At 44.7% G+C, this 57,671-nt stretch carries 54 protein-coding genes and 2 riboswitches (1 of these 56 only partly in view); of the genes, 34 read left to right on the top strand and 20 right to left on the bottom strand.

Annotated features, from left to right (window positions below; translation table 11 throughout):
• On the top strand, positions 1-36 hold the 3' end of the coding sequence (gene fur, locus ACE04G_RS27710; protein WP_036613667.1) for a ferric iron uptake transcriptional regulator. The gene continues 456 nt to the left of window position 1, outside the view; the window shows 36 of its 492 coding nt (coding positions 457-492); its start codon lies beyond the left edge, outside the window; its stop codon occupies positions 34-36.
• A gap of 125 nt (positions 37-161) precedes the next feature.
• Positions 162-2,501, top strand: a complete 2,340-nt coding sequence (locus ACE04G_RS27705) for a type IA DNA topoisomerase (protein ID WP_339177109.1) — start codon at positions 162-164, stop codon at positions 2,499-2,501.
• A 35-nt stretch (positions 2,502-2,536) separates the two neighbouring features.
• On the opposite strand, the gene ACE04G_RS27700 is transcribed toward ACE04G_RS27705, so the two are convergent.
• Together ACE04G_RS27700 and ACE04G_RS27695 are read right to left on the bottom strand one after the other, a co-directional pair.
• Positions 2,537-3,301 (bottom strand): HAD family hydrolase, encoded by a 765-nt coding sequence (locus tag ACE04G_RS27700; RefSeq protein ID WP_339177107.1) that lies wholly within the window; start codon positions 3,299-3,301, stop codon positions 2,537-2,539.
• A gap of 49 nt (positions 3,302-3,350) precedes the next feature.
• On the bottom strand, positions 3,351-4,271 hold the full coding sequence (locus ACE04G_RS27695; RefSeq protein ID WP_221821625.1) for an ArsR/SmtB family transcription factor: 921 nt from the start codon (positions 4,269-4,271) through the stop codon (positions 3,351-3,353).
• A gap of 207 nt (positions 4,272-4,478) precedes the next feature.
• Between ACE04G_RS27695 and ACE04G_RS27690 the strand changes: the two genes are divergently transcribed.
• The 5 genes from ACE04G_RS27690 (at position 4,479) to ACE04G_RS27670 (ending at position 10,007) form a co-directional block, all read left to right on the top strand.
• The gene (locus tag ACE04G_RS27690) at positions 4,479-5,669 is read left to right on the top strand and encodes an MFS transporter (RefSeq protein WP_221821623.1); all 1,191 of its coding nucleotides are present in this window, start codon (positions 4,479-4,481) and stop codon (positions 5,667-5,669) included.
• 83 nt (positions 5,670-5,752) lie between these two features.
• On the top strand, positions 5,753-6,478 hold the full coding sequence (locus ACE04G_RS27685) for a phosphonate ABC transporter ATP-binding protein (RefSeq protein ID WP_091020744.1): 726 nt from the start codon (positions 5,753-5,755) through the stop codon (positions 6,476-6,478).
• A gap of 22 nt (positions 6,479-6,500) precedes the next feature.
• Complete coding sequence (locus ACE04G_RS27680) at positions 6,501-7,820, top strand: hypothetical protein (RefSeq protein ID WP_221821621.1); 1,320 nt, start codon at positions 6,501-6,503, stop codon at positions 7,818-7,820.
• Positions 7,813-8,511: a response regulator transcription factor gene (locus ACE04G_RS27675; RefSeq protein ID WP_017688086.1), complete on the top strand. Its 699-nt coding sequence runs from the start codon at positions 7,813-7,815 to the stop codon at positions 8,509-8,511. Before ACE04G_RS27680 ends, ACE04G_RS27675 begins: the two co-directional genes overlap by 8 nt.
• On the top strand, positions 8,508-10,007 hold the full coding sequence (locus tag ACE04G_RS27670) for a sensor histidine kinase (protein ID WP_449005489.1): 1,500 nt from the start codon (positions 8,508-8,510) through the stop codon (positions 10,005-10,007). The genes ACE04G_RS27675 and ACE04G_RS27670 overlap by 4 nt, the downstream gene beginning before the upstream one ends.
• 115 nt (positions 10,008-10,122) lie before the next feature.
• Here ACE04G_RS27670 and ACE04G_RS27665 read toward each other — a convergent pair whose 3' ends face one another.
• Positions 10,123-11,349: a glucose-1-phosphate adenylyltransferase gene (locus ACE04G_RS27665; RefSeq protein WP_076210125.1), complete on the bottom strand. Its 1,227-nt coding sequence runs from the start codon at positions 11,347-11,349 to the stop codon at positions 10,123-10,125.
• Positions 11,350-11,542: 193 nt separating this feature from the next.
• On the opposite strand from ACE04G_RS27665, the gene glgB reads away from it, so the two are divergent.
• Entirely contained in the window at positions 11,543-13,549 is a 2,007-nt protein-coding gene (glgB, locus tag ACE04G_RS27660; RefSeq protein WP_449005488.1) for a 1,4-alpha-glucan branching protein GlgB, read from the top strand.
• Complete coding sequence (gene glgA, locus ACE04G_RS27655; protein ID WP_449005487.1) at positions 13,546-14,988, top strand: glycogen synthase GlgA; 1,443 nt, start codon at positions 13,546-13,548, stop codon at positions 14,986-14,988. The genes glgB and glgA overlap by 4 nt, the downstream gene beginning before the upstream one ends.
• A 145-nt stretch (positions 14,989-15,133) precedes the next feature.
• On the opposite strand, the gene ACE04G_RS27650 is transcribed toward glgA, so the two are convergent.
• Positions 15,134-16,900, bottom strand: coding sequence for an alpha-glycosidase (locus ACE04G_RS27650; RefSeq protein ID WP_449005486.1), 1,767 nt, complete (start codon positions 16,898-16,900; stop codon positions 15,134-15,136).
• A gap of 419 nt (positions 16,901-17,319) precedes the next feature.
• The gene (locus ACE04G_RS27645; RefSeq protein ID WP_221821614.1) at positions 17,320-18,495 is read right to left on the bottom strand and encodes a M20 family metallopeptidase; all 1,176 of its coding nucleotides are present in this window, start codon (positions 18,493-18,495) and stop codon (positions 17,320-17,322) included.
• A 209-nt stretch (positions 18,496-18,704) separates the two neighbouring features.
• On the opposite strand from ACE04G_RS27645, the gene ACE04G_RS27640 reads away from it, so the two are divergent.
• The 3 genes from ACE04G_RS27640 (at position 18,705) to ACE04G_RS27630 (ending at position 21,942) form a co-directional block, all read left to right on the top strand.
• Positions 18,705-20,141: an ABC transporter substrate-binding protein/permease gene (locus ACE04G_RS27640; protein ID WP_397376263.1), complete on the top strand. Its 1,437-nt coding sequence runs from the start codon at positions 18,705-18,707 to the stop codon at positions 20,139-20,141.
• Positions 20,128-20,850 (top strand): amino acid ABC transporter ATP-binding protein, encoded by a 723-nt coding sequence (locus ACE04G_RS27635; RefSeq protein ID WP_017688094.1) that lies wholly within the window; start codon positions 20,128-20,130, stop codon positions 20,848-20,850. Before ACE04G_RS27640 ends, ACE04G_RS27635 begins: the two co-directional genes overlap by 14 nt.
• Before the next feature lie 220 nt (positions 20,851-21,070).
• A riboswitch (cyclic di-AMP (ydaO/yuaA leader) is annotated at positions 21,071-21,268 on the top strand.
• 2 nt (positions 21,269-21,270) lie between these two features.
• The gene (locus ACE04G_RS27630; RefSeq protein ID WP_221821611.1) at positions 21,271-21,942 is read left to right on the top strand and encodes a 3D domain-containing protein; all 672 of its coding nucleotides are present in this window, start codon (positions 21,271-21,273) and stop codon (positions 21,940-21,942) included.
• 104 nt (positions 21,943-22,046) lie between these two features.
• On the opposite strand, the gene ACE04G_RS27625 is transcribed toward ACE04G_RS27630, so the two are convergent.
• Positions 22,047-22,838 (bottom strand): polysaccharide deacetylase family protein, encoded by a 792-nt coding sequence (locus ACE04G_RS27625; protein ID WP_449005485.1) that lies wholly within the window; start codon positions 22,836-22,838, stop codon positions 22,047-22,049.
• Between the two features lie 153 nt (positions 22,839-22,991).
• Between ACE04G_RS27625 and lpdD the strand changes: the two genes are divergently transcribed.
• The 5 genes from lpdD to ACE04G_RS27600 all read left to right on the top strand — a co-directional run bounded on the left by lpdD (position 22,992) and on the right by ACE04G_RS27600 (position 25,893).
• Positions 22,992-23,333 carry a prenylated flavin chaperone LpdD gene (gene lpdD, locus ACE04G_RS27620; protein ID WP_221821609.1) on the top strand — a complete coding sequence of 114 codons (342 nt, stop codon included), beginning with the start codon at positions 22,992-22,994 and terminating at the stop codon, positions 23,331-23,333.
• A gap of 111 nt (positions 23,334-23,444) precedes the next feature.
• Positions 23,445-24,116, top strand: coding sequence for a PspA/IM30 family protein (locus tag ACE04G_RS27615; RefSeq protein ID WP_076210133.1), 672 nt, complete (start codon positions 23,445-23,447; stop codon positions 24,114-24,116).
• 95 nt (positions 24,117-24,211) lie between these two features.
• A complete protein-coding gene (locus tag ACE04G_RS27610; protein WP_036613690.1) occupies positions 24,212-24,613 on the top strand; it encodes a DUF350 domain-containing protein in 402 nt (133 codons plus the stop codon).
• A gap of 23 nt (positions 24,614-24,636) precedes the next feature.
• Entirely contained in the window at positions 24,637-25,143 is a 507-nt protein-coding gene (locus tag ACE04G_RS27605) for a DUF4178 domain-containing protein (protein WP_076210134.1), read from the top strand.
• A gap of 12 nt (positions 25,144-25,155) precedes the next feature.
• Entirely contained in the window at positions 25,156-25,893 is a 738-nt protein-coding gene (locus ACE04G_RS27600) for a DUF4247 domain-containing protein (protein WP_449005484.1), read from the top strand.
• A gap of 111 nt (positions 25,894-26,004) precedes the next feature.
• On the opposite strand, the gene ACE04G_RS27595 is transcribed toward ACE04G_RS27600, so the two are convergent.
• Positions 26,005-26,295, bottom strand: coding sequence for an HNH endonuclease (locus tag ACE04G_RS27595; protein ID WP_221821607.1), 291 nt, complete (start codon positions 26,293-26,295; stop codon positions 26,005-26,007).
• 199 nt (positions 26,296-26,494) lie between these two features.
• Between ACE04G_RS27595 and ACE04G_RS27590 the strand changes: the two genes are divergently transcribed.
• Together ACE04G_RS27590 and mobB are read left to right on the top strand one after the other, a co-directional pair.
• Complete coding sequence (locus tag ACE04G_RS27590; protein WP_486095253.1) at positions 26,495-27,784, top strand: molybdopterin molybdotransferase MoeA; 1,290 nt, start codon at positions 26,495-26,497, stop codon at positions 27,782-27,784.
• Positions 27,785-27,800: 16 nt separating this feature from the next.
• Entirely contained in the window at positions 27,801-28,352 is a 552-nt protein-coding gene (gene mobB, locus ACE04G_RS27585) for a molybdopterin-guanine dinucleotide biosynthesis protein B (RefSeq protein ID WP_449005482.1), read from the top strand.
• 218 nt (positions 28,353-28,570) lie between these two features.
• Here the strand turns inward: mobB and xerS are convergent, their stop codons facing one another.
• Positions 28,571-29,677, bottom strand: coding sequence for a tyrosine recombinase XerS (xerS, locus tag ACE04G_RS27580; RefSeq protein WP_339177077.1), 1,107 nt, complete (start codon positions 29,675-29,677; stop codon positions 28,571-28,573).
• Positions 29,678-29,856: 179 nt separating this feature from the next.
• Here xerS and ACE04G_RS27575 point away from each other — a divergent pair, with 179 nt between their 5' ends.
• From ACE04G_RS27575 to ACE04G_RS27565, 3 genes are all read left to right on the top strand, one after another.
• On the top strand, positions 29,857-30,345 hold the full coding sequence (locus ACE04G_RS27575; RefSeq protein WP_076210139.1) for a GNAT family N-acetyltransferase: 489 nt from the start codon (positions 29,857-29,859) through the stop codon (positions 30,343-30,345).
• Between the two features lie 115 nt (positions 30,346-30,460).
• Positions 30,461-31,234, top strand: coding sequence for an SDR family NAD(P)-dependent oxidoreductase (locus ACE04G_RS27570; protein ID WP_449005481.1), 774 nt, complete (start codon positions 30,461-30,463; stop codon positions 31,232-31,234).
• A gap of 126 nt (positions 31,235-31,360) precedes the next feature.
• On the top strand, positions 31,361-32,254 hold the full coding sequence (locus tag ACE04G_RS27565) for an aldo/keto reductase (protein ID WP_449005480.1): 894 nt from the start codon (positions 31,361-31,363) through the stop codon (positions 32,252-32,254).
• Between the two features lie 469 nt (positions 32,255-32,723).
• On the opposite strand, the gene ACE04G_RS27560 is transcribed toward ACE04G_RS27565, so the two are convergent.
• Positions 32,724-33,368, bottom strand: coding sequence for a LysE family translocator (locus ACE04G_RS27560; RefSeq protein WP_221821602.1), 645 nt, complete (start codon positions 33,366-33,368; stop codon positions 32,724-32,726).
• 155 nt (positions 33,369-33,523) lie between these two features.
• Complete coding sequence (locus ACE04G_RS27555) at positions 33,524-34,273, bottom strand: YqcI/YcgG family protein (protein ID WP_339177071.1); 750 nt, start codon at positions 34,271-34,273, stop codon at positions 33,524-33,526.
• Between the two features lie 139 nt (positions 34,274-34,412).
• Here ACE04G_RS27555 and ACE04G_RS27550 point away from each other — a divergent pair, with 139 nt between their 5' ends.
• Both ACE04G_RS27550 and ACE04G_RS27545 read left to right on the top strand, forming a co-directional pair.
• Entirely contained in the window at positions 34,413-35,276 is an 864-nt protein-coding gene (locus tag ACE04G_RS27550) for a manganese catalase (protein WP_339185411.1), read from the top strand.
• A gap of 204 nt (positions 35,277-35,480) precedes the next feature.
• The gene (locus tag ACE04G_RS27545; RefSeq protein ID WP_336758586.1) at positions 35,481-36,335 is read left to right on the top strand and encodes a manganese catalase family protein; all 855 of its coding nucleotides are present in this window, start codon (positions 35,481-35,483) and stop codon (positions 36,333-36,335) included.
• A 154-nt stretch (positions 36,336-36,489) separates the two neighbouring features.
• Here ACE04G_RS27545 and ACE04G_RS27540 read toward each other — a convergent pair whose 3' ends face one another.
• Entirely contained in the window at positions 36,490-36,843 is a 354-nt protein-coding gene (locus ACE04G_RS27540) for an AMP-dependent synthetase and ligase (RefSeq protein ID WP_145321997.1), read from the bottom strand.
• 173 nt (positions 36,844-37,016) lie between these two features.
• On the opposite strand from ACE04G_RS27540, the gene ACE04G_RS27535 reads away from it, so the two are divergent.
• Positions 37,017-38,465: an amino acid permease gene (locus ACE04G_RS27535; RefSeq protein WP_449005479.1), complete on the top strand. Its 1,449-nt coding sequence runs from the start codon at positions 37,017-37,019 to the stop codon at positions 38,463-38,465.
• Here the strand turns inward: ACE04G_RS27535 and ACE04G_RS27530 are convergent.
• Entirely contained in the window at positions 38,458-39,123 is a 666-nt protein-coding gene (locus ACE04G_RS27530) for a LysE family transporter (protein WP_272907476.1), read from the bottom strand. The genes ACE04G_RS27535 and ACE04G_RS27530 overlap by 8 nt on opposite strands.
• Positions 39,124-39,220: 97 nt before the next feature.
• On the opposite strand from ACE04G_RS27530, the gene ACE04G_RS27525 reads away from it, so the two are divergent.
• Genes ACE04G_RS27525 through ACE04G_RS27515 form a run of 3 tightly spaced genes read left to right on the top strand, consistent with a single transcriptional unit; the run spans position 39,221 to position 43,173 of the window.
• Positions 39,221-40,825 (top strand): spore germination protein, encoded by a 1,605-nt coding sequence (locus tag ACE04G_RS27525; protein WP_449005478.1) that lies wholly within the window; start codon positions 39,221-39,223, stop codon positions 40,823-40,825.
• 12 nt (positions 40,826-40,837) lie between these two features.
• Complete coding sequence (locus ACE04G_RS27520; protein ID WP_307411499.1) at positions 40,838-42,046, top strand: Ger(x)C family spore germination protein; 1,209 nt, start codon at positions 40,838-40,840, stop codon at positions 42,044-42,046.
• A 20-nt stretch (positions 42,047-42,066) separates the two neighbouring features.
• A complete protein-coding gene (locus ACE04G_RS27515) occupies positions 42,067-43,173 on the top strand; it encodes a GerAB/ArcD/ProY family transporter (RefSeq protein WP_449005477.1) in 1,107 nt (368 codons plus the stop codon).
• A 65-nt stretch (positions 43,174-43,238) separates the two neighbouring features.
• Here the strand turns inward: ACE04G_RS27515 and ACE04G_RS27510 are convergent, their stop codons facing one another.
• The 7 genes from ACE04G_RS27510 to ACE04G_RS27480 form a co-directional block, all read right to left on the bottom strand.
• Positions 43,239-43,550 (bottom strand): spore coat protein, encoded by a 312-nt coding sequence (locus tag ACE04G_RS27510; RefSeq protein WP_449005476.1) that lies wholly within the window; start codon positions 43,548-43,550, stop codon positions 43,239-43,241.
• Positions 43,551-43,563: 13 nt separating this feature from the next.
• Positions 43,564-43,758: a spore coat protein gene (locus ACE04G_RS27505; protein WP_445253682.1), complete on the bottom strand. Its 195-nt coding sequence runs from the start codon at positions 43,756-43,758 to the stop codon at positions 43,564-43,566.
• 104 nt (positions 43,759-43,862) lie between these two features.
• The gene (locus ACE04G_RS27500) at positions 43,863-44,702 is read right to left on the bottom strand and encodes a manganese catalase (RefSeq protein WP_339177060.1); all 840 of its coding nucleotides are present in this window, start codon (positions 44,700-44,702) and stop codon (positions 43,863-43,865) included.
• Positions 44,703-44,876: 174 nt separating this feature from the next.
• Entirely contained in the window at positions 44,877-45,389 is a 513-nt protein-coding gene (locus ACE04G_RS27495) for a DUF3231 family protein (RefSeq protein ID WP_237174895.1), read from the bottom strand.
• Positions 45,390-45,606: 217 nt separating this feature from the next.
• Positions 45,607-47,103, bottom strand: a complete 1,497-nt coding sequence (locus ACE04G_RS27490; RefSeq protein ID WP_405117692.1) for an amidase — start codon at positions 47,101-47,103, stop codon at positions 45,607-45,609.
• Positions 47,104-47,412: 309 nt separating this feature from the next.
• Positions 47,413-48,393 (bottom strand): DMT family transporter, encoded by a 981-nt coding sequence (locus ACE04G_RS27485; protein ID WP_221821591.1) that lies wholly within the window; start codon positions 48,391-48,393, stop codon positions 47,413-47,415.
• A gap of 144 nt (positions 48,394-48,537) precedes the next feature.
• A riboswitch (FMN riboswitch) is annotated at positions 48,538-48,691 on the bottom strand.
• A gap of 84 nt (positions 48,692-48,775) precedes the next feature.
• Complete coding sequence (locus ACE04G_RS27480; RefSeq protein WP_339177056.1) at positions 48,776-49,276, bottom strand: DinB family protein; 501 nt, start codon at positions 49,274-49,276, stop codon at positions 48,776-48,778.
• A 145-nt stretch (positions 49,277-49,421) separates the two neighbouring features.
• Here ACE04G_RS27480 and ACE04G_RS27475 point away from each other — a divergent pair, with 145 nt between their 5' ends.
• From ACE04G_RS27475 to ACE04G_RS27460, 4 genes are all read left to right on the top strand, one after another.
• Positions 49,422-49,973: a CGNR zinc finger domain-containing protein gene (locus ACE04G_RS27475; protein WP_405117691.1), complete on the top strand. Its 552-nt coding sequence runs from the start codon at positions 49,422-49,424 to the stop codon at positions 49,971-49,973.
• Positions 49,974-50,093: 120 nt separating this feature from the next.
• Positions 50,094-51,464, top strand: coding sequence for an amidohydrolase family protein (locus ACE04G_RS27470; RefSeq protein ID WP_449005475.1), 1,371 nt, complete (start codon positions 50,094-50,096; stop codon positions 51,462-51,464).
• 653 nt (positions 51,465-52,117) lie between these two features.
• Entirely contained in the window at positions 52,118-53,197 is a 1,080-nt protein-coding gene (locus tag ACE04G_RS27465; protein WP_449005474.1) for a hypothetical protein, read from the top strand.
• A gap of 236 nt (positions 53,198-53,433) precedes the next feature.
• The gene (locus tag ACE04G_RS27460) at positions 53,434-54,354 is read left to right on the top strand and encodes a tyrosine-type recombinase/integrase (protein ID WP_449005473.1); all 921 of its coding nucleotides are present in this window, start codon (positions 53,434-53,436) and stop codon (positions 54,352-54,354) included.
• A gap of 279 nt (positions 54,355-54,633) precedes the next feature.
• Here the strand turns inward: ACE04G_RS27460 and ACE04G_RS27455 are convergent, their stop codons facing one another.
• Positions 54,634-55,563 carry an L-lactate dehydrogenase gene (locus tag ACE04G_RS27455; RefSeq protein WP_076217081.1) on the bottom strand — a complete coding sequence of 310 codons (930 nt, stop codon included), beginning with the start codon at positions 55,561-55,563 and terminating at the stop codon, positions 54,634-54,636.
• Positions 55,564-55,900: 337 nt separating this feature from the next.
• Here ACE04G_RS27455 and ACE04G_RS27450 point away from each other — a divergent pair, with 337 nt between their 5' ends.
• Entirely contained in the window at positions 55,901-57,178 is a 1,278-nt protein-coding gene (locus ACE04G_RS27450; protein ID WP_237174902.1) for a WD40/YVTN/BNR-like repeat-containing protein, read from the top strand.
• 146 nt (positions 57,179-57,324) lie between these two features.
• Positions 57,325-57,534 (top strand): hypothetical protein, encoded by a 210-nt coding sequence (locus ACE04G_RS27445; RefSeq protein ID WP_091029464.1) that lies wholly within the window; start codon positions 57,325-57,327, stop codon positions 57,532-57,534.
• Positions 57,535-57,671 lie beyond the last annotated feature (137 nt).

Here is a 57,671-nt window from a genome sequence, read left to right as displayed (position 1 = left end):
CAAAAACATGTATTAAAGGAACAGGCAGCAGGATAATTCATTTCGGGAAGGTGCTCCCGAATCCAAAATCTGATATAATGAGTTTCAGAAGCAAGGGGCTTCCGTCGGCGGAATGCCCCTTTTTGCCGTCATGCGGACGGTGAAGGAGGAGAGATGGACGGATGAAGACACTGGTTATAGCGGAAAAACCCGACATGGGTCGAACCATTGCCGCCGTCATAGAACCAAAGGCCAAGAATAATCGCACATATCTGGAGGGTGAGCATTACATCATCACTTGGGCGATAGGGCATTTGCTTGGACTGGCTGAACCGGATGCCTATGATACAAAGTACAAACGCTGGAATATAGCGGATCTGCCGATTATACCCGATCAGTTCAAGATTGTACCCAATCCGAGGACTAAAGATCAGCTTAAAATGATTGGAGAACTGGCAAAACGGGCTTCAGCGATCGTTAATGCTTGCGATGCAGGGAGAGAAGGTCAGTACATCTTCGCCCTCATACAACAGCAATTGAAGCTGCGCCAGCCTGTAAAGCGTTTATGGATATCGGATTTGACGGCAGAGAGCATTAGACGTGGTTTTGATGGTCTGAAGGATGCCTCTGAATTTGAAAATCTGACCCATGCTGCTCGCGCCAGAAGTGAAGCCGATTGGCTGATCGGGATGAATGCCTCACGGGCGTTTACAACCCGCCATAATGCATTGTTGTCTGTAGGCCGTGTTCAGACGCCGGTACTCGCGCTAATCTACGATCGGGAAATAGAGATTGAAGCATTCCAGTCACAGACCTTTTATGAAGTAGCCGCCTGGTTTCGGCAGGAAGGTGTCGAGTACCGGGGACTGCGTCAGGGAGATAAGTTGACCGATGCGGAGGCAGCAGAGGCCATTGCAGCCAGTGTGAAGGGCAAGACAGGGCAAATTACCAAATACGAAGCGAAGCAGACGAAGGAGTATCCGTATCGTTTGTATGACCTGACCCTTTTACAGCGTGAAGCCAATGCCAAGTTTGGATATGGTGCCAAAAAAACACTGGATATCGCACAGGCCTTGTATGAAAAACACAAGGTGATTTCGTATCCGCGGACAAACTCCAACTATGTTACAGAACAGAATATTGAAGGTATGCACAAAACACTAAACCTGCTTAAAAATGGTACCTATAGTGAGCTTGCGCAAGGGGCCAAGCCAGAGCTTGTTCATAAGAATAATAAAGGGGTATGTAATCCGAGCAGGGTTGAGGATCACCATGCGATCCTACCTACTTTGAAGCGACCAGGTACCTTATCCAAGGATGAGCAGAACATCTATGATTTGATTGTAAGACGTTTCTTGTCTCACTTTTATCCTCCGGCGGAGTATAAGCAACATACCGTGCTCACCGAAGTGGAGAAACATCAGTTTAAGACATCTGTCAAAGAGCTGCTGTCCCTCGGATGGAAAGTGGTTCTTGGTTCTGGAGATCAGGAACAGGGCGGTGCAGGCAAGAAGAAGAGCAAGAAAAACGGCAATGAGGAAGAAGAAGCCGAAGAGTGGACGGACAAGGCTTTTGCTGTACAACCTGAATTGCCTGTTCAATGTACGAAGAGTGAGTTCAAGGAGAAAGCGACCCAGCCTCCCAAAAGTTATACCGAGGGAACATTGCTGAAAGCGATGGAAAGTGCAGGCAAGCAGATCGAGAATGAAGAGCTGCGAGACGCGATGAAAGATAGTGGTCTAGGTACTCCGGCTACACGTGCGGCTACAATTGAGCGTCTCAAAAACGTAGGTTACATTACGCTGCAAGGGAAGAAAATGCAGTTAACGCTCAAAGGCAGAACAGCTATTGAGTTGATTCGCCGTGCAGGCGTAGACTTGTTAACTTCACCTGAGATGACCGGGCAATGGGAAAGAAGGTTATATCAGATTTCCAAAGGTGAGGCGGGTCAGGACAAGTTCATGGAGAACGTCAAGAAATTCACCTTGTCCATCATTGAGAAAGTGCGTGTACAAGCCCCAGCCCCAGCAGATGCTTTTGGGGAAGATTCACGGGCAGGCAGGGGGAAAGGTAAAGGAGCGAGGACCCAGGCCGGCAATACAAGGACATCTGCCAAGACGGCTAGTGGTGGTTCCGCTGTAAAAACGTCCCGTCAGACTACGGCATCTTCGTCCAGAGCGGGCAGTGGGAAAAGCACGACCACCAAGGCATCATCTTCAACAGCGAGCCCAACCGGAGTGAGAGAGTTACTGGCACCTTGTCCTTCTCCAGGCTGTACAGGTCAGATTATAGAGGGCAAGAAGGGTTATGGATGCTCACGTTTCAAGGAAGGCTGTTCATTCGTGGTCTGGAAAGAGTATGCGGGTAAAAAAATCACCAGTACGATGTTAAAATCGCTGATTGAGAAGGGGAGTACACAAGTACTGTCGTTCAAACGAAAAGACGGGAGTACGGTGAAAGCACGGATTATTTTACAGGACGTAGTAACAGGCAAATTATCTGGTGAGAAGCAGGATGCTTGATCTTAGTTAACAGTTAACATACAGCAAAAGGACCCTTAACCAAGGGTCCTTTTCTGTTGCTGCTGTTGTATATTTTCGTGTATGACTTTTGGTACCTCTTCCAGTGCAGTGATGGTATACATCGATGTTTCCGGATTAGGTTGAAGATCTACGATGTTGTATTGCCATTCATTTGGTTGTTTGATATAAATGCTGTGAATTCCGGCTTTTACCGCGGGCATAATGTCTGTCCGCAGTGAGTTACCGATCATCCACGTTGCACGACGATCAAACGGTCCATTAGACAGAATGCCTTCCAGTGCCTCGACGTTTTTGTGTTGTCGGATATAGATCCGATCATCAAAATAAGCCGAGAGCTTCATCTGATCAATCTTGCGCTGCTGAATCACGGTTTCGCCGCCGGTATATAAGTAAAGGGAATGTCCAGCACCTTTAAGGTTCTCAAGCGTTTCAACCATATGAGGGTAGGGTTCAACCTCCTGATCGTACACACTCATACCCAACTTGCTCAGATAAGACTCTTCTCTGGGAGAGGTTAATCTGGCGAACTTGCCGGAGAAATAACGATAGGTGTCAATCAGGGATTGCGGGAAATGATGACTCGCAAAGCCAAGCTTGTTCACTCCGGTTACATCAATCTCCAGTTGTTTTTCCCGAATCTCTTGTGTTGTCAGAGAATGTCCATCAAACCACTCTTGCATATTCTCAAAGAATTCTCCCAAAACCAGGTTGAAGTATTTGTTGCAATATACGAGTGTATCATCAAGGTCAAACATAATATGTTGTTTCATTATTTTCATGATCTAACTCACTCCTTGTTGCCAGTAACTCCACAATGGTTCAACTAAATTATATGCGAATATAGGATTCCAGGAACATATTCAATTCAGATACGCCATCCGGACGAATACTGTATTTCTCTTTACGATTACTTCCCAGCAGATGGGTTCGAAGCAGACCTGCGATGCGCAACGCCATAACCTGATCTTTGACCGTGTCTTCATCTTTACCCAATTCTTCACACATCTCAGCGAGGGATTTGGGTTCATCCGATACGTAACGAAGCAGGCGAAGTCTTTCAGGATCAGCCAGTGCATGGGTGAAACGTAAAAGGCATGTTGGTGGTTGGTCTTCGTTCTCTTCAGGTGCATCTACGGGATACTGCATGATCATCATACCCTCATAGAAGCAGTACATATTAATAGGGCGGTTATGCACCGTTGGAAACAGGATGACTTCGTTTAGTCCAGGCATCGGTTCAACAAGAACGCCAGCTGTAGCATATTCAATGAGCAGTTCAGATCCCATTTTTTCAAGCAAAACGCGTTTTTCTTCAGCATCTTCTTCGAGCCATACACGCTGATCTTCACTTATATTCTGACAGTAGTGTTGATCCCATAGTCGCAATAATGGGACATAGCTGTTCCGAATACGCGTAGATTCTTCTATGGTAAGGGCGGGCAGAAGAGGAGACACACGTGCATACAGGTCATCCGCTGTCATTCCGGCAAGCATGTCCAGAAACTCTTGATTCTCCTTCGTATCATTTTGATACGCAGCCCATGCAAACAGGACATCAAAATCATCAAAAGGCCAAGTGGCAGCAGGTGCGAGCGCAGCTCGTACATTGGAACTTAGTTTGCCTTCCACTTCCAGAATCCATTCAGGACCTATATCCAGATGCTGAATCCATTTTTTCGTAACATAAACCAGAAAGCTGTTGAGCATTTCATATATCGGTGAAACATCAATTTTCACATGATAAGCCATATTGTTGCAGAATCCTCCCGTCACATCTAAGTGTACGCAGCGACTTAAGTACCATTATGGCTTGTTTTGCAGGGCGTTGTCCACTATAATGTTCAAGTCCGGGGCAAAGCCCCGACTATGAATAGCAGTTCAAAACCATATGTATACCATACGAAAGTCGTCAGCGATGGCGATTTTTCTTTGTGTGCTCGCAGGAGGAATGAATTCGTGTCATCGATTACTCGCCCCAAACTATCACACTCGACAGCCAACTATCTGATTTTGATTACGGTTATTGTGGTAGCTGGAATTAGTCAGGGGCTTTTGCTGCCTGTACTTTCGATTTTTTTGGAGCAAAAAGGGGTTTCACCAGGTTTGAACGGATTAAACGCCGCCGCGTTGTACGTTGGCTCTTTTGCCATGACTCTCGTTGCGGAGCGACTACTAGGTGCATTCGGGTTCAAAAAGCTGATTGTGGGTGGCCTGATATTAGTCATGGTCCCTTTAATACTATTTCCGTATTTACCAGATATTAAAATATGGTTCATATTGCGTCTGATCGTTGGAATAGGAGACAGCGCACTTCACTATGCGGCTCAGCTCTGGGTACTGCTTGTTACGGCACCTGAGAAACGTGGGCGCTACATATCGCTATATGGCATGTCCTACGGGCTGGGATTCAGTATTGGTCCGCTGGGAATTAAGCTGCTTGGCTTTGGTGATGCTGTCCCTTTCTGGGTATTGTTCGTATGTATGGCAGCAGTACTTATACTGGTATTAATGAAGCTTCCGAATACAAAGCCGGAAAAAGCAGAGCATGGCCAGCTTCCTGAACGGCGCTTCCGTCGTAGTCTGGCATGGGCTTGGTACGCACTGTTACCTGCTCTTCTATACGGATATATGGAGGCCGGCATGAATAGTAACTTCCCCGTGTATGGCCTGCGTATTGGGTTCGACACCGATCAGATTTCGTCGTTGCTTCCCTTTATTGGGATTGGAGGTTTGTTCCTTCAATTGCCTCTGGGGATGCTGAGTGACCGGTATGGGCGTAAAAAGATATTGATGTTTGCGGGAATCAGTGGGGGGATCATCTTCATGCTGGTTCCCGTCGCAGGTACGCATTTCTGGTGGACGCTTGTATTGTTAACAATCGCAGGTGGCCTGGTCGGTTCCTTTTTTTCGCTGGGCCTGGCCTATGCCGCAGATATTTTGCCTAAAGTGTTGCTGCCTGCAGCCAACGTTGTGGCTTCCTTTCATTTCACGATTGGAAGTATTATTGGACCGAATCTGGGTGGTCAGATGATCAACTGGATTTCACCCGGAAGCATGTTCACCTTGCTCGGAATCATGTATCTTCTTTTCGGCTTGGCAGGTATATTATTTCGTCGTAAACCGGAGTTCGAATCTGTGTTAAAATAGAAGCTGGTGTTCGCATGGAAATTGATGTCCATTTCCGAGTACACTAGTGGTAGGGAAAAACATGGACAAGAGGAGACATCGCGATGATCAGAGTAGAGAACTTGAGTAAATCCGTTGGCGTGGACCGCGTTCCCGTTCTACGGGATATTCGATTTGATATGCAACAAGGAGAGATGATAGCTGTAGTTGGTTCAAGCGGTAGCGGTAAAAGCATGCTGCTCAAATGTCTGGCTATGATGGAGAAATGGGATTCCGGCCGGTTTACGGTGGATGGCGCCGAGATTTTGAAAGAAGGCTGGTCCGGAAAACGGAAAATCAAACGGGAATGGGCATACTTGGAACAGAATCCAGAACTATTTCCCAGACGTACGGCTCTTAAAAATGTATTAATCGGACGATCGGGTCAGACTCCTGTATGGAGAATGGTAACCGGTATGGTACGTTCAGATGATTATATGGGTGCTATGGATTATCTCGAAGGATTGGGATTACTTGATAAAGCACATCAAATAGCAGAGAAGCTCAGTGGTGGCGAGAAGCAGCGTGTTGCCATTGCAAGAGCACTTGCTCATGGTGCCAAAGTGGTTTTGGCTGATGAACCAGTGATTGGTCTTGACCCTCACACAGCAGATTCGGTGCTGGAAACGCTGCGCAAATTATGTGAAGAAGAACGTGCAACAGTCATTGCAGTATTGCCCATTGAACTTGCTGAGAAACATGCCACGCGAATCTGGGGGTTGGCAGACGGCAAGATTGCTTTTGATATTCGTGGACGGAGATTGACACAGCAAGAAAAAAACCAGATTTAAACTATTGAAAAGAGTGATGAGATTGTTTAATTCACGGTGGGGACGCTTTGTAGCAGCAGGAACAATGGCGATCATGCTTGGTTCTGTTCTAAGCGGATGCACAGTCATAAGTGACCCCAAAGGTTTGATGAGAAAACCAATGATGTCCACCGATAAGGAGAAATTGTACAACGTGGTTCAGGTTAAACTGCCGCCAGAGAGCACGTTGATTCGTCCCAAGGATATGAATAACACCAGTATGATTCGAGTAGAAGACCTGAATGGGGATGGAACTCGGGAAGCGATTGTTTTTTATGAGACACCGAATGAGAATGTGCGAATCCATGGCATGATTTTGGAAGAGCAGGGAGGCACATGGGTTAAAAAGCTTACATTTGATGTGCCGGGAAATGAGTTGCAATCCTTTAAAGTATTGGATATTACGAATGACGGAAATCCCGATATTATTCTTGGTGTAAGTCTGCAGGAGCAGAAGGCCCTGACTGCATATTCCTACAAGGGCGGGGCACTGGAGCAGGTCTTGGGTGGAGTTCCGTATAATCAATATATTATTGATAATGCGCAGGGGAACACGCTGGATTTAAGTGGGGATGGCAAGAGTGATTTTGTTATCATTTCGCTGAACAACAGCGGTTTTGCAACGATTGCGTTATACCAGTACGAAGATGGCAGCTTCAAGGAAGTGGATCGGGTGCAGACCGATTATACCGTTAAAGAAGTTTATAATGCGCTGGGCGGAGAGATCGCCGAAGGACAGATGGGCATTGTACTGGATGCCGAGCTGGATGATCGGAGTTCCTTTTCGCAAATTATGTATGTTAAGGATAACAAGTTAGTCAATGCTTTTAAATCACCGGATCAAACGTATAGAGATGACAAAATTTTAAGCGGTGATGTCGATAATGATGGTATTATTGAGTTTGGACTTAAAGAGACTCCGAAAGGCTGGGAGCATTACGTTTTTGACTCCAGGTTGTGGTTCTATACCTATTACCAATGGGATGGTAAAGAAGGCAAGAAATTTGTCTCGTTCCAATTCCGGGATGACGCTGATTTATTTCATCTAAATCTCAAACCAGAGTGGTACGGTAAGATTACTATTGACACCAAATCGGAGAAGGAAAAATATATTCGCTTTAAAATGATTGATACGGACGAAACCGTGGCAGAGATCAAATATTTCACCCTTTCCAAGTGGGAACAGGAGAAGGGTAAAAGCTGGAAGGAAATTACGCGTACCAAAGATCGGGTTATTGCTTCACGAGTAGCACAATCAGAGGCGGGTAAAGATGCACTGAGCAATACTTCTCAGCTGAATAGAAAGGGAGAACTTAATGAGTAAAGTACTTATTCTTGAGGATGAAGAATCCATCCGCAGTTTTATAGTGATTAATTTAAAGAGAAACGGATTCGAAGTGCTTGAGGCGGGTGACGGCCATGAAGCGCTCCGCATACTGCAGACAGTACCGGATATTGATCTGGCTCTACTGGATGTCATGGTACCTGGTATTGATGGATTTGAGGTCTGTCGACGCATCCGTGAAACTAATGAACGTCTGGGCATCATCTTTTTGACCGCGAAAGTTCAGGAACAGGATAAAGTGTATGCTCTCTCCGTTGGTGCAGATGATCATGTCAGCAAGCCTTTCAGCCCAACAGAGTTGATTGCACGTATTCAGTCTTTATTACGTCGTGTGAACGTGCATCGGGAAACTGCGGCAAAGGTTACGTTCCAGTCTGGGCCATTTTCACTGGATCTGATCTCGAAGCAATTCAAGAAACAGAATGAAGCCATTGAGTTGACTCCAACGGAGTTTTCCTTGATTCAGTTTTTCCTGGAAAAAGAAAATACACCGCTCAGCCGCGATGTATTGTTAGATCATGTATGGGGAAAAGAGTACATGGGTGATCCAAAAATTGTGGATGTCAACATTCGTCGTCTGCGTCAGAAAATTGAGAACAATCCTTCCGAGCCCGAATACCTGCAGACAGTATGGGGTCACGGGTACAAATGGAAGGGCCGGGAGCAATGATTAAAAAAGGCATTACTCGGCAGATCGTACTACATTATTTCTTTGTAGTTTTTCTCGCTCTGCTGTTGGTCGAATTCGTATTTATGTTGGCAGTTCAAAGGTATTATTATGAGAGTATCTACAATACGATTAGTACCCACATTTCTAATTCAAAGGACTTTTTCGAGCCAATCGCTCGTGAGAATACTACGGAGGATGGCAATAATCTATCTAGACTCCTTGTGAACTTGGCATTGTCCAATACTGAATTGGAAATTTTGGATCTGAACGGGCGCGTATTGGCGAGTTCAACTGCTTTTGAATCTGACCGTGCCGTACTGCAAACCAGTGATATTATGCAGGCTCTGAACGGAGATATGGGACGCTGGATTGGAAGACAACCAGGTACTGGAGAATCCGTCATGGCCGTTTCACACAAGTTTGATCTGGGCGGCGAAAATACTTATGTTATTCGATATTTGACTTCACTCGAAGATGTGAATTCAAAGTTGTTGAATATGGGACTACTCGCCGCTGCGGTCGGTGTTGGCGTGCTTGCTATAGTGTTAATCATCAGCATTGGTATGGCAAATTCCATTGTACGTCCAATTAACAACATCACCGCAGTATCTGCTCAAATGGCCAGAGGACGGCTGGATGTCAGGGTTAAAGGGAATTATAAGCACGAACTGGGCGAATTGGCATCAACACTTAACTTCATGGCACATGAGATTGTGCGCAGTAATCAGATCAAAGATGATTTTATCTCTTCGATCTCACATGAATTAAGAACACCTCTGACCAGCATTAAGGGCTGGAGCGAGACACTGGACTCAGGCGGTTATGATCCGGAAGAAACCCGTATCGGTATGGGCATCATTTCCAAGGAAACCGAACGACTGATTGGACTTGTTGAAGAGATGCTGGATTTCTCCAAATTACAGCAAAATCAGATGAAGCTGGTCAAAGGAACGGTCAACATTCGTGAAATTGTACAGGAAACGATGTTGAATGTCTGGGCCAAAGCGGAACAAAAACAGGTCCATCTCAAGTTGGAAACGGACGAGACACGTGCTTATAATGTCCATGGGGACGGCAACAGACTGAAACAAGTCTTCTTAAACATTGTGGATAATGCGATCAAATTTTCACACGAGAATTCCTGGATCTTCTTGTCCGTCAAAGAGGAAAATGGTCAGATCATTGCAGCTGTTCAGGACACCGGTATCGGAATTAGTGAAGAACACCTAATCAAAGTACGGGACCGCTTCTTCCAGGTTAATCATCAAAATGGGGGAACGGGACTGGGTCTTGCGATTACGCAAGAACTGGTAGAACTGCATGAGGGGACGATCACGATGCAGAGTGAACTTGGATCTGGTACAACCGTTACGGTTACGTTACCGGCTGTGCCTGAGGAAATGGGTACAGAAGAATCTGTAAACGCGTCTGGTGATGCTGAAGTCACAGATGAGAGGACAGCAAGCGATACAAAATCGGATATAGAAAAGTCTTAAGGTTTTAAAAGATAAGAGATTTTTCTACCTGACCCTCGAGCATGTTACGCTTTATAACATCCATATCAACACAAAAAAAGGTGAGCCATTCAAGGCTCACCTTTTTTGCATATTATTATGAAGAAAGTTCACCTGTGCGCAGGCGCCCACTTTTCTCATATACTTCTTTCAACATACGAACAGGTTGCGTACGGACAGCCGGTTTGGCAGAGACGATCTCGTTAGGTCCAACGACAACAATTTCATCTGCCGTACCTTTAACAATTGCACCGTCCTTGATTATTGCCCCTTCACCGATGATGGCGCGTTCGATGTGAACCCCACGGCCTATGCGTGCATTAGGCATAACGACACTGTCTTTAACCTCAGAGCCTTTACCCACTTCTGCACCGCAGAAGATAACGGAACGCTCCGAACGACCTTCGATTGCACAAGAGTCGTGAATCATGGAAGTAACATGTTCGATCTTTGTATGTCTTGCTTTGTAAGCACTTGGCTTGGAGCGCCAGTCGCGAGTAAACATCGGCCAGTTTTCTTTTTGCAGACTCCAGTCTTCCTCGTTGTGTAACAGATCCATATGTGCATCCCAAAGGCTCTTAACCGTACCTACGTCTTTCCAATAACCATTAAAGTTATAGACAAAGAGGGGATTATTTTCGTTCAACATTTGAGGAATAACATCTTTACCGAAGTCATGGCTGGATTCAGGGTTAGCGGCATCTTCCAAGAGATGGCGTTTCAGATAATCCCATTTGAACATGTAAATGCCCATTGAAGCCAGATTACTTTTTGGTTCAGCCGGTTTCTCGGCAAACTCGGTTACACGTAAATTCTCATCAGCAGCCATAATACCGAAGCGATGTGCTTCATCCCATGGAACTTCCATTACTGAAATCGTTGCTGCTGCATTATTGGCCTGATGAGCCTCCAACATCTCGCGATAATTCATATGATAAATATGATCACCCGACAAAATTAGAACATTTTCGGGGTTTTGCTGATCAATATAGTCAATATTTTTATAAATAGCATCCGCCGTTCCCAAGTATTCGTCATTTCCTGTATGATAAGATGGAAGTAAGGAAATTCCTGCCTGACTTGAGTTACCATGTCCCCATGGTTCGCCTTGACCAATGTGATCATGCAAAGATTCCGCTTGGTACTGCGTTAATACTCCTACAGTATCGATCCCTGAGTTTACGCAGTTACTGAGAGGAAAATCGATGATCCGGTAGTGCCCGCCAAACGGTACAGCGGGTTTTGCGATACTTGAGGTTAAAGGGGCTAATCGCTTCCCTTCTCCTCCCGCCAACAGCATAGCGATGCAATCTTTATTAAACATAATCGTTTCCCTCCCAAAATATTGTGCATTGTAGTACATCATTAACGCAAAGTAGAGCAGATGAAACGATTGTTACTGTAAAAATTCAGAAAAAAGACAACATTTTCTAAGACACCGCATTTTTCTTTTCAACTTGGCTAGAATGGGGTAATGGTTACTGTTATATCTATTTTCTTGAGAAGAAGGTGATCTCTTGGCCATTCAACCGTTGGCACACCCGGACATATTGCCGGAGCATATTTATTTATTTCATGAAGGTAACCTTCATCACAGTTATCGAATTTTGGGCGCACAGCCTGAGATCTGCGATGGCCGTCAGGGGTATCGCTTTACCGTGTGGGCACCAAATGCCGCAGAAGTAGGATTGGCTCTGGACCGTAATGGATGGAAAGGTGAAAAGGAACCTTTATATAAGATACCCGAATCAGGATTTTGGAGTCGTTTTTTTCCGGAAATTAGTGAAGGAACTTTATACAAGTTCCGTATATTAACGGAAGACGGAACAGAATTGCTCAAAGCCGATCCTTATGCGTTTCATGCGGAGGTTCGACCTCAGACAGCCTCTGTCACCAGTTCAATCGAAGGGTACAAATGGAATGATGGAGCCTGGAGACGCAAACAACGCGGGCTGTATAATAAACCCCTACATATTTATGAAATGCATATGGGAACCTGGAAGCGCAAAGAAGACGGAAGCCTCTACAGTTATCGAGAGATGGCTGATTTGCTTGTTCCTTACTTATTGGAAATGAAATATACACATGTTGAGATGATGCCTCTTAGTGAGCATCCTTATGATCTTTCGTGGGGATACCAAAACACTGGATTTTACGCGCCAACAAGCCGTTACGGACAGCCCAAAGATCTGATGTATCTGGTGGATACACTACATCAGGCTGGAATTGGAGTTCTGCTGGATTGGGTACCAGCGCATTTTGCCAAAGATGCTCATGGGTTGCGTATGTTTGATGGTACGCCTTTGTATGAGTATGCAGACCCGATGTTAGCAGAGAAGCCAGGCTGGGGTACTCTTAGCTTTGACTACTCGAAACCTGAGATTCGTTCATTTCTGATCTCCAATGCATTATATTGGATGGAGATGTATCATTTTGACGGACTCCGTGTTGATGCGGTTACGAGTATGCTTCGGCTTGATTTTGAGAAGCAGCCAGGTCAATATCGTACCAATGATGAAGGTGGTCTTGAGAACAAGGAAGCTGTAGCTTTTTTGCAGCAGCTGAATCAGACGGTGTTCAAGTATTTCCCTTATGCATTGATGATGGCTGAAGAATCCAGTGCATGGCCAATGGTGACTTTACCTGTAGATGAAGGTGGTCTGGGCTTCAACTACAAATGGAACATGGGCTGGATGAACGATACGCTTGATTACATGGAATCTGATTTTCATGAGCGTCCTTCCAAACATCATTTGCTGACTTTCCCGGTCGTATACTCCTTTGCTGAAAATTATGTGCTACCTCTGTCACATGACGAGGTTGTTCATGGCAAAAAGTCGCTCCTCGACAAGATGCCAGGAACCTATGAGCAGAAATTTGCCGGCATGCGTGCTTTTCTGGGCTATTTTATGACTTTCCCAGGGAAAAAGCTGTTGTTTATGGGTGGAGACTTTGGCCAGTTCATCGAATGGAAAGATGAAGATCAACTGGACTGGTTCTTGCTGGATTATGACAGTCACCGCAATTTGCATAAGTTTGAGCGTGAGCTGTCTAACCTGTACTTGAGTGAAAAAGCTTTGTGGGAGCTTGATCATTCCTTGGACGGTTATGAATGGATCACTCCGGATGATCAGGACCAGAGTGTCATTTCATACGTACGCAAAGGAAAAAAACCTGCGGATACACTCCTTGTGCTCATTAACTTTCAGCCGGTCAAGCGGGAGCGTTACCGGATTGGTGTCATGCGTCCCGGTATGTATACCGAAGTACTGAACAGTGACCATTCCGTTTACGGCGGTTCAGGCATTACTAATGATATGCAACTGCCCACCGAAAAGATTCCTTTTCATGGGCATCCGCATAGTCTCGAATTGGTATTGCCTCCGCTTAGCATCGTGATTCTAAAAAAGAACACGCGTCGGAAAACGGATGAATCACCTGCGAGTATAACTTCCGTCAGTTCAAAAACAAAGAATAATAATGAAAGCAATACGCTCAAACCGAAGAGGAGGACAAAGGCATGAATATTCTATTTGCTGCTGCTGAAGTACATCCATTTATCAAAACAGGAGGCCTTGCTGACGTAATCGGTGCTCTCCCGTTGGCATTGAAGAAGAGCGGGGCAGATGTGCGGGTGATTATGCCTAAATACAAGGGGATTCCGGATGAGTATAAAGACGCGTTACAGCCCGTAATTACAACGGATGTGCCTCTTGGCTGGCGGAGACCTTATTGTGGAATAGAAATGCTGGTTCATGATGGGATTCCAGTATATTTTGTGGATAATGAATATTATTTTGGGCGTGATGGAGTGTACGGTTATATGGATGATGGCGAGCGTTTCGCCTTCTTCAACCGTGCAGTTCTCGAAGTGTTGCCACAGATTGAGTTCAAGCCTGACGTGCTGCACAGTCATGACTGGCATGCAGGAATGATTCCTTTGGTGCTTGAAGCACACTACAGACACGATCCATTCTACAGTGATATTCGTACGGTATTCACCATACATAACTTGTTGTACCAAGGGGTATTCCCGCATGAGTTATTCAGTGATATCCTTGAGCTGGACGATCGATATTTCACCGTGGATGGAGCCGAGTATTACGGTAATGTCAACTTCCTGAAGGCTGGAATTGTCTACGCTGACCATGTAACAACCGTTAGTCCAACTTACGCACAGGAAGTGAAAACATCTTATTACGGATACGGTCTGGACGGACTGCTTAGTTCACTTGGAGATCGATTCAGCGGGATTGTAAATGGCATTGATACCAAGAGTTACAACCCGGCTACAGACACCAAAATCCCGGTGAAATACAGAACAAGACTGTCCAAAAAAACGGAAAACAAAATTGAGCTGCAAAAGGAACTTGGCTTGCCTGTTCGACCTGATGTACCCCTTATGGTCATGGTCACAAGGCTTGTGGATTCCAAAGGACTTGATCTGGTCTGTCGTATCCTGGATGAATTGTTATATTATGATGACATTCAATTCGCGGTACTGGGAACAGGAGAGCAGGCGTATGAACACTGGTTCCGTGAAGCCGCGAATCGTTATCCACTTAAAATGTCTGCACAGATCAAGTTCAACGACGGGTTATCCCGTCGGTTCTATGCAGGCAGTGATATCTTCCTGATGCCATCCAGATTCGAGCCGTGTGGTATTAGTCAGCTGCTGGCTCTGCGGTACGGTAGTGTGCCTCTCGTAAGGGAAACAGGCGGTCTGAACGACACTGTGCAGGCATACAATGAGTTTACTGGAGAAGGGAATGGTTTCTCATTCACAAGCTTTAATGCACATGACATGATGAATACCATTCGGCTTGCTGAGGAGATCTACAAAAAGCCAGAACACTGGAAGAAAATTGTGAAGAATGCAATGGGTGGAGAATACAGCTGGAACGTCTCTGCTGAAGAATATATGGACATTTATCGTCGGATCACACTTGACCCTGTAAACTAATGCAATCCTGAAAAAGTCGCAGCATATCATGCTGTGGCTTTTTTCAATCCAATAAACAAAACACTTCCAAAGTTCAGAATGAAGTATCATCTGAGACGATGGAAGTGTTTTTCTTTTCTTTTATATGATTCTTCAGAATTAAACCTCAGCCGTGTTGGATGGTTGTCGGATCAAGCTGTCTATACAAAATGCGGTACCCATAGGGGTCAAGCCTAATATTCATCATTCCATCGGCTGGAAACACAGGCTCTTCAGTTAATGCATCTTTCCAGTCTTTTGTTTCCATAGGATGAGAAAGCGTTCGATCTTGAGGTGTATTGTTCATCCATACGGTAAAGTGAAGGTTGTCATCCACACGCTCGTACACGATACAGGGATCATTGTGATCAGCCTTGAGGAATCGGAAGCGTCCTTTGCGCAGGGCTTCATTACTTTTGCGTAAATCGATCATCAGACGATAGAAATCATACAATTCTCTGTCTTGTTTGGCCGGGTCCCATTCCATACATTTTCGACAATCCGGGTCAGCATCACCACTAATTCCCACCTCATCGCCGTAGAAAATACAAGGTGTGCCGATATAGGTGAAAAGAAATACAACCGACAATTTTAAACGGCGTTTGTCTTCTCCTAACCTTGTAAGCAATCGTGGGGTATCGTGGCTGCACAACATATTAAAGATCACTTCGTTGGTTTGTTGCGGATAGCGCATAATCAGTGAACCCATCTCGTTGGCAAAGTTATACCCATCCATTGAACCGCAGAAGAACTGAAGCACTTTGTCGGCAAATGGATAATTCATGACGGAATCGAATTGATCCCCCATGAGCCATGTCAGGGAGTCGCTCCAGACTTCACCAACAATATAGGCTTCCGGATTCGCTGCCTTAACAACCTTGCGAAAATCACGCCAGAAATGGTTGTCCACCTCATTTGCTACATCCAGACGCCACCCATCCAGCTTAATTTCTTTGATCCAGTACTCAGCTACATCGAGTAGATATGCCTTAACCTCAGGGTTGGCTGTATTGAACTTGGGCATGTTGCCATAGAACCCAAATGTATCGTAGGTTGGTATACCATCCTTGATCTGAACCGGATATTCATTGATGTGGAACCAGTCGGCATACTTAGAGTTTTTTCCATTCTGGAGAACGTCTTGAAAAGGAGGGAAGTCTTCGCTGCAATGGTTAAACACCGCGTCAAGCATTACACGTATACCCAGGCGATGACATTCTTCTGTCAATTGTTTAAGCAGGGTATTATCACCGAAATGGGGGTCGACTTTTTTATAATCAATCGTGTCGTATTTGTGGTAGGAATTGGCCTGGAATAACGGGGTAAAGTAAATGGCGTTTACGCCAAGTTCAGTTAAGTCATACAGATGATCCAGCACACCTTGCAGATCTCCACCAAAATAATTGTCCAACTCAGGTTTGCCACCCCAGTCATGCGTTTCTTTTGGATTCAGCTTGGGATCTCCATTAGCAAACCGTTCCGTCATGATCTGATAAAAGACGGCCTCTTTTGCCCACTCGGGCACCTTAAACACATCAATTTCATGTATATACGAGAACTCATAATATCCTCCAGTTGGATAGGGGGTCTCATAATGAATTCCATTATCCGCTAGAAAAACATCTTCTGAACCGGCAGTTATCCGAAATATATAGGTGAGACGTTTGAATTGTGGCCTGACGGCAGCCTCCCAATAATCAAACATATTATCAGAAGCAGCCTTCTCCAATTGAATCTCCTTGTAAGTTCCATTCCAATCGTACTTATCTCCGGTCAGTGCGGTCACGTATTGCACATCATTACGTTTGGTTCTTACGCGCAGATGTATGGTAGACGAATTATAGGCATAAGCCCACTTGTCACGAGGAACATGATACATGGCTTCGAGCAACATGACAGCACCTCCTGAATATAGGATAAGTTATAGAGGTTGTTCAAAAGCCCGCTTTTGATTACAAGTGATGCCTATCGGCATCATTGGCATCGAATATGGAATTCAGCCGAAATGTCCGTTGCTCACGTAGTTTTGCCTACGCTCCGCTACTCCATTTCTAGCTTCATCCCATCTTCTCGGTACTGAAAACCGGTCTTTTGAACACGCACTTATAGTTATAATTAACCAAGTTAGCCAGCAAATGAATCACATTTACTGTAATAAAATGTGTTGTTTTCATCGTTTTCAAAGGTTTCTTTCACAGCATTTCCAGCTTCGGGCTGAATATACTTACAGATAATTTAGAAAAAGGGTGCCCTGAACAACTTGAGATTCAAGATTGTTCAGGGCACCCCTATATAACATGTTGAAAGTGAATTTTAGCGAATAGCTTGCTCAAACTCCGTGCGGATGGTTTGAAGCAGCTCTGGCTGGCTCAGTACGTCATAGGCTGTTGTAGCAAGTGCCTTTGCTCCCAGAATCATGCCATCCAGCGCGCGTTCCTGAAGAGCAAGGTCACGGAAGGCTATGGAGTGCAAGGTATGCACCTCGTCTACAACCCGAATGTAGGGATGGATTGCCGGACATTTCAGGGAAACGTTACCGATGTCCATAGAGCCGTGATCATTACCACTCACTATCTCTTCTTGTGGGATACCAAGTTCCATCAGATTTTGACTAAACGCAGCTGAGAATGCTTCATTGGTAACCATCTCGTCATAGGAGGTTTCATAGTTGGATGTCACCAGCTTGCATCCTGTCTGGAGAGCAGAACCTTCAGCGATCTGAATTACACGTTCTGTGAGGATATTCAGTTCTTTGCGAGTTGCTGCCCGTACATAAAATTGCGCAGAAGCATAGTCAGGAATGATATTTGCTGCCTGACCTCCATTGTTGATCACACCATGAATCCGAACGGTGCTTTTCACTTGTTGCCGGAATGCGTTGATTCCGTTGAACGTTTGAATGACGGCATCAAGAGCATTAATACCTTCGTGCGGACTTGCAGCAGCATGTGAAGATCGGCCATGGAATTCAAATTGCACAGCATCAATAGCCAGCGAACTGCCTGACTTTTCGTAGGCATAATACGGATGCGCCATGAGAGCGACATCACAGTCATCGAACAGACCTGCTTCAGCCATCGGAACTTTGGCACCACGTGTCTCCTCAGCGGGTGTACCAAACACTTTAATTGTTCCGCCGACTTCTTCCAGAATGGATTTCAGCCCCACAGCAGCCCCAAGACTCATCATGCAGATCAGATGGTGACCACAAGCATGACCGATCTCCGGCAATGCGTCATATTCACACAATAATGCAATGGTAGGGCCGGGTTTGGCGGCTGAATAGGTTCCGATAAAGGCTGTCTCCAGTCCAAGGATTGGAGCCTCTACAGTGAACCCGTGATAGATCAGTTCTTCTTTTAGACGAGCAGAAGCAAGATACTCTTCATTCCCCAGTTCGGGGTTGGCACCGATATATGATGAAATGGCTTTAAAACGGGAAGCATATTGATCAATAACCGTCAGGATCTGTGATTTGTTAGATGTCATTAGTAAACTCCTTATGCAAAATGAAAATAATTTATTGATTATATCATGTTTGCTTTATTTTTTCAGAAACAAGTCAAGATTTGTATTGTCAAAATGCATTGCATAATCATGCATTGTACTTTATAATGACTCAGTCATCAACATGAGAAGCATACAAAGTATTGTAAGGGGAGAGAAAAAGGTTGAAATTAATAAGTCGTTACACCATGATGCTGTTGACCTTTGTTGTTCTGCTGACAACTGCCGTTCCTGTGGCACTTGCAAGTGGAACTACAGATAATTCAGGCAGTAAAAAGCTGGTGCTCGGTACAAGTGCCGATTTTGCACCATACGAATTCCATAAAGTGATTAATGGTAAAGATGAAATCGTCGGCTTCGATATTGAGATCGCCAAAGAGATTGCCAAAGATCTTGGCGCTGAGCTTGTGATTGAGGATATGGGCTTCGACGGTCTTCTGCCTTCATTGCAGAGCGGGCGTGTTGATCTGGTGATTTCAGGTATGACGCCGACGGATGAACGGAAGAAAAGTATCGATTTTTCCGACACCTATTATAAATCAAAACAAGTGATTATGGTTCGCAATGTGGATAAAGACCAATATCCAACCATGGCAGAACTTGAAAATGCGAAGATTGGCGTTCAGAAAGGCTCCATTCAGGAAACGATCGGACAGAGTATTCCAGGAGCGAAGCTTACTGCGCTGGATAAAATCTCCGATATCGTGCTTCAACTGCAAACAAAACGCATTGACGCGGCAATCGTTGAAGATACCGTTGCTGCAGGTTATCTGGACGATATCATTGGACTTGCTGCTGCTGTTCCGGACGAAGAGCAAGCAGAAGCGGCAATCGGGATTCGTAAAGGTAATACCGAGCTGCTAGCTGCAGTAAATGGAACACTGGAGCGACTGAAAAGTGAAGATAAAATCAATCAGATGGTGACGGACGCCAGCCTCTTGATGGCGGATAAAGCGAACAAATCACAAAATATTTTCCAAGTATTCTGGGAGTACAAAAGTTTCTATGCTACAGGTGTAGGATACACACTTCTGTTGTCTGCACTTGGGGTTATCTTCGGGGTAATTATTGGATTGATCATCTGTTTGTTCCGTTTGCATGACGCTGCAATCTTGCGCTGGATCGGTACTGCTTACGTTGAAGTGATACGTGGCACACCGATGTTGGTACAGTTGATGATTATTTACTATGGTTTCTCCCTGAGCTTTGGCATTAACTTCACTGCCCTTCAGGCAGGTATCATCACGCTTTCCATTAATAGTGGTGCTTATCTGGCAGAGATTTTCCGTGCGGGTATTCAAGGTGTAGATCGTGGTCAGTTGGAGGCAGCTCGCTCCCTCGGAATGGGCAGAGGTGCAGCCATGCGTTACATCATATTGCCACAGGCTTTCAAGGCCGTATTGCCGGCAATTGGTAATGAATTCATAACGATTATCAAGGAATCCTCCATTATCTCTGTTATCGGTATGGTGGACATTATGTATCAGGCAAGTGTAGTCAAGAACATTACGTACCAAGGCTTGAGTCCATTTTTGATTGCAGCAGCCATCTACTTTGTAATGACGTTTATTTTGTCCAAGCTGCTGGGACGACTGGAAAGGAAGTTGAGTGCAAGTGATAGACGTTAGACAATTACACAAATCTTATGGAAATAACGATGTGCTTAAGGGCATTAATGTGACGATTGGCAAAGGCGAGGTTGTCGTGGTTATCGGTCCTTCCGGTTCAGGTAAAAGTACATTCTTGCGTTGTCTGAACCTCTTGGAACAACCTACATCAGGTGAAATCGATTTTGAAGGTGTTTCAATTACGGACCCCAAGCACAACATTAATGCAACTCGGGAAAAAATGGGCATGGTGTTCCAGCATTTCAACCTGTTCCCACACAAAACGGTACAGCAAAACATCACGATTGCTCCGATTAAAGTGAAGAAACAATCCACGCAGGAAGCGGAGAAAATTGCTGCTGATCTGCTTAACACTGTGGGCTTGTACGATAAAAAAGATACATTCCCGAATCAGCTGTCCGGTGGACAGAAGCAGCGGATCGCTATTGCAAGAGCATTGGCTATGCAGCCGCATGTCATGCTGTTTGACGAGCCTACTTCGGCACTGGACCCCGAGATGGTCGGTGAAGTGTTGGATGTCATGAAACGTCTTGCAGAAGGTGGGATGACTATGGTCATTGTAACGCATGAGATGGGTTTTGCACGTGAAGTAGGAGACCGGATCCTGTTCATGGATGGCGGGGTTATTGTAGAAGAGGGAACACCTGATGAGGTGTTTGGAGCACCGAAAAATTCACGTACACGTGATTTTCTTGCCAAAGTACTCTAAATGAAAGTGATCAATAGCGTTACTGACTTCGAGTCGGTGACGCTATTTTTTTATGGTTAATAATCACGTATGGATTCGGAAAAGTAACTATTCTGTTACCAAATGTAAAGGAATCGGGTCGTCCAATATTTCTAAAGTATCCAGTACTCTTACATATGCTTACATGCTAAAAAACCATTTGGTAAGAATTACTACAAGTTCAGGTTACAAAATTGTGATATATTGAACTCTGCCGAAACTTCCGGACAGGGAGTGCGGGGGATGTAACGATGCAGATTTGTGCAGGGGGAAGATCTACAGCACACTGCTTGGGGTGAATTAGGGGTACATAACGTTTCAAATGTAATGAAGAACCTATAGGGTGGGCTCCTCATCCGAATCCGACAACTAACTTCGCAGGCACAATGAGGGAGGAAGACCATGATTAACAAGAAACGTATAGCCAAAACAGCAGTAGCATTAATGACAACAGCAATGCTCATTCAAGCCGTTCCGGCTCACGCCGATTCAGTTCATGTGGCCAAAGAAGGGGATACCTTCTACACCTTATCAAAACAATATGGAGTAGCAATGAACACGTTGGTTAAAGCAAACAACGACATTTCACCTTACAATATTTATGGTGGTTTGAAAATTACAATTCCCGGTAAGGCAAACAATCTAGCTGCCGCGGCGACGGGGAGCAAGACCCAAGCCAAAACGGTTACTACAGCAAGCTTGGACGTTAACGCAGATAACAAAGTGGTTCAAGCCTGGGGTAAAACATTCGATTACAGCAAAGCTGTGAACGTGAAAGCAACGGCATACTCTGCAGATCCGTCTGAAAATGGAGGCTGGGGTGCAGTCGATTATTTCGGAAATGACCTTGAACTGGGTACGATTGCAGTTGATCCAAGTGTAATTCCACTCGGAACCAAAGTACTGGTAACGGGTCACAGCCATCCAGGATTGCCAAAACAGGCTTTTGTAGCCACAGCGCGTGATGTAGGCGGTGCAATCAAGGGTCACCGGATTGATATCTTTATCCCGGGTAGCAAACAGTCCGTAAGCACATTTGGATTTCAGGATATCGAGCTGTACATTCTGAAGTAGAAAATTAATTACATCTAACGAATTCAAACAGGGTGTCTGCCAGTCGCAAACTTGCGATTGAACAGCACCCTTTTAATATTCTCATTTATTTCTTCATCGTCATCTTAATCTTTGGCCTTTGACAATCCCAGCATTTCGTCCAAGGTGACAAGTTCATATCCGCGCTTTTGCAATTCCTCAATGATTTCAGGCAAAGCCTCAATTGTGCCGTTCAGGTTTGATCCTACACCGCCTCCAGCATGTTGCAGAACGATGGAGCCTGGTTTTACGGCAGACAGGATGTTATCTTTCACCTGTTCCTTTGAAAGGCCTTTCCAGTCCAGAGAGTCTACGTTCCAGTTCACAATGCTATAGTGTTGTTTGGCAGCCCATCTCAGCTGTTCTTCATTAATGTCTCCATAAGGCGGCCGAATCATCTTCGGCGTATATCCCGCCAAACGTCGAATAATATCCCCGGTATGTAAAATTTGTTTGCGAAAGGCATTCATCGACAGCTTACTGAATTCAGGATGATTGTAGCTGTGATTACCAACCATATGCCCTTCCTTAATGATGCGTTTCACCAGATCCGGATGTTTCTCTGCACGACTACCCACGATGAAGAATGTAGCTCTGACATTGTATTTCTTCAATACATCCAGCACTTGTGGAGTAAATCGTGGATCAGGTACATCATCAAAAGTCAGTGCAACCTTCTTTGTTGAAGGACCATTGGTTTTGAACGTATCGGCATATTTTTGACGTAACTGTCCCAATGTCAGTTGTTCTTCTTCCGTAGAATCCGAACCTGATACGGATTCACTTGGCGGGCTTGAAACATCCCGCGATGAAACTGGAGCATGATACCCTCCGAGAAAAATAACGATAACCATCAGCATAATGAGGCGTACGCGCATAATAACGGCCTCCTTTTCCAAAATGACGTTCTCTTTGGTATGCCCGGGCTATCCATAAGTTATGCGTAGTGTGAGAATTTTCATTGCCGATGTAGCTCATGAAAGCCATAATTCCTCCATATATAACATATAGAAAAGGATAGGTGGATGGGTATGAGTACATATGATTTGAAATCCATACGTTTACAGGTGATTGAAGCAGGAGAAGATAAGGTTTTTCTCGTTACGGGAGGAAAGGCGCATATTGGCGCCGCAGCCACATTCTATGTAGATCATGAGCGCGTAAGCGGGACGACGGTACATATTCCCGGTCATAAGGAACAAGAACTGTGTGAGCGGCTTGCCCGGAAGGCTGCCCAGCAGCTGAAAGTAACCGTTACGGTGATCATGGGTATTCATTTTGATTCCATCACGCGGATGCAGATCGACGAAATCGTGCAGACTGCAGAGAGGTTGATGGAAGATCATCTGATCAAAGATAAACGATCTTCCTGACGTAAGAGTCATCGAATGTTTTGATTTTATTTGCTAAAATTGAAACGAGTTGTAGATTGTTACGTATGTATGTTTATATACGATGTAATATCGACTAGGAGGAATAACATAATGTCCATTTTCAAACGTTTGCGTGATCTAACCATGTCTAACATAAACGCCATTATTGACAAGGCGGAAGATCCAATCAAGATGACGGACCAATATATCCGCGACATGCAAGAGGATCTGGAAGATGCGGAGAAAGCAGTAGCTCAACAAATCGCCATTGAGAAGAAATTCAAGCAGTTATTCGAAGAGCAGGAAGCTCTTGTGAAGAAACGTGAAGAGCAGGCGCATACGGCGGCACGTGCTCAGAATCTGGATTTGGCTCGACGTGCTCTGGAAGAGAAAAAGGCTGCTGAAGAGAAGATGGCTGAGTATAAAACCAGCTATGACCAAAACAAGGCTTCTGCAGATAACCTGCGTGGCAAGCTCGACGAGATGCGTAAGCAACTGACTCAAATGAAGAACAAACGTGAAACACTGGTAGCCCGCTACAATGCAGCAAAAGCCCAAACGGAAATCAACAAAGCGTTGAATGGGTTTGGCTCTGATACTGCAAGTGCTGGTATGAAGCGTATGGAAGAGAAAATGATGCAGATGGAAGCACAGGCAGAAGCAAGTAACGAAATGTCTTCCAAAGGCAAGTCTTTGGATGAAGAGTTCGAGAAGTTGGGTAAAGATCAAGCTGTTGAAGACGAACTCGCAGCATTGATGAAACAGTACGATAATAAGAACTAATACCTTGGTTGTCAGCAGGGTTAACCAGCGGAGGAGAAGAGCATTTCTCCTTCGCTTTTAAATGCGGTTCATGTTGATATGTGGGGGCTGTGTAAATGGATTTGAATATTTTGGCGATGTTGGTCTGGACCGGATCTGGTTCGGTTTTGCTGTTTGTCTTGATGTATGTAGATTCACTGTTCACGAAATATAAGGATTTTGCTGAAGTTAAGGCTGGCAATATGGCAGTAACCACACGTATGGTGATGAAATTATTTGCACAAGGGTATGTACTCGCTACGTCCATTTCTACAGCTGGTCATCTTGGAGAGGCATTGCTGGTCTCCGTTGTATCCTTTATCATTTTGTTGATTCTGGAGAGCGTTGTACACTTTATGATTCGCAAATGGGCCAATCTGGATCTGGATACGGGAATTCAGCAAGGGAAGACAGGATACGGGTTGTTCTCTGGCGCTTTACATATCGTGGGCGCACTGATTATTGCAGCTTGTTTATAAGATAAGGAACAGGAGTAATTCTCATGAGTGTATGGAAACGAATTAAAGGAATACTAACGAAACCTGAACCACCGCAGGCAGAGAAAACGATGCTTCAGCTTGCACCTGGTGATATCTGTGAGGTTTCTCTGGTCACTTATGAAGTCGTTGGTCGGGTACAAAATCGTGCTCGAAATGCAGTTGTGCTCACGCTGCAGGATGGTACCGCATTTCGATATTTGCATATCGAAGAACGTGAACTCACACGTTACGCTCTATATACACCAATTGATGGCAGGCTTGATGCACCTGATGAGGTGCCCACATTACTGGACCTGGATGGACGCGCATTTCATCTGGAGGAAGAGTATGGAGGCATGGTATCAACGGCAGGTAGAACTCCATATGGCCAGGCTGGAGAACAATTGGTATGGCAGTATCAGTCGGATGATAATATGCTTCTTCGGGTGGAGTGGCAAGACAGAAGATTTACACTGTATGAGGGTGAGTCCATTCTTCCTGCGGATATCAAAGTGATTCGTTCGAGCTAGGAGAGGTTCCCAATGAAAAAACGCTTGGCACATGGATTAAAATTAATGCTGGTCCTTAGCCTTGTGATGTCTCTGTTGTCCGCGTGCGGAGCACCTTCTGTTCAGGACACATACCCGCTTGAATCGGTTAACGGCAGTGGTAACTCAACGTCCTATGTGTACCGGGCTTCTGACCGTACCGTTCCGGAAGTGGCCCAGGAATTGTCTGACCAAAGGCAACCGGATCAGATCTCGGCAGAGAACACAGAGCGTATGTTCCTCGTGTATCAGGACGAGTATTATCACCTGCAACAAGACCCGAACAAGCAGGAGGATACCTTGGTTGAGGTGGACTCCAAGGAATATGTTCGGCAGAACTACGATTCATCTTTTTTACAAGGTTATCTGACCGCTACGTTAATCGGTAATCTGTTCGATTCTTTTGGCGGGCGAGGTTATGGCAACTATCGAGGATATACCAATAAAGATACGTATAAACCGAGTGCAGGATCTTATCGTGCACCAACAAGTAATGACAAGAAGCTTGCCCCACCTATTACTGTTGATCGGAAAGGTACGATTACAAGGCGTGGAAGCGATAAAGATTCAAGCGTGGGATCTGGCGGAGGATTATTCAACCGCAACAGGGATCAGAGCAAGGGGACCATTGATCGTAACAAGAGCAGTGGTGGGTTGTTTGATTCACCTAAGAAATCCTACAAAAAACCAAAAACCAGAGTGGGCGGCGGCCGAATTAAGAGGCGAAGATAATAAACATCTAATCATAAGGATGGCTGCCAATCGCATAGTTCATTTAAGAACAGTGAAAAGGGAAGGCGAATCACCTCGCCGGCATATGACCTTGGAGCTGTTCTTTTTGGTTTACGATTGGCGAACATGATTGGATTTGCGTACACGGGGAATCGTTGAAGCAGGCTGTTTACGAATCCAGCGGATAAATGGAATCATTCGTTCATCCTGTCTCAAGGATTGCAGGTTCGTGAGACCAAGGGTTACAATGTCGCGATTGGTGTAAAGCGAATGAATCTGTTTGTGACAGGGAATGCACAGGTTGGCTGTTGGCAGTAATGTTCCGCCCATTTCTTTGGGTGTCAGATGATGAACGGTTGTGTTCACAGGTTCTCTTCCGCATAATTCACATCGATTACTCATGATTATCGCCTCCCTTTGTCACTTATATTATGAGCAGACAAGATGCCTTTCATGTTGAATATTGGTCAAGGATGTTACACCTGTAAGAAATAAGATTTTGTCACAGGATTCAATAAGTGATGTACTTGTTATCTTACAGCATTCGGGCTACACTTTCTAAAAGATGATATGTCTCTAGGAGGTAAGAATACTTTTGAAAATGAACTCACATTCACATGATATGACAACTGCCAAATTCAATCGTACAGCTGTACAGGTACCGGATGCCCAAGCCAAAATAGCTGCAAGAGTTACTGAAGGCTCCATTGAGAAAGTCCACCTTGAATCTGCTCATGGCCGCACACTTGCAGAGACAATTCAGGCTCCTCATCCGTATCCATTCTTCCGGAGATCGGGCATGGATGGCTTTGCCATTATAAGTACAGATACTACAGATGCATCAAGTGAGCAACAAATCTGGTTTCGTGTAATTGATGAAATTCCTTGCGGCTACACCTCGGATCACACCATTGTTTCAGGTACAACTGCTCGCATCATGACGGGTGCACAGGTCCCGGAAGGTGCGGATGCGGTAGTCATGATGGAGATGACCGAGAGCAAGGTAGAAGACGGAGAACAGTGGATTGCATTGAAACGGCACATATTGTCAGGTGCTAACATCACCCCAATCGGACTGGAAGTCCAAGAGGGACAGCAACTGCTCGAAGCAGGAACGATCATCGGGGCAGGGGAGCAGTCCGTGTTAGCTACTTTTGGCATAGCAGAAGTTCCCGTATTTCAACGTCCAAAGGTGGCGATATTCGCAACCGGCACGGAATTGCTTGATGTAGATGAACCATTACAACCAGGTCGGATTCGGAATAGCAACAGTTACATGCTTCGCTCTCTGGTTGTTGAGGCAGGTGGAGAACCTGTGATGTACGGTTCTATTGCAGACGATGTGAATACGGCAAGGGCCAAACTGGAAGAAGCCATTCAAGATAATGATATCGTGGTGACCACAGGCGGAGTGTCTGTCGGGGATTATGATATTATGGGTGAACTTGTGCTGGAAGAACATGTGGAGATGTTGTTTAACAAAGTGACGATGCGACCAGGCAGTGTGACCACAGCTGCTGTATATAAAGATAAATTGCTTTTTGCACTTTCGGGTAACCCAGGGGCTTGTTTTGTAGGTTTTGGTCTGTTTGTTCGTCCAACCATTCGTTCCATGCAAGCGGATGCTCATCCTTATTTGGAAGAATGGACTGCAATCTTGAAAGAGGAATACACCAAAGTTAATAATTTTACACGGTTCGTGCGAGGACGCACAGAGATTCGCAACGGCATGGTGTACGCGATACCGGCTGCTGCCCGTGTAGATGAATCCAGTGTGATGATTACCATTAAGGACAGTGATTGCTTGATTGTTGTTCCCCCTGAGAAAAAAGGTATTCCTGCGGGTGAGCAGGTACGTATTATCAAACTGCCCTCAGGCCATGTGAGGTAGTTGGTGGATGACTACAATGAGTGATACAAAACCACATATCATACAGGTTGTTGGATACAAAAACACGGGCAAGACAACCCTGACAGCCGCGCTGATCGGGCACTTTTCTTCAATAGGACTTAAAGTAGCAGCAATTAAGCATGATGGACATGACCATTTTGAGATGGATCAAGAAGGAACGGATTCGTATCAATTTGGGGAGGCTGGGGCCTCGGCGGTGGTTGTTATGTCGGAGAAACGTACTGCGATTTTGGAGCGACAGGCAACCAAGCTGGAGGATATGCTGAGCTATCTGTCGGGTTATGATTGGATTGTTGTTGAAGGATTCAAGGATGCTTCTTATCCCAAATTTGTGATGGTTCGAGAAGAGAAAGATCTGACCTTGGTTAACCAGCTTGAAGGGGTAGTGGGTATGATCTCATGGCTACCTTCAGAGCAGTTTATAGAGCGGAGCACCGTAAACAGAGATATAACATGGTACTCGGTTCATGAAACGGAGGGTATAGCCGAAGCGTTGTTGGCGATGGTTGAGAGCGAGTATAGGCAGAATGGTGAAGTCGAATCGTAGAAATGTTAAGACACGGGACATAATGGTCTCTATACATGATTGAATGTACAGTGAGCGTGATTGATCGTCTTTGAATAAACGTAATTTTTATTATGTAAACTAAAATCATTTCTGCTTATGCTCTTCTCTTTGAATGATGCAAAAAACAAAACAAGCAGCAGACCTTTCTCGGATCGAAATCCTTGATACGGCTTGCTGCTTTTATGTTGTTCGGGATGTTACATCCCGTCGTCAGTACGGCGTTCGATAGCTTCGGACATCGTTTTGTCGGTAAGGTGAGCATAGATCTCGGTCGTTTCCGTAGAAGCGTGGCCGAGCTGCTCTTTTGTTTTGTAAATATCATTTTGCAAATAATAGTCTGTTGCGAATGAATGGCGTAATTTGTGCACAGTCAGGTATGGTTTGCCAAAGCGCTTGGCGTATTTCATAATCATGGCCTGGATCGCTCTTTTGGTCATTCGACTTCCTTCTGAATCTCCGTTTCGCATGGCAATGAACAGACCTTTTTCCCGCTTGGGCGTACGGTAACGTGATTGCCGCAGATTCATATAGGTCGCGAGTTCGTCCTTGGCCTGTTCCCTGAAATAAACGGGTGTTTTGTACGTCTCATCATTATTACCTTTGCGATAAACATACAGGAGTTTGTTGTTCAGATCGAGGTCATCGACGTTCAGGTTCACAACTTCCGACACCCGTAAACCTGAATTGAGAATCAGGCTGGCAATGCAAGCGTCCCGTTCTTTATTGAGCTCATGGGAATAGATTGCCTGCTTGTTCTTCTCCATATCAACAGCGTAACCTTCAAGGATATAACCGATAAATTCCAGCAGTTCCTCTTCCTCCAGGATTTTACCTTTGAGTTTGGCAGCGGTGTCCTTGGGTTTATGGGTACGTTTGATCTCGATTTTGGCCATAATGTTCCGCTTCAGCAACGGATAAAAGTCTTCATCTTCCGCAATCTGGCTCAGATAATGAAAAAGGGAGCGAAGGGAAGAGAGTTTGCGAGAGACGGTAACTCTCGAATTGGTTCCTTCCCGTTTGGTTGTGAGAAATAACCGATAGGCGGTAACCGAATCCATGCGTAGGACTTCCAGTTCAGTCAACGTAACTTCTTTATTAGAGCTTGCCTCGGAGAGCCCTTCTGCTCGCAACCATCCGAAGAAAGCTTCGTAATCTCTCAGATATTCGAGCAGGGTAGAGGGGGACAGGTCAGGCAGTTTATAGTCCATGAATTGCTGAACGAACCAAGGCATGGAAGGTAGTTTGTCATCCAGCTTGCGTCGATCAATCTCTTTTTGCACGTTGGTCAAGTTCGACACCTCCATGTGAAAAACATGATAAAATTAATATTCAATTTAATAGTATTCTATGTTCTAGTGTACCATAATTTACATGCTCACAGCTTGTTCACCAAAGCAGGCAATAAGTAGGGTATGCTTCCTTGCCCTTCGGCACGTAAACCTTTAAAGTAATCAATATAGGTAGAGCAGAGGAGGTGAACCGGATGAATATGAAAATAGAACTGGTTCCCCGGGAACGCAGTCAGGTGATTCGGCATTTAATGCAATTTTATCTATATGATTTTACCAAATATCTGAATATTGACGTAGACAGTAACGGCATTTTTCCGGAGTATCCCGGTCTGGAGGCATTCTGGACAGAGGAGGACCGCAAGTTTCCTTTTTTGATTACAAGTGATGGGGCACCTGCAGGGTTTGCTCTGGTGGAGAAATTGGAGCCTGGAAGCAAGGATAATGACTACTATTTGACTGAGTTTTTTGTGATGCAAAAATATCGGCGCAGTGGAGTGGGCACTCGGGCAGCATATGAATTGTTTAAACGTTTTCCTGGCAGATGGAAAGTAACCCAGGTTCGGAACAATGTCATTGCCCAGGCGTTCTGGCGAAAAATTATAGGGGAATATACGGGAGGACGCTTTCGGGAGAAGTTCCATCCGGAGCTGGGCAATCCAAGCCAGTATTTTGTAACCTGATTCGCGTCAGGGTTTTAATTACATATAAGCATTGATGGAAGGTTATTCTGTCATCGTAGTGTCAGTGTAAATAATTTTTAGTTCAACTTATAAATCTGATGAAGGAGTGAGCAACATGAACGTACCCACATTCCATCTTGATGGACAGACAGCACTGGTGACAGGTGCAGGGAGAGGGATCGGAAAAGCAATTGCGATTGGACTTGCCCAATCAGGCAGTGACGTTGTACTTGTATCCCGAACGATGAAAGAAATTGAGGAGACAGCCGCCTACATCTATGAACAGACAGGGCGTAAAGCGCTCGCTCTGTCTGCGGATGTGACATCAAGAGAACAAATGGAAGAGACGTTTCAAGAGGCGATCTCGGAGATGGGCAGCCTAGATATTCTGGTGAATAACGCAGGTATGAACATACGGACGCCAGCACTTGAAGTAACGGACGAGCAGTGGGAGACCATCATGCAGACAAACTTAAAATCGGCTTTCTTCGCTTCGCAATTGGCTGGTCAGCATATGAAAGAACGTGGGCCTGGGAAGATCATTAACATCTCTTCGGTAGGTGGGCATACGGCTTTACGGACAGGGGTTGTATATGGCGCGACCAAAGCTGCGTTAATCCATATGACCAAAGTGCTCGCACTGGAATGGGGCAAGTATGGAATCCGTGTCAATTCAGTAGGGCCATGGTATTTCCGAACACCTTTGACTGAAAAGCTGCTGGATGATCCTCAGTATTTGCAGGAAATTGTAAGCCGCACACCGCTACAGCGAGTGGGAGAACTGGAAGAAGTGGTAGGACCAGTTGTATTCCTGGCATCAGATGCAGCAGGGTACATAACGGGTCAGACGTTATTGGTTGATGGTGGAATGTCCATTTATGGCTTCTAAATAAATGAAGTTGGGGTGCAGCCTAGAAAAGTGGGTGGCATAACCAACTCATGGGTAATAACATAGGGATAGTTAACCATTTCTATTTATCTGTACCCAATTCACTGAACTTGGAGGAAGATAACCATGGAAACGCGCAAGTATGGTAATACTGGCATGAACGTAAGTACACTTGGATTTGGCGGAGCGGAAATAGGCAAAGATGTATCCAAAACGGATGTAGCGACATTGCTGAATAGTGCCCTCGATGAAGGATTAAACGTAATTGACACGGCTGAATGTTACGGGGACAGCGAGGAATTAATCGGTGAGGTGCTGTTACATCGGCGTGATGACTACTATTTGTTCACCAAATGTGGACATGCTGCCGGGATCGAAGGTCCGGATTGGGATGCCAAAGTACTGGAGCAAACGATTGACCGTAGCCTGAAACGGTTGAAAACGGACTATGTGGATGTTATCCATTTGCATAGCTGCTCTGAAGAAGTACTCCGACAAGGAGCAGTAATCGAAGTACTGCAACGTGCCAAGGAAGCAGGAAAAACCAGATTTATCGGATATAGTGGGGATACAACAGACGCGTTATATGCGATTCAAACCGGGGTATTTGACAGTCTGGAGACTTCATTAAATATCGCAGATCAGGAAGCGATTGAACTTACGTTGCCTGAGGCTAGAAAAAGAAACATGGGTGTAATCACCAAAAGACCTATTGCTAATGCAGCCTGGACGTATGAAACACTTTCGGAAGAGGCGTATCCCTTTATATACTGGAAGCGCTTAAGCGAACTCAACTATGGTTTTCTGGGTGAAGATGCCCAGGCTGCGGTGGAAACTGCACTGCGTTTTACACTAAGTACCGAAGGTGTAGACACAGCTATTGTAGGAACAGCCAAGCCCAATCGCTGGCAGCAAAATGCTGATCTTGTGGCTAAAGGGCCACTTCCGCAGGAACTGTATGATGAGATTAGAGCACGATGGAAAGAAATCGCCGGAGCAGAATGGACTGGCCGGACCTGATTCTTTGCATTTGCCAAATGGATTTTAATTTTGCGAAGCTGCCTATAGGCAGCTTTCTTTTTGTCATAAACCTTATATTTTCAACATATGAAAAATTCACAACAACTAAATAATCTAACTATTTCGTAAAATGTCCCAAACCATCTTAAGCATACTACTTTATTTTTGAGACAACGATAAACGATAACTATGTTGGCTCTAAAAGCTAATTCGCCACTAATATAATATTTCAACATATGAAAAATTCACAATAGAAAAGAACGCACACCGCTGTTACTACCTACCTTTTAGATACGATTCAGCACGCCCCACGACTAAATGAACTGCCATCCTTCACTGTGAAAGTCAAATGATTTCTGATTAAAAAATTAGATATTCCAGAAAAGTACCTGCAGCAGCGTATGGAAAAGGAATCCAAAGAAAAGGTTGCCCCTTTTTCAGAAGGAACAACCTTAATTTCTCGAAATAACTACTGAAATAGAAGCCACAGAGCCAATATAAATTTATATAAAAAGTAGAACGAGAAACCCAGCAAAAGCACTCCAGCCATGGCAGAGACTGCTTGTATCATTTTTTTGCTCATTACTTTTCGTGTCACAGATACAATGGAGAGCAGACCCAGGTCATGAATGAGAATTCCACATAGTACGCCAAATCCTGCAATGATAAAACTCAGCTTACCGGTAGATTGGTATGAATCGGACAATACAACACCAAAAACAGATATCCAAAAAATAAGATTACCAGGGGAAACCGCTACCAATAAGCCATTGCGGTATGTCCTCCAAAACGATTTTTTGATTTTTCCTTTTGTATTATCTGATGTTGCCATATCCAGATCGGAGTTCCGGATCGAATCGTATCCCAGAAAGGCAAGAAATCCCGCTCCCGCAAGCCATAGTGGAATTTGTACATAAGGAAGAGATAAGACGGAAGCAAACCCGAAGTACATGGCCAGGATCAAACCAGCATCAATTGTCATGCCTCCAAGACCGACGGCCCAGCCATGGATAAACCCATTTCTCAATCCCTGCTTGGTCATCTCTACAGTAATTGCTCCCACTGGCATGGCAATAGCGAGACCAATCAGGACGAACTTAATATAGATTTCCATTGTCATTTCCTTTCCGTCTGTAATGAATTCTTATTTCGATAGGGCTTGTCCAGCTGCTTATGTAGTTGTAGCGAGTATGGAGCACAGGGCTCTCCTCCTATAAATGGGTGGTATAGAGTTTATTCGGAGGAGAGTATTTTTAGAATCGATTTAAGCTATTCCTTTACGTTGTCCTGCTGAAGGGATCGAAGAAACGGGCATTTGGAAGGAGCGGTATCGTCATCTCGCAAAAAATATTGTTTATACTCCAGGTTGCCTTGTGATCCGTATTGCTTTAATTCGGGATGAGCCGGTATGGTATCGTAGGCAGCCAAGCGTGCGCGGATTTTTGGAGCAATCGCTGCAGCTTTCTGAGGTTGTGCGTTCCATATATCGAGTACCCAGCGCGGTGTTAGAGCTAACATGAAATAAGGAAAGTGGCGACTTTGTCGTGATACATGGGCTGGCGTCCCGCAATAGACAAAATACCGTTCGTCATTGTAACAAAACTCCCACATGGGATGCTCTGGGTCTTCTGGAATATCTTTTGGCCAAGGTTTGTTATCCAAGTGTCTAATCTGGCTTAATAAATCCCAGAAGGCTGTTTCATAGGCCAATACATCCCGGACTTGTTTTTCCTTATCAAAAAATAAAATCAATGAAGAATATTCTCCGATTGAACGAGAGCATTCTCCATATTCCTTGAGTATGTCTGATACATTACGTTCTGCAGACTCGTCTCCGAAATTAGAAACAAAGCCGTATCGGAGGTGCCCCAGGGCAAAAGCCTGTGTAGCCGGAATACAGGGAAATCGAACCTCCCGGTCACTCATTTTCGAAGAGAATAAACGGTAAGCATCTCTTTTCCAGGTTTCGAGAGGAATCTCCTCATTCTCAATCTCAGAAGATGAAAACAACAACGACATGAATAGTCCTCCTTTTACCTATAGGATATAACCCAAGGGAAAAATGGTGACAGTCCAACTTATTTTTGTTATGGAGACATGCAAGTGATCGATGTAATAAACATACATATCACTTATCTTAAACGGATGAGGTGATATGTTGTTTTTTAATATCAAGGAATTGCAGTATCATGCCAAGCCGGATCGACCCGACCCCGTATTTGCAAGAAAACTACAAGAAGTACTGGGAGGACAATTTGGCGAAATTACCGTAGCCATGCAGTATTTATTTCAAGGCTGGAATGTCCGTGGAGATGGGAAATATAAGGACCTTCTTATGGATACGGGAACCGAAGAACTCGCTCATGTTGAGATGCTGGCTACGATGATCGCTCGCTTGCTGGACAATGCTCCATTAGCCACACTGGAAGAAGCCGCCAAAGACCCAGTTATTAATGCGATACTCGGTGGGAGCAATCCACAACACGCGATTGTAAGCGGACTAGGAGCAGCCCCAACCGATAGTAATGGATATCCCTGGAATGCAAAGTACACAATAGCAAGTGGTAATTTATTAGCTGATTTCAGACATAATCTAGCAGCAGAATCTCAAGGCAGACTTCAGGTTGCCAGGTTATATGAAATGACCAATGACCGCGGTGTGAAAGACATGTTATCGTGGTTGCTTGCTCGGGATACCATGCATCAGAATCAGTGGATTGCAGCGATAAGAGAACTTGAAGAAAAAGAAGGAATTGTTGTGCCCAGTACGTTCCCGAAAGAACTTGAGAAGAGAGATGTGGCGTATGTTCTCTTTAACTTCTCTCGTGGTGATGAGAGCGCAACCGGACGGTGGGCTCACGGTCCAAGTATGGATGGGCAAGGTACTTTCCAATATGTTCAGCATCCTCAGCCTTTGGCACCTGCGCCTAAACTTCCGCCAGCTCCGCCGTATATTTTTGATACCCCACCTGAGGTTCTAAGAAAAGGAAGTTCAGCTGATATGCCACCGTTTATGCCATAAGAATATGTATTCAAAATAGATAAAGGGAAACAGAATATATTCTGTTTCCCTTTTCATTAACAGAATGCATTATTCTAGTTCATGCACTTCTATTTGTTTTATGAGGTTGGAGCCAATACCAGAGATTGTTAACGGCTGGTTTACATAAAATTAGGAAGGGAACAGAAACTAGAATAGTAAGTTAATTCAGAATGGAGGAAAACCATGTTTTTTTATCGTGAAGACCTGATCAATATGATCGTACCAGACAAGCCTGATCCCGCGGCAGCAAAAGTATTGCAAGAGACGCTTGGCGGTCAATTCGGTGAAATGCGGACGATGATGCAATTTTTCTTTCAAAGCAGTAATTTTCGGGGCAACGCCACGCAGTTTAGAGATCTGATCCGTGGTGTATTTCTTGAGGAATTAAGCCATATTGAACTGGTGCAACAAACCATTAATCAGTTATTAACGGGAGCCGGTGCAGAGGGCGCGGGAGATGCAGGGGTCGACGGTGCTCCATTGGATGAAGCGATTAAACATGCCAACCCGCATCATTACATCATGGGGGCTCAGAGCTCATTGCCTGTTGATGCTGCAGGTAATCCATGGCTTGGAAACTATGTGTACGATCATGGGAATCTGGTAAGCAACTTACTTGATAATATTGTGTTGGAGTCTACGGGTGTGTTGCAAAAATCAAGAATATATGAAATGAGTACCAACAAAGCATTCCGTGAAACGCTGGGTTTCCTGATTGTTCGTGATAATGCGCATCAAAATGCATTTGCCAAAGCACTGGAGACCCTGGGTGTGAATTGGGGCAAAATATTCCCGATTCCCAACTATGACATTAATAAATATCCCGAATGCCGGAAATATGTAGATATGGGCTTCCACAATGCGCAGTTTAATTTCCGTTTAGACAATACACGCATCGCTGAGATTTTCAGTGGTCAAACGCCAAGTCGTAATGGTGGGGAACTGCAGGTAATCGATCCCCCACAAGGATATCCACTTCCTTATATGCCTGAACTTCCAAATGAGCATAGCCCAGGGATACATGATCTCAATGCATAAAGAATGAACATCAAGTATGAACAAGCACTCTATAGTATAGGACGGGTATGAAACTCAAGGTAATGACGAAAAAAGAGACACTTGTGCTCTCTTTTTTTGCAACGAATAAAAAAGGAACCCAAAGCTGGGTTCCTTTATGTGTTACATGAAAATGTTATTGCGGGCGGTTTTGATTCGAATACGAACCAAAGGATTGACCATTAGTTGAGATATTGGGAGTGTTGTATGGCTGCTCAAGATAAGATACGTGCTGTGAAGATGAGTGTGCAAGTTGTTGTGCAAGATTGGAGATTTGTTGTAATTGCTGGATGGCGGTTTGATGTCCTTGCAGTGCGGTCTGGATCATATGTGCAGCTTGTTGCTCGCGTTGTGCCAATTGCTCAAGTTGTTGAGCGTTGCTTTGTTCTTGTCTAAGTAGTTGTTGATATTGCATCGAAGCCTGCTGTGTTTGTTGTGTAAGTTGTTGAGCCAACTGCGTAATTTGCTGCGATTGAGAGAACTGATTCATGTGTAAAACCTCCTATGTGTTTTGATGTACTCGTGTATTATTTAATGAGGCCTCAAGAATTATTCAATATATCCAGTTTGTCTGAAATAAGGATTAATTTATGAACATGATTCGCTGTGGATTGGGAAGGCTACCTTTAGTGACCTAAAATGATACAGAAAAGGAATGACAACATGAGTAAAGCATCGACTAACGCTACAGAAGAAAAGAAACTGAAATGGTGGCAATTAAGTCTGCTAGGTGTGGCAGGAACAATTGGTACAGGGTATTTTCTGGGTTCCAGCCTTGCGATCTCGATTGGTGGTCCAGCTGTGCTGCTGGCCTATATCTTGGCGGCCTTGGGTACATATGTAGTTTTTGATGCGCTCGCGAGAATGACAGCGGACCATCCGGAACAAGGATCTTTTCGCTCATATGCCAAGAAAGCCTTTGGAAGTTGGGCAGGCTTTGCTAGCGGATGGTTCTATTGGTTTTCGGAGTTGCTCATTATGGGGAGTCAGCTAACCGCATTGTCCATTTTCTCCAGGTTCTGGTTTCCGTCTGTTCCGCTCTGGATCTTTGCTGCAGGATTCGGAATTGTAGGTCTTTGTATTGTATTCTTCGGTAACAAGGGATTTGACCGGGTTGAAAATGTACTGGCTATCATTAAAATTGCAGCCATCATCATGTTCTTGGTGCTTGCCATCGCCCTTCTCGCAGGGTGGATTGGGGGAACCAAGTATGAACACAAAGTACCGCTGGATATGGCAGCTATTTTTCCAAAGGGTGGCATCGGATTGTGGTCTGCGTTTCTTTTTGCGTTCTATGCTTATGGAGGTATTGAAGTTCTTGGCATTATGTCATATCGGCTTCAAAAACCGGAGGATGCCCCAAAGGCAGGAAAAGTCATGCTCATTGCGCTATCCACCGTATATGTTGTATCCATTGGACTCGCGTTAATTATGGTTCCTTTAAATGCATTCAATCCCAAAGAGAGTCCATTTGTACTGGCACTCAGTAGCGATCACCTTGCTTTTGTCCCACATTTGTTCAACGGGGTGCTCATTGTAGCCGGATTTTCAACGATGACAGCTTCGCTCTATGCGGTGACGTCTATGATTATTACCCTCGCTCAGGAGGGAGACGCCCCGCAGTTATTTTCTCGAAAGTGGAAAACGAAGTATCCGTTATTTGCCTTGTCCCTCATTGGTTGTGGGTTAGTTGGTACGATCATCATGTCTCTTTTACTCCCAGGCAAAGTATATGAATACATCACGACTGCAGCTGGACTGATGCTTCTGTACAACTGGTCGTTTATTTTGTTATCCTCCGGTAAACTGTTGAAATCAGGCAAGTTTGATGTGATCAAACGATGGATCGGCTTATTGTTAATCGCTACTGCAGTCACAGGAACGCTTTTTCATGCACTCAGCAGACCAGGTTTCTATATTAGCTTATTGCTTGTCTCTCTCATTGCCATTAGTGACGTTATTGTACAACGGATTCGCAAGAAGAAACCTGCGTCCCAAACATCATCAAACGCCGAGAAAGACGAAAGTGAAGAAAATGAGCAGCATTCTACGGTTATAAGCAGTTATCACATCACGGGTATTCGGTTACGCAAAAAAAACAAACTCAAATAAAGAAGAGAAATTGAATGGCTTTATATCCGAAGTAACAGCCAAAACCGACTAAAGAAAGTCCGGAAATGAGAGCAATTCCTTTAAGCACAGTAGAAGTGAGGTATTTGCGAAAAAAACTTACGGTAGTCGCCATGAATAGATCCCACAGAAGTACGCCAAAGATGATAGCTCCACTATATATCAACAATTGGTCCATAGGGGAGTCATTTACAGCCTTGGCTAGAACAGAGCCATAAATGCCTAGCCAGAACATGATGGAAAGAGGGTTAAACAGAGACATCAGGAATCCTTGAGTAAATGACTTGACAAGCTCCGAATCATCTCCTCTCATTTGAGAAGGGGCAAGGGTTCCTGCATTTTTAATACTTTCCACACCCGTATAGATCAATACAAAACAACCAAACATCCAGAGGAATACCCTTACAAACGGAAGTTCAAGCAGATGTACGATGCCGAAATACACCAGCAGCATGTAGATGATATCAGCAGCGATGGCTCCTAGTCCAACAAACCAGGCAGGCATGAACCCACCTCGAATACCCTTGTCCAATTGCGCAGCATTGATGGGTCCAATAGGGGCTGAAAGTGATAGCCCCAGGATTACATAACCTAACAGTATATAAATAAGATTGTCCTCCTTCCCATACTGTAACAGCATATTCTTCAAAATGCTTTTGTAGGACATGATTATTCAGGGCAATGTATACTTTTTGCACGATTGATCCATATTACTCGGAAATAGTGGGGGTGATTGTATGCTTATACGTTGGATAAAGGAGGCATTTACATCACAAAAGAAAGGAGAAACATTCAATAAACGAACACAACATTCACAAAGACTGGATATTTCGCTAGAAGATAAACTTAACAGTATTATCGAGGCATTTGAGTATAGTCCTGATTTTGTAGTTCGGGAGTTCCCTATGTTAGAGGAGGAGGGTACTGCTCTAGCTGTTTGTTACATGGAAGGGTTAACAGATTCTACGCTGTTGGTTGAACTTATGGACAATATCATTCAATGGATGAATACAGATCCGCTACCGGGAGATCAGCCTAAAGATGTGTTAGTGAAAAAAATCTTACCCGCCGGAAATATCCGAAATATTGATTCGCCGCAACTTATCTATGAAACTTTGTTAACAGGCCACGTCGTTATTCTTATTGATGGTGTAAAGAATGTTCTTGCAGTGCCGATCGCCGGAGGAGCCAGAAGATCTGTAGAGGAACCCACGTCCCAAACGGTGGTCAGAGGACCAAAGGAAGGATTCACAGAGGAACTAACGACCAACATTACTCTTGTTCGACGAAAAATACGAACTCCTGATTTAAAATTCCAGATGCATACCATTGGAAAGTACACCCAGACAGTGGTTGCACTGGCTTACATCCAGGGTATTGCAAAGCCACAAGTCATTGAAGAGGTTACTAGGCGTTTAAATGCCATCAACACAGATAGTATACTCGAGAGTGGTTACATAGAAGAATTTATTGAGGATGCACCGCTTACTCCTTTTCCGACCATGATCAATACGGAGCGCCCAGATACGGTTGCCGGCAGTCTATTGGATGGTCAAGTAGCCATTATGGTAGATGGTACGCCATTTGCCTTGATTGCACCTGTGACTTTTTTTAATTTTTTTCAAACGCCCGAGGATTATTATCAGCGTTATGATATCTCTACCTTTCTGCGGATTATACGGTTAATCTGTTTCCTCGTATCTTTGTTGCTGCCTTCGACTTTCATCGCACTAACCACCTTTCAGCAGGAGATGATACCTACAACGTTATTGGTCACCCTGGCTGCACAACGGGAAGGGGTCCCTTTCCCGGCATTACTTGAAGCTCTCCTTATGGAAATCACGTTCGAGGTCATTCGTGAAGCTGGAGTGCGAATGCCGCGAGCCATTGGACCTGCAATCTCCATTGTTGGTGCATTGGTCATCGGACAAGCTGCGGTAGAGGCGGGATTGGTCTCAGGCGCGATGGTCATTGTGGTTTCTTTTACAGCAATAGCGAATTTTGCTATACCCTATTTCAGTATGGCCACAGCAGTAAGGCTATTACGTTTTCCGTTTATGGTACTGGCAGGTACGCTGGGGCTGTACGGCATATTGGCCGGAGCCATCCCATTACTTGCACACCTGGTATCTCTGAAGTCATTTGGCGTTGACTATCTGATGCCGTATAGTCCGTTTTTCAAGTCAAATATGAAGGATCTGTGGTTGAGAGTACCCTGGTGGGCTATGAAGACTAGACCTGATGAGAAGTCCAATACGAATAAGACGAGACAAGCCCCTCATCAATACCCGTCAGGATCGGATAACATTATAGACCGTATTAATGAAGCTGAGAACGAATAAGGAGCGATTTATATGATTCGTTTGCAGTCCATATTAATCTTACTCATGGTTGGACTGATTACTGCTGGTTGTGGAAATCGCACAGAATTAAATGATCTGGGCATCGCAACAGCAACAGGATTTGATCGAAAAAACGGAAAGTGGATCATTACCTATCAGATTATTGTACCACCAGCGAGCAGTTCAATTGGGTCGTCGTCTGGTGGATCTCAAGCCCCCGTGAACACATTTTCATCAGAAGGCAAAACGATTCGGGAAGCTGTTGCCCAAAGCAGCGTGGAGAATCCCAAAAGATTATATTTTGCACATACCAATGTCGTTCTGATTGGTGAAGAAGCGGCAAGATACGGGATTGCGGAGATCATGGATCACTATTATCGAAATATTGGTTCTCGGGAATCTGCCAAACTTATTATTGCAGATGGTCAAGCAAGGGAGTATCTCGAAAAATTGATTCCTCCAGAGAAACAGCCTGGCCGTGCTTTATCCGAGATTTTGGAACGGAATAATGAAAAAGGGTCGTACTATCCCGTGATGAACATACATGAGGTTGCTCTGAAGATCACTTCAGACAGTGGATCAGCCGGAATTCCTGGTGTTACAACAGATACACTGGGCGATAACAAACAGAGTTCAATTGATATTTTTAAGGAAACATCAATACCCGGGAATTTAAGAATTCAAGGATTAAGTGTATTTCTCAAAGACAAAAAGATCGGAGTTCTGAACCAAAAAGAAAGTATGGGTATCGTCTGGCTAACAGACAGGGTGAACTGGACCAACTTGACCTATAAAGGTGCAAAGGGGGAGGTGAACTCTTTTCTTGTGCGCAAAGCAAAAGTTAAGGTCGTTCCTGTGAAAAAGGGGCTTCATTATGCTGTTCAGGTAGATGCAAAGGTCGACGCTGAACTGGATGAGAGCACATCTGGTGAGGATATAGTTAGAACACACACTATTCATGAATTGCAGCGACAGGCTGAACAAGTCATTCAAGCACAGATATTGGACGGATGGAGAGGGAACCAGAGGCTTCATGTCGATATGTTGGGGATCGCGAACAAAATACATCAAAGACATCCCAAAGAGTGGAAAGTTCTAAAAGACAACTGGTCTAGTGAATTGGCACAGATGGATATTAACATAAACGTAAACGTAACTTTGGAACGAGTAGGTTTGCTTCAAGATTCTTTCAGCAAGTTGCTTGGCGAACAGAAAGACTAACACCAAGGAGAGGTTCAATCATGAAATTGTCTAGGGAGCTTCGCGTATCCGAATTGGCTGTTTGTCTTTCCTTATTTGAAGTTGGCAGTACAACCTTGTTTCTGATAGGTGGAGATGCCAAACAGGATGCATGGTTAGCCATGCTCGCCGGGGCTGCTGGTGGCTTGGTGTTACTACTCCTACATCTGGCTATTCATCATCAGGAACCTGAATTGGATTTGTTTCTTCTGTGTCGCCGTTATATGGGAAAAGTACTAGGGACAATCGTAAGCCTTTCATTTGTAGCTTATTTCGCCTATGAGGCTTCACGAAATTTACGTGACATCAGTGAAGTCACTGAATTGACCTTACTGAACAGAACGTCGATGTGGATCATCAGCATGATCATCATTATCGTTGTATCCAACACCGTACGATATGGATATCGTGTACTGTTTCTCATGTGTATGATTCTGTTTCCGCTCATGGCGCTGGGCTATGCGTTAATCAGTTTCTTAATTCCAACAACAGGTCTTTTTCACTCGGATCTGGCCTTGCCTGTTATGGAGAATGGGTGGAAGCCGATTTTTCAAGCTGCTTTTCCGGAGATCGTATCCTTTCCATTTGGGCAGGTTGTCTTATTCCTGGTCTTTTATCCCTATGCTCGGAAAGGAAGGAATCTTAACAGAGCGGTGATCATCGCCTATATCCTAACGGCTCTCGTTTTAACATTTATCAATCAACTTATCATTTTTGTCTTGGGTCCTCAGATTGCTGCCTATAGTACACTCCCGCTTTTGGAGACAGTACAATTAATCAATTTGACTGAAGTGTTTGAACGGATGGATGCCTTGTTCACTTTACTCCTTTTCCTCGGATTGGGTATTAAAATGGCTGCATTTTTCCATGGAGCCGTGATTGGACTCGAAAGAATAACTGGAGCGAACTATAGGAAATGGGTGTTTCCAGTAGGGCTTGTTCTATATGGGTTGTCTTTTTTATCACCGACATTTACAGAACACATTGAGATAGGGCGAGGATACACATTGAATTATACTTCTCCTGTATTTCAGATTTTTTTACCCGTACTACTATTGGTTGTCATTCTCCTGAGAAAAAAAGGTATGCAGAAAAGCGAAAAAAACTAGCTGGAAATATACACTGGAATTAAAAAACGACCCAGTCGTAACTGAGTCGCTTTAGGCGTTAACCATTAGTTGTCATCCAACAATTTCAACGCCATGTCTGACTTCTGTAAATCGTGTTCAACTTGCTCTTCTATACTATAGGGATGATACATCTCATTCTTGATCATATAATCTGCGATCTTTTGGTGGGTTTCGATTGCAGTATCCAATTGAGCTTTAAGGACTTTCCGAACTCGGGGGGTTGCAGTTTCGGTAAGGGCTATCGCATAGGTACGTACCGCCGACTTAGCAGAAAGAAGCATATCGGTGGCAATGGCCATATCATCCATGGGAGCAACGGCTTTAACGAGCATTTCTTTCGTTTTGGTTGTAGTCATAAGAGAACCCTCCTTATTTTAATAGAGATTTTAATTGTTCAATAGCTTTGGAAGAGTTGTCCAAATCATCTTCGATTAAGGATTTTAGTGTGTCGTCTTTTACGAGTTCCAGCATCGTTACGGCTTTGGTGGCACACGAAGTTTTGAGAGTTAGCAGTTCATGTACTTCGAGTTTCTCATGTAATGCAAGTTCCTTAGTTGCCATCATTAAGCACCTCCAAAAAATAGTTGTTTATAATAGCTAATAACCTGCTGCGAAGCATATAAACAGGATTTATTATAATTAATTCGAGAAAAATAGTATTTAACTTTTTATTTATCTGTTGATCTCATATCCAGGTCATGGTGAAGTTCCGTGGCAGGAATGACGGGCTCAGGTATCTGTCCCTTTGGAACAGGATTGGAGATATATACATAGTCTCCGGTTCCATCAGGTGCACTTCCTGTAGCCCATAAACCTTCGGCGGATTCAGTTCCCTCGGAGAGATTCCAGAATTCATAGGCCTGCGGCTGAGATTCTTGCTCGGCTTCAGGAGGGAAAGAGGCTGGAACAACGACTCCATTCTTTTCTTCCAGTTCCTGAATAGCGGCCATCCATTGATACTGGTGATAACGATCACGTGCTAACATTTTACGGAAAGTAGCCCGCACACCTTCATCAGTTGTCATATGGTACAGTCTTGCTACCTGAAGGCGACCCTGACTCTCGGCATGCAAATTGGAGCGCATGTCTGCAAGCAAGTTTCCGCTTGCCACGATATACGAACCATTCCACGGAACACCGTTAGAGTTGGTTGGCAAACCACCAAGACCGCTGACGAGCAGATGTTGTGGGTTGATACCGCCCATAATTGCTGCTGTCACAGGATCCTTAGCGGCTTGTTGTTGTTCCTCAGGAGTAGCACCATCCAGCAACTGACTGATCAATGAGCAGAGCATCTCGACATGTCCAATTTCTTCGGTGCCAATATCCATTAGCATATCTTTATATTTCTCTTCACCTCGGCAATTGAATCCCTGAAAAAGATACTGCATCATGACGGTCATTTCACCAAATTGCCCTCCCAACACTTCTTGAACCTGACGTGCAAGCATGGGATCGGGACGATCTACTTTGACTTCAAATTGCAACTCTTTCTGATGTCGAAACATGTGAATCCCTCCAATAAAGATGTCTTAAAATTCTGATGATTTCAAAATTTTATTAACCTGTCTATTGGAAATTAAACAGTAAAATAAAAAAAGACAAAGCAGGAGAATGGGGGCTTCTCCTGCTTTGTCTTTTTAATTCACTACAACATTTTGTTAGACGTCTTCCAATAAACTCTATTCTGAATCCGGTCTTTTGACTTGAAGCGGTGGAGGGATGAGCCAGCCTTTTTCTTTGTTCATTTGAAGAATTCGGAGGCCTAGAGCTGTTTTGGTTGCATGATATTTAGCAAATAACGCGCCAATATCTTCTCTGATCGATTGCCCAATCGTTTGGCTTGCAGCAACCAGACCCATGGCGGTATCGGCTGTTACTTTTGCAGCAATCTCAGGGTCTGTGAATCTTGCGCCAGCCGGGATATCCTCAAATTCTACATGCGGTCTTTCCGGCAGTGTTGGTGCAGGGGCAATACCATTTTCAGTCAATAGTGTATCGCATTCTTTAATTTCGAGTTTAGCTTGGTCCAGCAGGTCTTCCAATATTTTCTTTAAATCTTTATCACCTGCATGACTCATATAAGCTTGATAGCAAGACACAGCGCCTTTGGCTATTGTGGAACATTGCCATACACTAAAGATTTCACCATAATGCATCGGCTCGTTCTTGGGGTTGCCACTTAGAATACCCATGATTTGATTTCCCTCCAGTATGTTAATTTACCACCAACTTATGATCGCCTATATTCTATAAAATTATGCACTGAACAGGGAATGGAGGATGTTATATCGATTTTATTAACATCATATTTATTATGTAAACTAAAAGAAATCTAAACTATTTTATCTTGTTATTCAAAAGGGAAAAACCAGCAGAACAGGTCTGCTGGTGGGAGTGCAACGTGTATTTTTAGACTGGAAAAAGTGGGTTACCATTCATCCCGATCCATAATTCTGACTTTTCAAGCTGTCCAGCCAGATGTAATAACCAATCTTCACGTCCCTTGGTTGCCATCACCTGAACACCCATTGGCAAACCTTCTGGTGTCATATGCAAAGGCACACTTATCGCAGGCTGGCCTGTTAAATTCGCAAGCTGGGTGAACGGAGTATACGTAAGACTTGGCTCAAACATCTCATAGATGAGTTGTTGCTGCTGGGTCTTGTCCAGTTCGCTGATCCGCATCAGGTTACGGATCTGTTCATCATGAGGTGTTAACTCTCCAATTTTGGGCGCAGAAAATGCATTAACGGGTGTGACGTAGAAGTCGTAACGCTCAAACAAAGTGGACATCTGAGCAGCGGCAACATCCCATTCAGCCAGACTATGCACGAATTCCGCAGCGGACACCTTTTTGCCAGCTTCAGCCAGAACCCAGGATTCAATCTCCATATCATCTGAGGTAAGAATTCGGCCCATGGAACGTTCCATGGAAGAGATCATTGCCGCCATTTCTCCACTGTTCATCATATAGTAGTTCTCCATCAACCGGACTCCGTTAACCGGACTCAGCTTTTCTTCAACAAGATGCCCTTGGTCTTCCAACCAGCGAACGAGTTTGTGCACAGATTCTTTGGCTTCTGCGCTGACGGGTGTACCTACAGGTGAATCTGTTGTGTACGCAATTTTCAGTTTGCGTTGATGAGGATAGCTCATATCTGCCAAGTAACTGCCTGGAAATAGTGGAGCATGAAACGCAGCTTCAGGCTGAATGACTTGCAAAGTATCGAGGAGGGCGGCGCTGTCCCGAACCGAGCGGGACAGGGCAAAATCAATGGATGCGCCTTGCCATTGACGACCAACTCCAGGCCCCACAGGTGTCCGTCCGCGTGTTGGTTTTAATCCAAACAAGCCGCTAAAGGAAGCCGGGATACGAATCGAACCGCCTCCGTCACTGGCTCCGGCAAGCGGGACAATCCCTGAAGCTACTGCCGCGGCAGCACCGCCACTTGACCCACCTGGGGAGTGATTGATATTCCATGGATTGCGAGTTGGACCATGAAGACGGGGCTCGGTAATATTTTTTAAACCAAATTCAGGCGTATTGGTATGTCCTATAATGATAAAGCCTGCATCACGTAGTCGAGTGACAAAATTGGAATTGCGTAATGCACGATGCTCGCTGAACAAACGGGAGCCTGAAGTCAGAAATTCACCTTCCAAGGATTGCGAAATATCTTTCAGGAGCAGGGGCACACCGGCAAAAGGTTGTTCGCCGGGGCGAACCAAACCGGCTTCCTCCCGTGCGCGATTTTCATATGTACGAATAACCGCATTAAGTTGCGGATTCACTTCTTCAAGGCGTGCAAACGCCGCTTCCAGCATTTCAACCGGGGATACTTCCCGGGATCGGATCAGTTCAGCCAAACCTACGGCGTCGTAGGAGGTATATGAGAATGAAGACATTAATGATCGTTCCTCTCTGAATATAATTCATCTGTTTATTCCATATGTCATCGTACCACCGGATTAGACAAAAGACAAAACATAGAAGAGACGTAGTGCGATGATATGCATATTCGTTATGAGGTTGGAGGGAGAAGAGCGGAGGATTTGCGATATAGAAATAAAGAACAGGGTTAATAGCTCATATTGCTAATTGAGAAAATGATCGAGTAATGGAATTGAAAAAACCACTGCTCATCTAATTTGATGTGCAATGGTTTTATTTTATATTTGACTATTTGTTTATATGTGAACCTCAGATATATCCACTTACTCTGTACGCAGCTTCGGTGCAGCATCAGCCGCAGTTGATGATCTTTCCTGCTGTCTGGAAATGGCGAAGAGGGCCACCCAGATCAGGATAAAACCAAGCAGCTGCTCCCATGTAATCAGTGTACGGAAAGCAATCCAGTTCACCAACACACCCGCCATCGGGAAGCTAAGTTCTGCGAGTGTTGCAACAGATGCTTTGGTTGACGACAGACCTTTGTAATACAACAGAAGACTGAGCAAACCTGGTAACAATGCCTGACCAAGAATGTTGAGGATGACAGCAGCCTGTTCACCCGTTCCGGACGGAAACGTCCATGCCGCACCTTCATTCCACGTCATAAAGATCAGGAGCGGGAGAGCAACGACAAAGCGAAGGGAGGTGACCGTTTCATAACGCGCCTGCCCCAGCATCAATCGGCCCATTACGGTTGAACCTCCCCATAAGGCAGCAGCCCCAAGGGATAACAAGCTTCCAGCATGAATCCAGTTGTCCCAGTTACCTAATGGCAATGTGAAGCCAAATGTAAGCAGGTACGTTCCTGCTAATGCTATGAAGAACAATCCACCAAAGCGACGTGGCAAGGTTTCTTTTAATAACAGTTTAGCCAGCACGATAGCGAAGAGGGGTTGCATTTTTTGCAATAAAAGCACCGTATTTGGATCGTTATGTGTTAGTGCCATGGTGAACAATACCGTTGCGAGTGCTGATCCTCCCCATGAGATAAAAATCACGGCAATCCAGTGGCGAGCACGCAGGTTTTTCAGGTCAGACCGGAATTTCCACAGCACGGGAATGGCAATAAGACTGACGATGATATGTTCCACCAGTACAATCTGCGTGGATGTCATCGTGTTTAGCAAAATAATGCGGAAGAGTGGGTCGACACCCCATAAGGCGGCGCCTAGAACTACAAGCCAGAATCCGGTATTACTTCGTTCCTTGCGGTAAACAGGTGATGCTGCTGATGTCTTTTCCATATTCAGGACTCCTTCGTCAGAACACGGAATCTTCAGTTGGCAAAATCGACAAAAGCCCCCGTTTTGGTATATACCAAATAAACGGGGGCTCATCCAAGGACATGCGTCAGGAAAGAGGCCTTCCCGTGAACGGCATGTCAATGTGTTGATCTTCTCTCATCCGGACTGTACCGTCGGCCTTGGATTCACACCAAGTCAGTCGCTAAATGTCCTTTGTTAAGAACAAATAGCGAGTCGCGGGCTGGTTCCGAAGAACATCACCGCCGGTTGGGAATTGCACCCTACCCCGAAGATCCTATTCAATTATATAGTGTGTTGAACAAGCTGTAACATTAATAAGTTCATCTTATTCCTGTAAGCGCTAGCAGTTCAAGCATTTTTTTTAGAAAACGATTTTCCAGCTGCCTTGCTGTCTGCGAAGGAGTACGATCTGACCAGCGTGATACGCATCATGGAGTACCCAGCGAGCTAGTTCGTGTGCCCATTTCTCTTCGGAGTCCATATATGCGGCTTCAAGATCTGACTCTTGTAGTGCAGCCAATTGATCTCGCAACTGTTGGGCTAATCGAGTTGTACCTTGTAGCAGTGTATTCCATCCGGCTGTGTCAGTTGCATCTCCAGGATTCCCAAATGTGTATTCATTGGAGTCTACAGCAGGAAGGGTAGGCTCCTTACCTTGCATGCGACATAATAAGCGATGGTTGTAATAATACATATGGTTAACCAACTGCCAGATACTTAATCCCCCTGAGGGTGGAATCCAGGCTGCTTGTTCTGCTGTAAGACCCTCCAAGGATTTCGACAAAGGTACAATCCAATTACATTGATCCCAGGTATCATCCTTCTGAATACGTAACACATCTAGTGCTGTTGTTTTCGTCATTGCCTTTTCCTCCTTGCGTATAATTGTGATATGTGTTGTAACTAGCTAAAACTGGTTAATGAGGTTACACTTAATATAACACATCAAAGATGAGTTGTAACCTTCTTTATCAAATTAGATGGTTACACTAAACGGAGGTATATATATGGACAGGTTATGGACCGATTTTGTAAACAGCGATTATCACGACTGGCGTGGGGGAGATCGATCGGAGGACAGGCTTGGGAAGGCGAGCTGGCAGCAAGACTTTCTGGCTCGATGGCAACTTAACGCTTCTGTCCCTGCATCTCCAGAAGATGAGTTGTCCATGAGAAACTTCAGGAACAAATTGAAGGCTCTGGGAGCTCGCTTGTCTTCTGGAGCATCATTAACGGATATAGAAAAACAATGGTTAAATGGCATTATGGAAAAAGGGCATGTGAGAAGAACATTGACTACAATTGATCAGGAACTGAAACTCCAACTGTTAGCTGTAGAAGCACATTGGCATCAGGTTATGGCTGAGGTAGCTGCTGATTTTGCCACGACTTTGGTGGAGGGCGAAGGGCATAGGATTCGGATCTGTGATAATTCGGATTGTCGCTGGATGTTCTATGATGATACCCGAAGCAGAACACAGAAGTACTGTGATGATAAGATGTGTGGAAATCTGATGAAGGTCAGAAGATTTCGGGCGAAACGAAAATCCCAAAATTGATAAATACTAACAATAACTATATAATGTATATATACTAGCGAAAAAATAGTCAGAAGCAGTACAGATTCGTAAGCAGGATATGATCGTCTTTCAAACCAAATCAGATGGGAGATGTGTCTTGTGCGGACAAGTTATCTGTTGAAAAATGGCTGTGTGTTGTCGATGGATGCTCGAGTTGGACAGTATAAGAGGGCGGACGTTCTGATCCAAGATTCGTTGATCACGGCGGTTCAACCCGATCTGGATATTCCGGATGCGGAGATCATTGATGCTTCATCGATGATTATTATGCCTGGGCTGGTGGACACGCATCGGCATATGTGGGAATCACTTGTCAAAACAGCGGGAACCAACTGGTCGTTACCAGTTTATTTGCAAAATCTCTATTATGGTGCAATGGGAAGCAAGCTCCGTCCAGAAGATAGTTATATTGCCAACTTGCTCGGTTCCTTGGAAGCGCTTAATGCAGGAGTGACAACGGTGTTGGATTGGAGCATGCCGTATTCCCCTGACCACACGGATGAACTGATTCGTGGACTTCAGGATGCTGGCATTCGGGCGGTATTTGCTCACGGAGTCCCTGGTGAGACGGACTACTGGAATCGGGATAGTCGACTTACGTATTCGAATAATGATGTGAGAAGAGTCAAAGAACGTTATTTTTCATCACGGGATCAATTACTTACTTATGGGCTTGCCATTCGTGGTCCGGAGTTCAGTCATTGGGATACAACCGTGAAAGAGATCGAACTAGCACAAGAACTGGATGCGATCTGTTCCATGCATGCCGGATTTGGCAGTTGGGGATCTGTGGATCGCTCGATTAGTCACTTGTACGAAGCAGGACTGTTGAGTCCACGGGTGAATATCGTTCATGGTAACACTATGGGCATGGATGAATACAAAATGCTGGCAGATAGCGGCGCTTCCTTGTCGGTCACACCTGAAGTTGAAATGATGATGGGTCATGGATATCCGGCCACCGGCTATTTTCTTGAACATGGGGGAACCCCTACACTTGGTGTAGACGTGGTGACATCCACAGGCGGAGATATGTTCTCGCAGATGAAGTTTGCACTTCAGGCTGAACGATCCAGAGTCAATGAAGAACTTCTGCAACAGGGTGAGATGCCTGGCGAGTTGAACTTGCAGTCCAGCCAGGTACTGAGATTTGCAACTTCGGCTGGTGCCCAAGCACTGGGATTAGAACAGAAGGTCGGAACGCTGACCCCGGGAAAGGAAGCGGATCTGATCATGATTCGTACCACCGATCTGAATATGTTCCCTGTTCATGATCCAATCGGCGCTGTTGTGCAATTTGCCAATCCATCCAATGTGGATACGGTCTTTGTGGCAGGTAAACTCGTGAAGCGAGAGGGTAAGTTGTTGAATGTTGATCTGGATGCGATTCGTCATGCGGCGATGCAGAGCAAAGATTATTTGTTAACCCAATACCGGATGTCCGATGCAGAGAGAATTGCGTTCTCATAATTTACTTTTTCATAAAAACCTGAAATGAAGTCAGTTTGTATTTTTATATACACCTCGACCTATAGTAAGAAATAAAGGGCCGCATAATGGATATGTGGCTCTTTTACATGTCTTCATATCGTCGAATTAGACAGGATAAGGGAGGAAGATACAGCGGAAAAAGACGAAAAGAGCTCTCATTTTCTTAACTTCAGATAACAAGGAATATAAGATGTTTTTGCAGGGAAAATAGGCTCATAAAAACTGCGCATAATATAAATTATACGCAGTTTTGTTTTTAATCCATTTTCATATTCATCCACGTGCAACAGATCATGAACATTTTCGCGATAAAACAACAAAATAAGCGATCTTCAAAAATAAATTTAACCAAGCAACGCGATAACGTGTTAGAATGGTTGCAAACATCTTTAACCGAGCACATCTTCATTTTTCCTCATTTCGTATCGCTTAGGCGAAGCGGGATGGGGATTTTTTTTATATAGAAAGCTAAAGGAAGATAACAGCAGGGGAAGGTTGGAATTTTCTTCATATATGGGTAAGTAATTAGGGAAGTAACCAACTTAATAACGGGGGCGGGGTTGCGGCTAAGCCAAATATGAAATATATTTGGGGATGTGACATGCCATCAGACATAAGAGAGGGGATGTATCATGAACAGACCATTACATACGAATTCAGATCATCAAAATGCAGCTTTTGGATTTGCATTAGCTGACTCATCCGTACTTGCAGAGGCGCAATTAATTGTTTCACAACTAGGAAGTGAAGACGGATTGCAGTTGGATATTGATCCGCAGCGTCTTCTGAAGGATGGACGTAAAGTATCTGTCATTGCACAACAGTTGGATTCACCGGTCAATCGTGAGGATGCCAATATCATCTATGGTCAGGAGCTAGCATACGTGCAGTATGCTGTTAACCTGAAACCGGATAGCTCAATCTCTATTGCATCTATTGAAGGCGTTGAACAGTCTGTTAATCTTGGTTGGGCAGCATTTACAGAGGGGGAATACGAACTTCGAATCTCCCTGCATATGAAAACACCTCGTATTGCTGAAGGTGCACTCGAACCTGAACAGCTTGCAATGGTTAAGTATGCACAGGTTATCACCGTATATATATCGCTTTTCCCGGCAGAAGCAGCGTCGTTGAGTTCACCATCTCAAGCTGTGTGGAGCAGAAACCATCATGTGTTTGACTCCTACGGGAGAGGAGGGTTCATTCTCGCTGACCTGCCTCGACTCGCTGAACGTGTAGAGGAACTGATAGGACAAGGTAACCATAATCTGATCGAGCAATTTTCCGAAGGGAATCTGTCAGATACGTTGCTGGAAGAGGGGCTGATGGCGATTGCCTGGGGTGTGACTCCGTGGTGTTATTCACTCTATTCTGCACCAGATGAGCAGTCGGCTGGAATACTTGCTGTGGACAAGCTGGGCGATGAACCTGACTGGCAAGGGATCTACCATATTGATCCGTCTATTCAACAATTAAGTGTCGTACCTGCGAATGAGCTGGCTTACTGGCCTGCCTGTGTGCAGAACGATTGGCCTGTTATTGATGTGGCGGGTGAAGGCGAGACGTTGCACATGGATTTGTATACTCAGATCTGTGAATCCGTGAATGGTCTGCACGAGAATCCATTGCCATCGTTTGTACTTACTCGCAGTCAAGGCAAACCCGAAACGATCATTCCGCTGATCGACATTGTCATTGTGGATGAAGCGTAGAGCACTGCTTTATAATAAATATATAAATTGAACTAATCATTTACACGAAAACGGAGAGGACAGAAAGCACCTGAAAAAGTGAAGCGTTCGCCTTTATCCACGGATTTTCCCCTTGAGAAAAGGGAATCAGAAAAATCTGGGGATAACAGCGATTGGAAGGTTGTTCTGTCATCGCAGTGCCCGTGTAAATAATCTTAGTCAATTTATAAAGAACTGAATTGAGGTGACGTAGACAGATGATGACCGAGGAGATTCAGGAGCAATATGCGGACGAGCTAGAAGCTTTTCACATATGGATGAAGGATGCCGGATATACAGGCTATACGGTAAAATCATACACGGGTGACGTGGTGGAATTTCTGATCTCCATTCAAGGAAAGTCACTGGAGCAGGTCAAAAAGCTGCATGTGTTGTCTTTTCTGTCCCGTGCGCGGGAGCGTGGGGTTAGTGATGCCACGAGAAATCGCAAACATGCCGCGGTGAACTGTTTTTACAAGTCCCTCATTGAACTCGAATTGTTAACCAATAATCCGGCATTTGGGATCAAAAAATCCAAAACCGAGAAAAACCGTGCGCCCGTTTTCCTTGATGAAAGTGGGCTGACACGTTTCTTGGAGTCGGTAGAAGGCAAGTATCGCACACGTAATCTGGCTGTTTTTCTACTAATGGGATATATGGGATTACGGGTTGGAGAAGTGCATGCTCTGGATTGCAAAGACTATAACGCGGAGCGACGTACATTGGATGTATTTGGTAAAGGTCGTAAATGGCGCTCCCTACCTGTACCGGAGACTGTGGCAAAAGTATTATCACAAGCGATGGCTGAGCGTCTCGATCCTTGGCGACCGAAAGAGGAAGCGTTATTTGTCTCGCAGAAAGGGAAGAGACTGTCTATTCGCAGTATCCAGCTCATATCTACAGAAACCTTTGAACGCTTCCAGCAGGAATCACCAGCCAATCAACGTCAAAATTACTCCAGTCATAAGCTGCGTCACTCCTTCGCGACCATGATGTTACGGCGTGGAGCCGATCTGCGTACCGTGCAGGAGCTACTGGGTCACGCCTCAATTCAAACAACAACCGTGTACACTCACGTCACCAGTAGGGAGAAAGAAGAGGCTATGGCTCTACTGGACGTTAAACTCCCGACATATTAGAAGTAAAAAGCCAATATTTATCCCAAAAAGGAGTCTGTCCAAGTGACAGGCTTTTTTGTTATTGATTTGGATGGCGAATATTTAAACATAATTAATATTATGTAAACTAACATCTAATACCTAATATCTAAATAGTCATATAAGTAGAAGTCAAAACAAAAAACCATTTGCTTCTTCTCTCTGGAAGAAACAAATGGTCCTTTTAGCTAGCACAGATATCTTAATTCACAACGTTTAACATGCTAAATCGTTCACGATATGAATGAATGCGAGGCTAGATTATTCCAATCCAGCGATCTGTTCTTTTAATTTGTTAGCAGATGCCTGGAAAGCCACTTTCTCGGATTCATTCAGCGGAAGAGGCAGAATTTCGCGCACACCGTTGCGATCGACAACACATGGAACTCCGAGATAAACATCCGATACACCATTGTAGTCTTCAAGGTAAGTGGATACGTTCAGAACGGAGCCTTCGTTGCCGAGAATTGCAGCTACAATGCGGTCCAGAGCAAGGGCGATTGCATAGGAAGTCGCTCCTTTGGCATTAATAATCTCATACGCTGCATTTTTGGTACGGTCAAAGATATCCTGTTGTGTTTCTTCATCCAATTCCAGATCTGTTCCTGCAACGTTAGCCAGGCTCCATACCGGTACTTCGGAATCTCCATGCTCACCAATAATGTGTGCGTGAATACTACGCGGGTCGATCCCTTTATTTTTACCAATCAGGTAACGGAAACGTGCGCTATCGAGCAATGTACCTGAACCGATGACACGGGAAGCAGGCCATCCACTTTGTTTCCAAGAAGTATAGGACAAAATATCAACAGGATTGGTTGCAATCAGCAAAATACCATGAGAATTCACTTCAGTAATACGCTCGATAATATCTTTGAAAATGCTTGCATTTTTCTTCAGCAGATCAATCCGGGTTTCGCCAGGCTTCTGGGAAGCACCGGCTGTAATAATAATGATATCCGCATCTTTGCAGTCGGAATAATCGCCAGCCCATACTTTCACGCCTCCCGTAAATGGAAGACCGTGGTTCATATCCAGCATTTCGCCGGTTGCCTTATCATGATTCACATCCACAAATACCAACTCGGACGAACGCTGTCTCAACATTAGCGTGTATCCCGTTGTTGTTCCCACCGCACCCATGCCTACAATCACGACACGACTTGGTTTCAGAGCTGCACTATTTGTCATGTTCATATCATCTCCTTTTTGGGTTATACTCCCATCCATATTAAGGGATTAGAGAATATAAAGCGAGTGTTGTCTATAAAATAGTTCACATTTCATGTCTTTTTACCAATTATTCCGTCGAAAAACAGTTTAGGATGAAATTAATGGTAATAAATGTGCGACCTATAGCCCAGAGTATGAGCTGGAAAAAGGGAGTGGGTCAACCATGAGTCGGCAATTGAGCCTTTTACATAAGGTTTGTGGTAGAATAGGAGCAGTGGATTCTGATGAATCGTAAATAAAACGCCATAGGACAGGCATGCGCGCCTGTATATTGGATGAGAGAGGTGGAACCCACTTGCGTTTGCAATGGATTAAAATCGCGCAGACAGCATTGCTGTCTATAGGTATAGCAGCTGTATTGGCTGCATGCACCGACTCAGATCAACCTCCGGAAGCAGAACCTCCGCAGCAGCAGGAGGACGCCGGGAATACAGGGCAGACATTAACTGTCGTTCCCCCTGTGAACAGTACAGAATCTGCAGATATGGCCAAGTACCAAATACAGACCCGTTTGACCGATTTTCAGTTGCTCAATGACAACGGAGGATTGGCGTGGGGTGTGACGCGGAATGCACTGCGCCTGTACTACACTCAGGATCAGGGAAAGACCTGGACCAATATTTCACCTTCGGAAAATGTACAGTTTCCGGCTAACCCTAAATATGGACAAAGCATTTATTTTGTAGATCGTGCACATGGTTGGATTGTTCGTGAAGGCATGGGTGGAACAGATACCATGGTGCTTCGCACCAACAATGGGGGCGTAACCTGGAGCCTGTCTTCTCTGTCCAAGACGGATAAAGTGACTGCGATCTCATTTGTATCTCCTGAGAAAGGCTGGATTCTCACCACGGTCGATACCGCTATTGGTAAACAGGACAAGAAACTTTACTTCACCGAGGACGGTGGAATTACCTGGAATCGGATGTCATCCAGTGATGAAGATGGCAAACAGGAAGCAGAAGAGATTTCCAAACGTGGATACACCATGGGGATGACTTTCTCGGATCCAAAACATGGTTTCTTAACAGCGCTGGAGTTCGGCACACCGAAGTTATATGTAACATCAGACGGCGGAGAGAACTGGAATACTGGACCAACCTTCTTTGATCGAAACAAATTCAACGGGTGTGGTAATTTCAGTGTTAGTTCACCACAATTTTTTGGACGTGAAGCGCAATCAGCTTGGATGTCAATGTCCTGTTCTCAAGGGGAGAGCACGACATTCAATGGATTCTTTACCACCGATGGCGGAAAGAGCTGGAAGCTGTCCAATTTCACTTTAAACAAACAAACGGGTCCAAATCGTAACCTTTCACCGGTATTTCTGAACGCATCGGAAGGTTGGGCGATGCAAAAGGGCATAACCTACCACACCAAGGATGCGGGCAAAACATGGAGCGTTCTTCCTGCAAGCAGTGTACTGGAGAAAATTCTCGAAGACTATCCGGAGATTGTGAAGATGCAGATGGTTACCCCCAAGCTTGGCTGGATATTGGTTGAAAATACAGATGCCAAAAGATCGTTGTTATTGCAAACGGTAGATGGCGGTGTACATTGGAAAGTACTCTAAAGTAGGGTGTTATCGATGTGAATAGATAGGAGAAAGGAGAGGAGCCTAAGGGTTCCTTTTCTTTTTTGTTTAGTTTGTGAAATAAATCACAAATAAATCCACTAGAAGGTGATATATTTAACTCAACAAGAGAAGGAGTGATGAAGATGAGAACCAACGGTCAAACTCAATTCACGCAGGCGGATGAATTAACCAGATATATGCTTCAATTATGCTACACATGTGACGATGCGAATCGTTGTACGACAGAGGAAGCGGTGAAGGCTTGCATGGCAGAACACGCACAAGCAGACCAGCCCGAACCAGCCGAAGGTGGGGAAGTAACTCGCGGGTTTATGGATCTAATGTACGCTTAGGCTAATGATACACGGATCAATCACGGAGAACGCTCCTGCGGGAGGGTTCTTTTTGATTTGGAGAGAAATGTATACGCTTCAAATTCACTTCGCAAATATTGCAGCATGGGTTATTATAGAAATAATTAAGGTAAATT

The organism is Paenibacillus sp. AGC31 (genome assembly GCF_057334655.1).
Note: the sequence above shows the minus strand (reverse complement) of the source record. Positions and strands in the feature narration are given on the sequence as shown.

What these genes read in the sequence shown, in the direction of transcription:
- ACE04G_RS27540 (WP_145321997.1), bottom strand. Translation starts at nt 36,843, where the DNA reads ATGAATCAGTTCTCTCAATCGCAGCAAATTACGCAGTTGGCTCAACAA.
- lpdD (WP_221821609.1), top strand. Translation starts at nt 22,992, where the DNA reads ATGAGTACATATGATTTGAAATCCATACGTTTACAGGTGATTGAAGCA.
- ACE04G_RS27595 (WP_221821607.1), bottom strand. Translation starts at nt 26,295, where the DNA reads ATGAGTAATCGATGTGAATTATGCGGAAGAGAACCTGTGAACACAACC.
- ACE04G_RS27500 (WP_339177060.1), bottom strand. Translation starts at nt 44,702, where the DNA reads ATGTTTCGACATCAGAAAGAGTTGCAATTTGAAGTCAAAGTAGATCGT.
- ACE04G_RS27685 (WP_091020744.1), top strand. Translation starts at nt 5,753, where the DNA reads ATGATCAGAGTAGAGAACTTGAGTAAATCCGTTGGCGTGGACCGCGTT.
- ACE04G_RS27485 (WP_221821591.1), bottom strand. Translation starts at nt 48,393, where the DNA reads ATGGAAAAGACATCAGCAGCATCACCTGTTTACCGCAAGGAACGAAGT.
- ACE04G_RS27555 (WP_339177071.1), bottom strand. Translation starts at nt 34,273, where the DNA reads ATGTCGTTGTTGTTTTCATCTTCTGAGATTGAGAATGAGGAGATTCCT.
- ACE04G_RS27695 (WP_221821625.1), bottom strand. Translation starts at nt 4,271, where the DNA reads ATGGCTTATCATGTGAAAATTGATGTTTCACCGATATATGAAATGCTC.
- mobB (WP_449005482.1), top strand. Translation starts at nt 27,801, where the DNA reads ATGAGTGATACAAAACCACATATCATACAGGTTGTTGGATACAAAAAC.
- ACE04G_RS27505 (WP_445253682.1), bottom strand. Translation starts at nt 43,758, where the DNA reads ATGATGGCAACTAAGGAACTTGCATTACATGAGAAACTCGAAGTACAT.
- ACE04G_RS27490 (WP_405117692.1), bottom strand. Translation starts at nt 47,103, where the DNA reads ATGTCTTCATTCTCATATACCTCCTACGACGCCGTAGGTTTGGCTGAA.
- ACE04G_RS27705 (WP_339177109.1), top strand. Translation starts at nt 162, where the DNA reads ATGAAGACACTGGTTATAGCGGAAAAACCCGACATGGGTCGAACCATT.
- ACE04G_RS27675 (WP_017688086.1), top strand. Translation starts at nt 7,813, where the DNA reads ATGAGTAAAGTACTTATTCTTGAGGATGAAGAATCCATCCGCAGTTTT.
- ACE04G_RS27575 (WP_076210139.1), top strand. Translation starts at nt 29,857, where the DNA reads ATGAATATGAAAATAGAACTGGTTCCCCGGGAACGCAGTCAGGTGATT.
- ACE04G_RS27625 (WP_449005485.1), bottom strand. Translation starts at nt 22,838, where the DNA reads ATGCGCGTACGCCTCATTATGCTGATGGTTATCGTTATTTTTCTCGGA.
- ACE04G_RS27645 (WP_221821614.1), bottom strand. Translation starts at nt 18,495, where the DNA reads ATGACATCTAACAAATCACAGATCCTGACGGTTATTGATCAATATGCT.
- ACE04G_RS27495 (WP_237174895.1), bottom strand. Translation starts at nt 45,389, where the DNA reads ATGGGTATTCTAAGTGGCAACCCCAAGAACGAGCCGATGCATTATGGT.
- ACE04G_RS27600 (WP_449005484.1), top strand. Translation starts at nt 25,156, where the DNA reads ATGAAAAAACGCTTGGCACATGGATTAAAATTAATGCTGGTCCTTAGC.
- ACE04G_RS27615 (WP_076210133.1), top strand. Translation starts at nt 23,445, where the DNA reads ATGTCCATTTTCAAACGTTTGCGTGATCTAACCATGTCTAACATAAAC.
- ACE04G_RS27445 (WP_091029464.1), top strand. Translation starts at nt 57,325, where the DNA reads ATGAGAACCAACGGTCAAACTCAATTCACGCAGGCGGATGAATTAACC.
- ACE04G_RS27455 (WP_076217081.1), bottom strand. Translation starts at nt 55,563, where the DNA reads ATGACAAATAGTGCAGCTCTGAAACCAAGTCGTGTCGTGATTGTAGGC.
- ACE04G_RS27510 (WP_449005476.1), bottom strand. Translation starts at nt 43,550, where the DNA reads ATGACTACAACCAAAACGAAAGAAATGCTCGTTAAAGCCGTTGCTCCC.
- ACE04G_RS27670 (WP_449005489.1), top strand. Translation starts at nt 8,508, where the DNA reads ATGATTAAAAAAGGCATTACTCGGCAGATCGTACTACATTATTTCTTT.
- ACE04G_RS27650 (WP_449005486.1), bottom strand. Translation starts at nt 16,900, where the DNA reads ATGTTGCTCGAAGCCATGTATCATGTTCCTCGTGACAAGTGGGCTTAT.
- ACE04G_RS27590 (WP_486095253.1), top strand. Translation starts at nt 26,495, where the DNA reads ATGAACTCACATTCACATGATATGACAACTGCCAAATTCAATCGTACA.
- ACE04G_RS27475 (WP_405117691.1), top strand. Translation starts at nt 49,422, where the DNA reads ATGGACAGGTTATGGACCGATTTTGTAAACAGCGATTATCACGACTGG.
- ACE04G_RS27700 (WP_339177107.1), bottom strand. Translation starts at nt 3,301, where the DNA reads ATGAAAATAATGAAACAACATATTATGTTTGACCTTGATGATACACTC.
- ACE04G_RS27565 (WP_449005480.1), top strand. Translation starts at nt 31,361, where the DNA reads ATGGAAACGCGCAAGTATGGTAATACTGGCATGAACGTAAGTACACTT.
- ACE04G_RS27570 (WP_449005481.1), top strand. Translation starts at nt 30,461, where the DNA reads ATGAACGTACCCACATTCCATCTTGATGGACAGACAGCACTGGTGACA.
- ACE04G_RS27640 (WP_397376263.1), top strand. Translation starts at nt 18,705, where the DNA reads ATGCTGTTGACCTTTGTTGTTCTGCTGACAACTGCCGTTCCTGTGGCA.
- ACE04G_RS27525 (WP_449005478.1), top strand. Translation starts at nt 39,221, where the DNA reads ATGCTTATACGTTGGATAAAGGAGGCATTTACATCACAAAAGAAAGGA.
- glgA (WP_449005487.1), top strand. Translation starts at nt 13,546, where the DNA reads ATGAATATTCTATTTGCTGCTGCTGAAGTACATCCATTTATCAAAACA.
- ACE04G_RS27515 (WP_449005477.1), top strand. Translation starts at nt 42,067, where the DNA reads ATGAAATTGTCTAGGGAGCTTCGCGTATCCGAATTGGCTGTTTGTCTT.
- ACE04G_RS27530 (WP_272907476.1), bottom strand. Translation starts at nt 39,123, where the DNA reads ATGCTGTTACAGTATGGGAAGGAGGACAATCTTATTTATATACTGTTA.
- ACE04G_RS27465 (WP_449005474.1), top strand. Translation starts at nt 52,118, where the DNA reads ATGAACAGACCATTACATACGAATTCAGATCATCAAAATGCAGCTTTT.
- ACE04G_RS27610 (WP_036613690.1), top strand. Translation starts at nt 24,212, where the DNA reads ATGGATTTGAATATTTTGGCGATGTTGGTCTGGACCGGATCTGGTTCG.
- ACE04G_RS27630 (WP_221821611.1), top strand. Translation starts at nt 21,271, where the DNA reads ATGATTAACAAGAAACGTATAGCCAAAACAGCAGTAGCATTAATGACA.
- xerS (WP_339177077.1), bottom strand. Translation starts at nt 29,677, where the DNA reads ATGGAGGTGTCGAACTTGACCAACGTGCAAAAAGAGATTGATCGACGC.
- ACE04G_RS27480 (WP_339177056.1), bottom strand. Translation starts at nt 49,276, where the DNA reads ATGACGAAAACAACAGCACTAGATGTGTTACGTATTCAGAAGGATGAT.
- ACE04G_RS27605 (WP_076210134.1), top strand. Translation starts at nt 24,637, where the DNA reads ATGAGTGTATGGAAACGAATTAAAGGAATACTAACGAAACCTGAACCA.
- ACE04G_RS27545 (WP_336758586.1), top strand. Translation starts at nt 35,481, where the DNA reads ATGTTTTTTTATCGTGAAGACCTGATCAATATGATCGTACCAGACAAG.
- ACE04G_RS27520 (WP_307411499.1), top strand. Translation starts at nt 40,838, where the DNA reads ATGATTCGTTTGCAGTCCATATTAATCTTACTCATGGTTGGACTGATT.
- ACE04G_RS27665 (WP_076210125.1), bottom strand. Translation starts at nt 11,349, where the DNA reads ATGTTTAATAAAGATTGCATCGCTATGCTGTTGGCGGGAGGAGAAGGG.
- ACE04G_RS27560 (WP_221821602.1), bottom strand. Translation starts at nt 33,368, where the DNA reads ATGGAAATCTATATTAAGTTCGTCCTGATTGGTCTCGCTATTGCCATG.
- ACE04G_RS27535 (WP_449005479.1), top strand. Translation starts at nt 37,017, where the DNA reads ATGAGTAAAGCATCGACTAACGCTACAGAAGAAAAGAAACTGAAATGG.
- ACE04G_RS27460 (WP_449005473.1), top strand. Translation starts at nt 53,434, where the DNA reads ATGATGACCGAGGAGATTCAGGAGCAATATGCGGACGAGCTAGAAGCT.